Raw genomic sequence first — 57,671 nt, 5'->3', positions numbered from 1 at the left:
CCTGCCCTTGCCGCCGCTCCTGCGCGTCTGCGGTTCGGTGCCGGCCGTCTTGGCGACGGGACCTTCGCCGCCGCCTTCCGAGATGTCGACCGGAGGGGATTGTGTGGTCTTCATGGTCAGTACTCCAGCCGCTCGCGCCGGCCCAGCCGCATCACGACCGCCGCGAAGAGCAGCGTGACGATGAGCAGGGCGACACCGATCGTCGTTGCGTAGGCGGCCTGACCGTCACGGAAGGCCTTCTGGTACACGTACAGCGGCATCACGATGGTCGAGTAGTCGGGGCCGCCGCCGTTCGGGCCGACGGTCATGATCTGGACGACCGCGAAGGACTCGGCGCCGAGCGCCAGGATGCCCATGTACACCCAGCCGGACTGCACCGTGTCCCACAGCAACGGCAGGGTGATCTTGAAGAAGGTGGTGATGCGGCTCGCGCCGTCGAGCAGCGCGGCCTCGTAGAAATCGTTCGGGATGGAGGCCATTCCGGCGGAGAACAGCACCACGAAGAATCCGACGGTGCTCCAGATCAGGACCGCCATCACGCACCACAGGGCCAGATCGGGATCGCCCAGCCAGACCGGCTGGACGCTGTCCAGGCCGACGGCCTTGAGGGCCGAGTTGATCGCACCGCTGTTCGGGTTGTACGCGAACTGGAAGAGCAGAGCGACGATCGCGATCGAGAGCACCTGCGGGAAGAAGTACACGATCTTGTAGAACGATGATCCCCGGACACCGCTCACGGCGCCGGCGGCCTTGCCGTTCTTACGGTGCCGGCCGCCGACGTTGAGCATGAAGGCGAAGAACAGTGCCAGGCTGAGCGTCACCAGCGGCAGCAGCAGTGCGAAGGTCAGGCTGTGTTGCAGCGACTTCCAGAAGATGTCGTCCTCCAGCATTCTGCTGAAGTTGCCGAAGCCGACCATCTCGAAGTCGGGGCTCAGTCCCGTCCAGTCCGTGAACGAGTAGTAGATGGCCTGGATGAACGGCCAGATGACGAAGAGGGCATACAACGCCAGGGGCATGGCCAGGAACCCCACGATGAAACGGTACTTGCCGTGCTGCATGCCTACCGACCCCGATCCTGTCGTCGCAGCCGCCGCTGGTGACGCGTGCTCACTGGTGCTTGTAGTGCTTGATGGAGTCGTCCTTGGCGGCCTCGTCGGCGAAGGCCTGGATCTTCTTGATCGCCTCGGTCGGGGTGAGGCGGCCCGCCATCATCTCGCCGAGACCGGCCACGCCGATCTTCTCCTTCTGGAGGGCGACGTACCAGTCCTGGATACGCGGGTTCACCACGTTCTCGCCCGCCTTCTCGAGCGCGGCGACACCCGACTTCAGACCCGGCGTCAGCTCGATGCCGTCGGTGCCTCCGTTGAACGCCGTCAGCGACTTGACCTGTGAGGTGAAGTTCTTCGAGGACGCCTCGCTGAGCATGATCCGCAGCTGCTCCATGCCGCCGTCCGGGTTCTTGGCCTTCGCCGGGACGATGAAGGGCTCACCGCCGGACGCCCACATGGTGCCGAACGGCATCTTGTCCGAGCTGTCGATGCCGCTGGGCGCGGAGACCGCGAGGTTGAAGTCCTTCGGCATGGTCTTCGCCGCCTCGTTCTCCACCCAGGAGCCGTTGGGGATGAAGAGCGCCTTGCCCTCGGTCCAGGCGGTCTGGGACTGGATGTGGTCCAGGCCCGGGGTGCCCTTGAGGATGTAGCCCTTCTTGTGGAGCTCGTAGTAGGCCTCGAAGCAGGCCTTGACGGCCGGGTGCTTCCAGGCGCCCGGCTCGAGGTTGTCGATGGCGTCGAGGACCTCGCGGCCGCCGACCTTGGCGATCATCGGGTAGAGCGAGAAGGGGATGTAGTACGGGTGCTTCCCCGCGTACGTCCAGCCGGCGATGCCCTTCTTCTTGGCCTTCTCGCAGACGGCCAGCATCTCGTCCCATGTCTCCGGGTACGTGGCGTCGAGGCTGTCCAGGGCCTTCTGGGAGTACCACACGCCGTACACGGTGTAGGCGTAGTAGAAGATCCAGACGGGGTCGCCGTCGAACTGGCCCATCTCGACGATGCCGGGGCGCAGCGTGTCGCGGACCTTCTGGTTCGGGTCGTCGACCGACGGGGCGTCGAGCAGCGGGGTGAGGTCGGCGAGCTGCTTCTTGCCGACCAGGACGCCCATGTCCATCTGCTCTGCGCCGGAGTTGTCGATCAGGTCCGGCGGGCTGCCCTGGTTGAAGCGCGGCTGCAGGACGGACTGGATCTTCTGCGTCGCGGAGAACTTGACCTCGGGGGCCTTGGGGAAGTTCTTCTGGTAGACCGCGATGGCGTCCTTGGCGTACTGCGTGCCGAAACCGCCGTCGAAGATGACGACTTCCAGCTGAGCCGTGTCATTGACGCCGAGCGGGTTCTTGGCGGTCTTCTCGCCCTTCTCGACCTTTTTGTCCGCGCCGCCGTCGCCGCTCGCGCAGGCGGACAGGAAGCTCATCGTCGGAATCGTGAGCAGGCCGAGCGCGGCAGAACGCTTGATCAGCGCGCGACGGCCGACACCCTCGTTGTTGTGGGCGGAGGTGGATCCCATGCTCAAGTCCTCGCCTTCTCCAGGACTCAGGCGGTGTACCGGTCGCCCGTACCTTCTCGCCTCAGGCGAAGGGCCCCGCCACCGCGTTCAGTTGCTGTGTTTCCCGAAGGGAAACTCAATTGGAAGCTTGGAGCGTGCACGGCTGACAGCGGGAACGGTGTTTCTGCGGTCGGCGGCCACGTGCTCGGCACGCGTCCGTCACCCCCGTCCCCCCTGGCCCGCAGTCATGTGGAACAGCTATGCGGACCCGACAGGTATAGTCCACTTCCGACCGTGCGAGCAAGATCAAATGCAAGGTTGGGTGGCCATCTTTCCCGAGTTGAGACCTCGCGGACGCATGAGCCCCGAAAGCGCGCTTACGGCCACAGCACTGCTCGCGGATCGCCCGATTCCGTCCGTGCCACTCCGTCAACACCCTTGACACCGTATGACACTTGCCTCCCTACTGGAGCCTGCGCCTTACGTCTGACAACGTTGTCCAACCTGACTTCCCCTGGAGGAAGACCCGGGATGCAGCCCAGAACGAGACCCCGGCCCAGACAATTTCGGGCGGTCACCCTCGTGGTGACCGCTTCCATGCTCGTGTTGACGGCCCCTTCCGCCGCCGTCGCCCTGCCCTCGGAGCCCGGCCAGAAGCCCTCGGCAGACCAGGAATTCAGGTCGTCCTTCGAATCGGACGAAGCCCAGCCGGACTGGCGTAATGCCGTAGAAGTCGGCACCGACGGAAAGAAGCGGTCATCGGGCGTCGATGGCGACTTCTCCAGCGGAATTCCGGGCAACGTCACCGACAAAGTGATCGAGTTGCGCGCCAGCGGCGAGAACACCGGCGGGGGTGAGACCAAGGAGAACCTCGTCGATCTGCTGTCCACCAGCAAGTGGCTGGCCTTCGAGCCGACCGCCTGGATCGAGTTCGACACGGACGCGCCCGTCAAGGTCGCCACCTACGCGATGACGTCGGCCAACGACCACGCCGAGCGCGACCCCAGGGACTGGACGCTCAAGGGCTCCACCGACGGCAGGACGTGGACGGTTCTCGACTCCCGCTCGGGCGAGGCGTTCGCCAAGCGCTTCGAGACGAAGACGTACGACATCGGCTCGCCCTCCGAGGTGAGCGCGTACGCCCACTTCCGGCTGGAGATCACCAAGAACAACGGCGCCTCCGACGCCACCCAGCTGGCGGACGTCCAGTTCTCAGGCGGTGACACCAGCACGCCCGTCGCCGACGACATGCGCTCCCAGGTCGACCGCGGCCCGAGCGGCTCGCCCACGGCCAAGGCGGGCGCCGGCTTCACCGGCAGGCGCGCCCTGAAGTACGCGGGCAACCACAAGCCCGACGGCCGGGCCTACTCGTACAACAAGGTCTTCGACGTCGACGTGGCCGTGCGCCGGGACACCGAGCTGTCGTACAAGGTCTTCCCCGCCATGGCGGAGACAGATCTGAACTACCCCGCGACCAACGTCTCCCTCGACCTCGCCTTCACCGACGGCACCTACCTCAGCGACCTGCGCGCCACCGACTCGCACGGCGGGCTGCTCACGCCCGATGGCCAGGGAGCCGCCAAGCGGCTCTACGTCAACCAGTGGAACGCCGTCGCCTCCGGCATCGGCGCGGTCGCCTCCGGCAAGACGGTCGACCGGATCCTGGTGGCGTACGACTCGTCCAAGGGCCCGGCGAAGTTCCAGGGCTGGATCGACGACGTCACGATCGCTCCCAAGGCGCCCGAGAAGAGGCTCGCCCATCTCTCGGACTACGCCTCCACGACCCGGGGCACCAACTCCAGCGGCTCGTTCTCGCGGGGCAACACCTTCCCCGCCACCGCCGTGCCGCACGGCTTCAACTTCTGGACACCGGTCACCAACTCCGGGTCCAAGAGCTGGCTGTACGAATACGCCCGCGGCAACAACGCGGACAACCTGCCGACCGTGCAGGCCTTCAGCACCAGCCATGAACCGAGCCCGTGGATGGGCGACCGGCAGACCTTCCAGGTGATGCCGTCCGCGGCGGCCGGCGTCCCGGACACCTCGCGCACGGCAAGGGCCCTGCCCTTCCGGCACACGAACGAGACCGCCCGTCCGCACCACTACGGCGTCACCTTCGAGAACGGCCTCAAGGCCGAGATGACGCCCACCGACCATGCGGCGATGATGCGATTCACCTACCCCGGTGACGACGCGAGCGTCATCTTCGACAACGTCACCCAGGAGGGCGGCCTCACCCTCGACCCGGCGACGCGCTCCTTCACCGGGTACTCGGACGTCAAGAGCGGTCTGTCCACGGGCGCCACGCGACTGTTCGTGTACGGCGTCTTCGACGCGCCGGTGACCGACTCGGCCTCCGAAGGCGTCACCGGCCGGCTCCGCTTCGACGCCGGCAAGGACCGCACCGTCACGCTGCGGATCGCGACCTCGCTGATCAGCGTCGACCAGGCCAGGAAGAACCTTGCCGACGAGATCCCGGCCGGCACCCGCTTCGAGCGCGTGCGCGGCAAGGCGCAGGACGCCTGGGACGACATCCTGGGCAAGGTCGAGGTCGAGGGCGCCAGCCGCGACCAGCTGACCACGCTCTACTCGAGCCTGTACCGGCTGTACCTCTACCCGAACTCGGGCTTCGAGAACACCGGGACCAAGGCGCGCCCGAAGTACCGGTACGCGAGCCCGTTCTCGCCGATGGCGGGCCCCGACACCCCGGCCCGTACCGGCGCGAAGATCGTCGACGGCAAGGTGTACGTCAACAACGGCTTCTGGGACACGTACCGCACGACCTGGCCCGCGTACTCCTTCCTCACCCCGAAGAAGGCGGGCGAGCTGGTCGACGGCTTTGTCCAGCAGTACAAGGACGGCGGCTGGATCTCCCGCTGGTCCTCCCCCGGTTACGCGGACCTGATGACCGGCACCAGCTCGGACGTGGCCTTCGCCGACGCGCACGTCAAGGGGGTCGACTTCGACGCGGAGGCGGCGTACGAGGCGGCGCTGAAGAACGCGACGGTCGTGCCGCCGTCGTCCGGCGTGGGACGCAAGGGCATGGAGACCTCGCCGTTCCTCGGCTACGCCTCCACCTCCACCCATGAGGGCCTGTCGTGGTCGCTGGAGGGCTACCTGAACGACTACGGGCTGGCCGAGATGGGCCAGTCGCTCTACAAGACGACGAAGAAGGAGCGCTACAAGGAGGAGTCCGAGTACTTCCGGAACCGGGCCCGTAACTACGTCACCCTCTTCGACTCGAAGGCCGGCTTCTTCCAGGGCCGGAACCTGAAGGGCGACTGGCGGGTCGAGAGCTCGAAGTACGACCCGCGGGTGTGGGGTTACGACTACACGGAGACCAACGGCTGGGGCTACGCCTTCACCGCCCCGCAGGACAGCCGCGGCCTCGCCAACCTCTACGGTGGCCGCGCCGGCCTCGGCGATAAGCTCGACACCTACTTCTCCACCCCCGAGACCGCGGGGCACGAGTTCGTCGGCTCGTACGGAGGCGTCATCCACGAGATGACGGAGGCGCGTGACGTACGAATGGGCATGTACGGCCACTCCAACCAGGTCGCCCACCACGCCACCTACATGTACAACGCCGCCTCCCGGCCGTGGAAGACGCAGGAGAAGGTGCGCGAGGTCCTCTCCCGCCTCTACACCGGCAGCGAGATCGGCCAGGGCTACCACGGCGACGAGGACAACGGCGAGCAGTCGGCGTGGTATCTCTTCTCCGCCCTCGGCTTCTACCCGCTGGTGATGGGCAGCGGCGAGTACGCCATCGGCTCGCCGCTGTTCACCAAGGCGACGGTGCACCTGGGGAAGGGCCGCAAGCTGGTCGTCAAGGCCCCGAAGAACAGCGCGAAGAACATCTACGTGCAGGGCCTGAAGGTCAACGGCAAGAAGTGGAACTCCACGGCCCTGCCGCACGAGACCGTGGCCAAGGGCGGCACCCTGGAGTTCGCGATGGGGCCGAAGCCCTCCGCCTGGGGCACGGGCAAGGACGCCGCGCCCGTTTCCATCACGAAGGACGACAAGGCGCCCGCGCCGCACCGCGACGTGCTCCCCGCGGACGGTCCGCTCTTCGACAACACCTCGGGCACGTCGGCCGCGTTCACCTCGGTCGACCTGCCGGCCGCTGCGGCGGCGGAAGCCGTGCAGTACACGCTCACCTCGGCTGCGAAGGACGAGGCTCCCTCGGGCTGGGTGCTGCAGGGTTCCGCCGACGGGACGTCGTGGACGGACCTGGACAAGCGGTCGGGCGAGTCCTTCGACTGGGACAGGCAGACCCGCGTGTTCAGCGTGGCGGAGCCGGGCTCGTACCCGCACTACCGGCTGGTCTCCACGGACGAGGCGACGCTCGCGGAGGTGGAACTGATCGGCTGACGGCGGCCGTCCGCACAGCCGGCCGCACCGATGCCGGCTCGTGGCGGAAGTCGTCCTACAGCGACGGAACCGGCGGCAGCTGCGTCGAGGTCGCGGACGGGTTCCCCGGTGTGCTGCCGGTGCGGGACAGCAAGGTGCCCGACGGGCCCGCCCTGTTCTTCTGCCGGGCGGGCTGGGGCGCCTTCGTCACCACCGTCCGGCACGACGGGTTCTGACGCGCCGCACCGGGCCGTCGGCCACGCCGAAGGGGCCGCACTCCTGTGCAGGGAGTGCGGCCCCTTGGCGTTGCGCTCAGTCCGTCAGCCGCTTGGCCGTCAGCCGCGGATCAGGTTGCGCAGCACGTACTGCATGATGCCGCCGTTGCGGTAGTAGTCCGCCTCGCCCGGGGTGTCGATACGGACGACCGCGTCGAACTCCACACCGTTGTCGGTGCTGACCTTGACCGTGCGCGGCGTGGTGCCGTCGTTCAGCTCGGTGACGCCGGAGAAGGAGAAGGTCTCCTCACCGGTCAGGCCGAGGGACTCGGCCGAGGCGCCCTCCGGGAACTGGAGCGGCAGGACGCCCATACCGATGAGGTTCGAGCGGTGGATGCGCTCGTACGACTCGGCGATGACGGCCTTGACGCCGAGGAGCGCGGTGCCCTTGGCGGCCCAGTCGCGGGACGAGCCGGAGCCGTACTCCTTGCCGGCCAGGATCACCAGCGGGATGCCTGCGGCCTGGTAGTTCTGCGAGGCGTCGTAGATGAACGACACGGGGCCGTCCGCCTGCGTGAAGTCGCGGGTGAAGCCGCCCTCGGTGCCCGGCGCGATCTGGTTGCGCAGGCGGATGTTGGCGAACGTGCCGCGGATCATGACCTCGTGGTTGCCGCGGCGCGAGCCGTAGCTGTTGAAGTCGCGGCGCTCGACGCCGTGCTCCGTGAGGTACTTGCCAGCCGGGGTGTCGGCCTTGATCGCACCGGCCGGGGAGATGTGGTCGGTGGTGACCGAGTCGCCGAGCTTGGCCAGCACACGGGCGCCGGAGATGTCGGAGACCGGGGTGGTCTCCATCGTCATGCCCTCGAAGTAAGGGGGCTTGCGCACGTAGGTGGACTGCGGGTCCCACTCGAAGGTGTTGCCGGTCGGGATCGGCAGCGCCTGCCACTGGGCGTCGCCCGCGAAGACGTCGGAGTAGGACTTGTTGAACATGTCCTCGCCGATCGCGTTGGCGACGACGTCGTTGACCTCGGCCTCGGTCGGCCAGATGTCCTGCAGGTGGACCGGCTTGCCCTCGGTGTCGACTCCGAGCGCGTCCTTGGTGATGTCCACCTTCATCGAGCCGGCGAGGGCGTATGCGACGACCAGCGGCGGGGACGCAAGGTAGTTCATCTTGACGTCGGGGTTGATCCGGCCCTCGAAGTTGCGGTTGCCGGAGAGCACCGAGGTGACGGCCAGGTCGTGGTCGTTGACGGCCTTGGAGACCTCCTCCGGCAGCGGGCCGGAGTTGCCGATGCAGGTGGTGCACCCGTAACCGACGAGGTTGAAGCCGACCTTGTCCAGGTACGGCGTCAGACCGGCCTTGTCGAAGTAGTCCGTGACGACCTTCGAGCCCGGGGCGAGCGTGGTCTTGACCCACGGCTTGCGGGTCAGGCCCTTCTCGACCGCCTTCTTGGCCACCAGCGCGGCGGCGACCATGACGTACGGGTTCGAGGTGTTGGTGCAGGAGGTGATCGCGGCGACGGTGACGGCGCCGTGGTCGATCTCGTACGTCGAACCGTCGGGGGCGGTCACGGTGACCGGCTTCGACGGGGCGCCGTTCGGGGTGTTGGCCGGGGAGTCGGAGGCCGGGAAGGACTCCTTGCCCGCCTCGTCCACGTCGTCCACGTAGTTGCGTACGTCCTGGGCGAACTGCTCGGCGGCGTTCGCGAGGACGATGCGGTCCTGCGGGCGCTTCGGGCCGGCGATCGAGGGGACGACCGTGGAGAGGTCCAGCTCGAGCTTCTCGGAGAAGTCGGGCTCGGCGGCCGGGTCGAGCCAGAGGCCCTGCTCCTTGGCGTACGCCTCGACGAGCGCGACCTGCTGCTCGGAACGGCCGGTCAGCTTCAGGTAGTTCAGGGTCTCGCCGTCGATCGGGAAGATCGCGGCGGTGGAGCCGAACTCCGGCGACATGTTGCCGATGGTGGCGCGGTTGGCGAGGGAGGTGGCGGCGACGCCCTCACCGTAGAACTCGACGAACTTGCCGACGACGCCGTGCTTGCGCAGCATCTCGGTGATCGTGAGGACCAGGTCGGTGGCGGTGGTGCCGGGCTTGAGCTCACCGGTCAGCTTGAAGCCGACGACGCGCGGGATGAGCATGGAGACCGGCTGGCCGAGCATCGCGGCCTCGGCCTCGATGCCGCCGACGCCCCAGCCGAGCACACCGAGGCCGTTGACCATGGTGGTGTGCGAGTCGGTGCCGACGAGGGTGTCGGGGTACGCCTGGCCGCCTCGGACCATGACGGTACGGGCCAGGTGCTCGATGTTCACCTGGTGGACGATTCCGGTGCCGGGCGGGACGACCTTGAACTCGTCGAAGGCGGTCTGGCCCCAGCGCAGGAACTGGTAGCGCTCCTTGTTGCGGCCGTACTCCAGCTCGACGTTCTGGCCGAACGCCTCCGCGGTGCCGAACTTGTCGGCGATGACGGAGTGGTCGATGACCAGCTCGGCCGGGGCCAGCGGGTTGATCTTCGCCGGGTCGCCGCCGAGCTCCTTGACGGCCTCGCGCATGGTGGCGAGGTCGACGACACAGGGAACACCGGTGAAGTCCTGCATGATCACGCGGGCCGGCGTGAACTGGATCTCCTGGCTGGGCCGGGCCTGGGAGTCCCACCCGCCGAGCGCCCGGATGTGGTCGGCGGTGATGTTCGCGCCGTCCTCGGTGCGGAGCAGGTTCTCCAGCAGGACCTTGAGGCTGTAGGGGAGGCGCGCGGCGCCTTCGACCTTGTCCAGCCTGAAGATCTCGTAAGACTCGTCGCCCACGCGCAGCGTGCTGCGGGCGTCGAAGCTGTTCGCCGACACGACAGTCTCCTTCATCAATGTGCGCGTACTACCTCAATGCTGCCGCCACGGCTCCTCGCCGATCCGCTAAGGTAAGGCTTAGTTAGGCAACCCTTACCGATTGGCGGCTTGCGGTACGCCTTCGGCAGATATCTCGATGTCGAGATAACTCTAGTACATGACCGCTGCGGGGTCATGCCCGGACACCCGTTGACCGCTCTCATCCAATCGAGGCGTTTACTCACCGAACCCAGTCGTTCGGCCTTCCGTCTCAGTGAACCTAGTCGTGCGGGCAATCGCACTGGGGGTTCTGGGTGGCCGTACCGACTGGGGTGGATCTTGCAGGTCTGTACGTCGAGCTGTCGTACGTGGACGCGGTAGGCGAGCGACAGCGACGTCCGCTGCTGGACTGTGCGACGGCCCGTTTCGAGGACGTAGGGCCGGTGCGGCCGTTTCGGTGGTCGCGTGGTGAGCGTCACTTCTCGGGCTGGTACTGGGCGGCGACGACCGGGCAGCATGTCGGCTTCGAGTCCTGGCTGGAACGGGACCGGCTCCTGCTCATGGACTTCGACCCGAAGGTGACGGGGATCGCCTCGCAGCCCTTCTGGCTGCACTGGCACGACGGGCTTCGGGAGCGTCGGCACGCTCCGGACTACTTCGTGCGCCGCGTGGACGGCTCGGCGGTGGTGATCGATGTCCGCGCGGACAAGCGGATCGAGCCGAAGGACGTGGAGGCGTTCGAGGCGACACGGGTTGCCTGCACCCAGACGGGATGGGCATTCAGGCGGGTCGGAGTCCCGGAGCCGGTGTTGCTGGCGAATGTCCGGTGGCTGTCGCGCTACCGGCACCCACGGTGCCTGCACCGCACGGCTGCGGATCGCCTGCGGGAGATCTTCGCGACGCCGGGGCCTCTGCTGCCCGGGGCCGACGCGGCGGGTGACCGGCTCGCGGCGCTGCCCGCGCTGTTCCATCTGCTCTGGCGCCAGGAACTGGTCACCGAGGACCTGTCGGTCCAGTTGCTGGGCCCTCGCACGGTGGTGGGCCTGGTTGGAAGGGGCGCCCGTTGAACGGGCAGAGGCGGAGGGTCCCGCCCACCGCGCGGCTCGCGGAGTTCCCTGAGACAGCAGCTGAACAGGCACTTTGGTGGGAGGGTCACATCCTGGAGGTGCTGCACGGGCTGCCGCCGGGAGCCTCCGATGAGGCAGCGCCTCGGGCGGAGTTCGACCCGAGGCTGCATTCGTTGGCTGAGCGCGAGCGGGCCAAGGCGGCCGAGTTGACGGCGGCCGGGCAGAAGGTGACGGCCAGCGGCATCAAGCAGCGGCGCCAGCGCTACCAGCGTGACGGATTGGTCGGCCTGGCCGACGGCCGGTCGGCCAAGCAGATGCCGGCCTTCGGGAAGGTCGATGCGGCGGTGGTGGAGGCGATGCGGCAGGCGATCGACGAGACGGCCGAGGACTCGTCGAAGACGATCGGATTCATCGTCTGGCGGGTCAAGGAGATCCTGACCGGCAGCGAGGATGCCGCCGGGGTCGAGGTTCCCTCGCGGGCCACTCTCTACCGGCTCTACAGCAAGCTGGCGACCGGCACTCACGCGACGGGATCGGCGAGTACACGCCGGTCGGTCAAGGCACGGCCGCCCGGCCCGTTCGGAGAACTTCCGGCCAGTGCGCCGGGCGAGCTGATGCAGATCGACTCGACCCCGCTGGATGTGCTGGTGCGTCTGGACGACGGGATTGCGGAGAAGGTCGAGCTGACAGCGATGGTCGACATCGCGACGCGGTCGATCACCGCGGCGGTGCTGCGGCCGACGACCAAGGCTGCGGACGCGTCCGCGCTGCTGGCCCGCAGCGTCACCCCGGAGGCGATGCGGCCAGGCTGGTCAGAGGCCCTGCGCATGTCCCGTTCGGTGCTGCCGCATCGGCGGCTGCTGGCCTTGGATGAGCGCTTGGAGCACGCGGCGGCACGGCCGGTGATCGTGCCGGAGACGATCGTCTGCGACCACGGCAAGGTGTTCGTCTCCCGGAACTTCCGGGCCTCCTGCCGCTACCTGGGCGTCAATCTGCAACCGGCCCACAAGGCGACGCCGACCGACAAAGGCACGATCGAGAAGACTCTGGGCTCGGTGGCCACGCTGTTCGCTCAGTTCGTCGTGGGCTACACCGGCTCGACCACGGACCGCCGCGGCAGGAAGCTGGAGGACGGGCCGCTCTGGACTCTCCCCGAACTCCAGAACCTGCTCGATGAATGGGTCATCGCCGTCTGGCAGAACAGGCCCCATAACGGGCTGCGTGATCCGCAGGCGCCCAGGCGGGCGTTCTCCCCGAACGAGAAGTACGCGATGCTGCTTCAGTCCTGCGGCTACGTCCCGGCTCCGCTGAACGGCGAGGACTACGTCGAGTTGCTGCCCGAACGTTGGCAGGCGATCAACAGCTACGGCATCCGGATCAAGCACCGCACCTACGACGACGGCGAGCTGGGCCCCTTGCGCCGCCAGCACTCCGGGGTGATGGAGAAGAAGGGCTTGTGGGAGATCCACCACGACCCCTACGACATCTCCCGCATCTGGGTACGCGACCGCCGACGCGGCCGGTGGATCACCGTCTTCTGGAAGCACCTGCGCCACGTTGGTGTCCCGTTCGGGGAACTGGCCTGGGACCACGCCTGCGAGCAGGTCCCCGGCGGCACGGAGGAACAGATCGCGGATGCCGCCGCTGCCCTGCTGCGACGAGCCCATGACGGCCCCACTGCGGGGAAGGGTTCTGGGGCGAAGCGGTCCCGGCGCGTCGCCGCACGGACCCGGGCCACCGTCTCTGACCGGCCGGTCCCGGATCCGCCCGCTGCCGAAGCTGTTCAGGAAGATCAGACGGACACCGAGATGGCCGAGGTCATCCCGCTGGGCCTCTTCGACCCGCTCGCGAACCCTTGGAGGCGTCCGTGACCATCTCCGAACCGGCGGGCCGGCATGCCGCTCTGCACGATTCCGATGCCGAGGCCACCCGGCAGTTGACCACCCTGGACGGGTGGCGGAGGTTCGCTGCCGGCCCTCCAGCGCCTCCGGTCCTCTTGGCTCCCGCCGAGTTGGACAAGCTCTCTGCCGCCCAGCGGGCGCTCTATGACGAAGACCGGCTCGATCATCACGCCCGCATGTTGGTGGTTGCCACCTCATTCGTCGAGAAGACGGTGGTCTGCGGCCGACGGCTGGTCCTGCTCAACCGGCACGCGATCAGCGCCCGCCGCGGCCTGATGGTCTCCGGGCTGCCCGGCACGGGAAAGACCAGCGCGATCACCCAGCTCGGGCTCGCCCACGAACTCCTCGACCGGGCCCGCCACCCGAACGTCACCGACCGCATCCCGGTGCTCTACATCACCGTCCCGCCTGCGGCGACCGCCCGCATGGTCGCCGCCGAGTTCGCACGCTTCCTGGGGCTGCCGGTCCGAGGCAGGTCGAACATGACCGACATCATCGAAGCCGTGGTCGGCGTCTGCACGGACACCCGCACCGGCCTGGTCCTCGTCGACGAGATCCACAACATCTCGCAGGTCACACGGACCGGCGCCGAGGTCTCCGACACCTTGAAGTACTTCTCCGAGCGCATCCCAGCGACGTTCGTCTATGCGGGCATCAACCTCGAAACCAGTGAGCTTCTGGCCGGCACCAGGGGCGCCCAGATCTCGGGCCGCTTCACTCTGGTCCCCACGCGGCCGTTTCCCTACGGCGAGGAGTGGAAGGCCTTGGTCGCGACGCTGGAGAGGACCCTGCTGCTGCACGATCACCCGCCGGGAAGCCTGACCAAGCTGGACCGCTACCTCCACAACCGGGCCGACGGCATGATCGGAGCGCTGTCCCATGCCATCCGAGGGGCAGCGATCGACGCGATCCTCAGCGGCACCGAACGCGTGACCAAGAAAGCGATCGACGCGATTCCCCTGGACCACGCTGCGGAGACCACCCGGAAGCCGCTGAAGAAGGCGGCCACGCAATGACCGAAGGACGGCTGGCCCGGCTGCCCGTCCAGGTCGCACCGCGGCTCGGAGAGGAAACCGACTCCTTCATCCGACGCCTGGCCCGCGCCAACCACCTCAAGCCCAGCTACCTGCACGGATACCTCTGCGGCCCGCCGTTCTGGTTCGGCAAGCCCCAACTGGACCGGCTCGCCGATGCCACCGGCCGGTCTCCTCATGCGCTGGAGCGAGCCCTCTCCGACGCCAGCTCGCCCCGAGGCCGCGTCAAGCCCAACCCCCGATACCCCGGCAAAGAACCGTTCCCCGGCAGCAGCGAACTCTGCTTCCTCATCTCCGATGACGCCCGCGACGGCACCATGACCATCCGCGCGCTCGCCGAGCGCTACCAGGTCCCACGGTGGACAGTCCGGCTCGTGCTGGACACAGCACGGCCAGCCGCTCGCGATGTGAAGTTCCGCAAGGATCCGGTCATGGTCCCCGTCATCCGCCTGGTCGACGACATGCTCGCCCGAGGGGTTCGCGGCAGAGCCATCTGGGCCGAGCTGATGGACGAACACGACTACTCCGTGTCCTACTCGTCCCTGCTCTACTACGTTCACCGCGGCCGTCACATGAAGCGCGGGCGGCAGCCATGAGAGAGCAAGCCCCTCATGCACCCAGCCACTTGACTACGCTGCCCATCCAGATCCGGCCCATTGCCGGCGAGGGACCCATGTCGTTCATCGAACGCCTCGCCGCAGCCAATCATCTCAAGCCCAGACATCTGCGGACCTATCTATGCGAACCTCCCTTGCATCGGGGACGTCCCACATGGGAGCGCTTGGCTGCCGCGAGCGGCCGCGAACCCGCTGACCTGCGGAAGATCCTGGACGCCGCCCAGTGCCCAGAGTGCGGGCGCCCCTTCCCGGCCACCCGAGCGGGCCAGAGAAGACGGTGGTGCTCTTCAGCCTGCCGGGAGAGGAGCCAGCACAGATGGAACTACCGGGAGGACCGGGTGGCCCTCTGCGAAACGTGCGGCAAGAAGATGACCATCGCAGCACGCGGCCCAACGCCCATGTGGTGTTCACCAACCTGCTGCCAGGCAGGTCGCCGGACACGCAGGCAGAGCGACACGGAAGTCGCTCAAAAGCCCGCATGCGCAGCATGCGGCACCCTGTTCACCAAAGCGCAACAGCGCAATCCGACTCGCCGTTGGTGCTCAAGAAGCTGCAGGAACTGGGCATACACCCAGCGCAAGCGCCCCGAAGAATCAGCCCCTTCAACCCCTCCACCGAGGCTGAAGCAGCCGACGAACTGCCCCGTCTGCTCGACTCCCCTCAAGCACAAGGGCAGCGGACCTCGACGCCTGACATGTTCTACGACCTGCCGCCAGGAGGCACTCCGCCTGCGCAAACAGGCTCCGCTCGGCAGCGAGATCAGCCCGGCGCAGCAGGCCCACTCAATCCACAGTCCGCGAGGCGACCGCGTCAATCCCGGATGCCCGCAGCTTGCGGGCCAGGAGCTCCATCTCGGGCAGCGTCCCTGAGTACTGTCCGCTGAGGACCTGCTCCAGCACGGCCTTGACGCCGTCCAGGCCGATGCCGAGTTCCGCCCGCAGCACGCGCATAACGGTGGCGTTGCTCACCGGCCCGCTCACGCGCAACCTCGCGCACCCGTGCTCGGAGAGCAGTCGGCTACGCATTTCATCCGACAGGTCACCGCCACAAACGGCCAGAGCGAACCCGCAGGTCGAACACGTCGACTCAACATCCCACCGCAGCGTCTCGCCCACCAGCGCCTGGACTCCGCACCACTCTGCCTCGGCACCGCACCCCTGGCACACAGCGAAGTACCTGATGGACTCGACCAAGATCGACTTTTCCACAATCACCCCTCACCAGAGAAGAGGTCGAGCGGCAAGTCGAACGTCTTCTCAGTACTCACGGATCCTTGACCACCACCAGCCGCCCATCCTGAAGGCGTTCACCGGCCCAGGATTCGGCAGGGTGCGACGCTCGAACTCATCGTCGATACGAGCAATCAGTCGGCCGAGATCTCGCCGGGCACCACGCGGGAGGTGAAGCATGACCTCTTCCAGATCATCGCGGGCATACTCCACCTCCAGACCGGGCTGCCAGACCTGGGATGCATTCAGATACCGGCCGGGTTGCCTGAACGCCCACTCGAAACGGGCGAGCGCGTCAGCAACTGCACCAGGCCACATCCGCTCATCCTCGACGCGGCGGACAGCTGCACGAGTCCTCGCGGAAACGCCCCGGATCCGCCGAACTACAACGTGTCTGCGAGGCCGCCACCGCTCATCACGGACGGCCTTCGGACGCCTACGCGGCATCGACCTTTCTCTTCAACATGCCGCCATCCTGCCACGAACGCAGCCGGCTCAGCACGCACGATCGAGCCCCCGCCATCCTGGGGTGCTCTTGCTGGTTGAAACCGACGCAGCCAATCGGTGCCTCACGAAGCCGTCTCACCCAATCCAGTCCACGCAGGTCCATGCGATCCCGGCGACTAACTTCACTGAGACAGGACACCCGTGAGCGGCCTCCGCTGTCCCCTGTCATCCAATCGAGGCGTTTGACAGCGAACCCAGTCGTTTGGGCTTCCTTGCCAGCCAACCTAGTCGTCTGAAGGAGACGCGCTGGGGGTGCTGGGTGGCTGTACCGGCTGGGGTGGAGTCCGCGGGGCCGTGCGTCGAGCTGTCGTACATGAGCCCCGTACGCGAGCGGGTACGGCGTCCGATGCTGGATTGCGTGACGGCCCGGTTCGAGGACGCTCCTCCAGTCCGTCCGTTTCGCTGGTCGCGGGGCGAGCGTCACTTTTCGGGGTGGTACTAGCCGCGACGACCGGGCGGCACGTCGGTTTCGAGTCGTGGCTGGAGCGCGACCGGCTCGTGCTGATGAACTTCGATCCTTCGGTGGTCGGGATCGGCTCTCAGCCGTTCTGGCTGCACTGGCACGACGGCGAGCGTGAGCGGCGGCACGCCCCGGACTACTTCCTGCGCCGCGCGGACAGCTCGGCCGTGGTGGTCGATGTTCGCGCCGACGACCGGATCGCGCCGAAGGACACCGAGGCGTTCACGGTGACGCGCCTGGCCTGCGCCCAGGCCGGCTGGGGCTTCGAGCAGGTCGGGGTGCCGAAGCCGGTGCTGCTGGCGAACGTGCGGTGGCTCTCGCGCTACCGGCACCCTCGCTGCAGGCTCAGCCCGGCCGCGGACCGGTTGCTGGAGGTCTTCGCGGAGCCGGGCCCCGCTGCTGGCCGGGGCCGATACCGCCGGGGACCGGTTCGCGACGCTCCCTGCGCTGTTCCACCTGCTCTGGCGCCGGGAACTGGTCACCTCGGGTCTGGAAGAGGAACTTCTGGGGCCGCGCACGGTCGTGAGCCTGCCCGGCGGAGGTGCAGGATGACGGACGGCAGGCGGCGGGTTCCACCGACGTCGCGGCTCGCGGAGTTTCCCAAGAGTGTTGCCGACCAGGCTCTTTGGTGGGAGAAGCACATTCTGGAGGTGCTGCACGGGCTGGCGCCGGATGCTCCCCGGGGGTCGGTGCCGCGTCCGGAGTTCGACCCGGTCCGGCACTCGCTGGCGGAACGCGAGCGGGCCAAGGCAGCCGAGCTGACGGCGGCCGGACATCCGATGACGGCCAGCGGCATCAAGCAGCGACGCCAGCGCTATCAGCACGATGGGCTGGTCGGGCTGGCCGACGGCCGGTCGGCCAAGCAGATGCCCGCCTTCGGCCGGGTCGCCCCAGCGGTGGTCGAGGCGATGCGGCAGGTGATCGCCGAGACGGCCGATGCGTCGTCGAGGACGATCGGTTTCATCGTCTGGCGGACCAGGCAGCTCCTGGAGTCCCGTGAGGACGGCGGCGAGATCAAGGTGCCTTCTGAGCGCACGCTCTACCGGTTGTTCGACAAGCTGGCCGCCGGGACACATGCGACCGGTTCCGCGACTACACGACGATCGGTGCATGCACGTCCGTCCGGCCCGTTCGGAGAGGTGCCGGCCGGATGCGCCGTCCGTGAAGCGGCCGCTTCAATACCTGATGCCCGCAGCTTGCGGGCCAGGAGCTCCATCTCGGGCAGCGTCCCTGAGTACTGCCCGGCCAGGACCTGCTCCAGCACGGCCTTAACGCCGTCCAGGCCGATGCCGAGCTCCGCCCGCAGCACTCTCATGATGCTGGCATTCCTCACCGGCGGGCTTACCCGCAACCTTGCCCGCCCGCGCTCGGAGAGCAGTCGCCTACGCATTCCCTCCGGCAGGTCACCGCCACAAACAGCCACGACGAACCCACAGGTCGGACACGTCGACTCGACATCCCACCGCAGCGTCTCGCCCACCAGCGCCTGAACGCCGCACCACTCTGCCTCGGCACCGCATCCCTGGCACACAGCGGAGTACCTGATGGACTCGACCAAGATCGACTTTTCCACATTCCCCCCTCAACAGAGAAGAGGTTAAGCGGCAAGCCGAACGTCTTCCGGGACGCCCATGCTCACATCGGACAGGTGAATTCGCATCGACTTGGGACGCTGCGCGAGAGATCCTCGACGCGAACCGCACCGAGGAGACAGGCTTGATCACGGAGTACCAGCAGCGGCTACGGGAGCGCTACCTTGCCGCCCCCGTTATGCCAGCCCCGACGCCCTGGCAACCGGTCCTGGACCGCAGGACACCCATCGGGGGCCTGCTCGGCATCGGCTTCGCAGTCCACCCGGACACCGGACACGACCTCGTCATGGTCGTATCCAGCGACGGACACGGACTCTTCGATGCTGTCACCGGCGAGAAGATCGCACGCGATCACGATCCCGATCCCGCCACCAGCACCCCCGACGCACACCCGGACCTCACCTGCCCCGGCCTCGGTCCAATCGCCGGCACCCCGGTCCGCATCGCCGGCCTCTTCGGCGGCGGTCTACACAGCACCACTCCGGACGGTTGGACGCTGGACACCGTCAGTCCCGAATGGCCTCACGACCGCGTCATCCTCTCCGCCGACGGCGGAGCACACAAGGGACCGGCTGGAGGCACCTGGTGGCACGTCTTCCACTCCGATTACTCGGAACTGCGCGCTGCCGGTTTTTCCCCGTCCGGCCTCACCTTGGCAGTCGCCACCAGCAGCGACCTCGCTCTCTGGACCCGACCGGAACTCCACATCGAGGACTGAGCGCGCTTGAGACGGCCCGGGCGCGCTCGGGCACCTTGACATCCAAGCTAGTCCGCCCAGGTCAGACAGTCTGCAACGACTGAGTTGGATGTCAAAGGACACCCGTGAGCGGCCTCCGCGGACCCGATAATCCTTTGACGCGCGATGCGGCGTGCCGCTTGGCTCGCGGGATGCCATCCGACCGGCCCGACCGCACCGGCGTCGACACGGGCGTGGTGAGCTCGCTGCTCGCCGCACAGTTCCCGCAGTGGGCGCAGTTGCCCGTCACGGCGATCGACTCCGCGGGCACCTCCAACGACATGTACCGGCTCGGGGACGACATGGTCGTCCGGCTCCCCCGCACCGACGGCTCGGCGGACGACGTGGCGAAGGAGCACCGGTGGCTGCCGCGGCTCGCCCCGGCGCTTCCGGCCGCCGTCCCCGAACCGCTGGGCCAGGGCAGCCCGGCGGAGTCCTTCCCCCGGCCGTGGTCGGTCTATCGGTGGCTCGAGGGCGAGAACCCCGCCGTCGGGCGCATCCCGCAACCCGGTCCGCTCGCACGGGACCTCGCGGAGTTCGCCGTGGCGCTGCACCGGATCGATCCCGCGGGCGGGCCGGCCTCCTACCGGGGCGGACGACTCTCCGCGAGGGACGCCGTCACACGCGAGGCGCTCATACATCTCGACGTGATCGTCGACGCCGACCGTGCGCTCGCCGTGTGGGAGGCGGCGCTCGCGGCGCCCGCCTGGAACGGCCCTGACGTGTGGATCCACGCGGACCTGCAGCCCGGGAACCTGCTGATCGACAGCCGTGGGCGGCTGAGTGCCGTCATCGACTTCGGCTGCCTGGGCCTGGGCGAGCCCGCCGTCGACATGATCGCGGCATGGTACGTGATTCCGGCCGGGGCCCGGGACGTCTTCCGTGCCGCCGTCGGGGCCGACGACGCCACATGGGCGCGGGGGCGCGGCTGGGCCCTGTCGGTCGCGCTGCTGGAGCTCCAGCACCACCGGGAGACGAACCCGCGCATGGCCGACATCGCGCGGCACGTCATCGCCGAGGTACTGGGCTGACGACCGGTCGCGCGGCGGCGAGGCACAGCGCCCGTGGCCTCCGCCACCGGCGCTGTTCAGCCCAGTGCCCGGTCGAGGTTGAACGCCGCGCTGATCAGGGCGAGATGTGTGAACGCCTGCGGGAAGTTGCCGCTCTGCTCGCCGGTGCGACCGATTTCCTCCGCGTACAACCCGAGATGGTTGGCGTACGTGAGCATCTTCTCGAAGGCCAGCTGGGCCTCCTCCAGGCGTCCGGCGCGGCTGAGGGCCTCGACGTACCAGAAGGAGCAGATCGAGAACGTCCCTTCCTCGCCCCGCAGTCCGTCCGGGCTGGCCTGCGGGTCATATCGGTAGACCAGGGAGTCGGAGACCAATTCCTCGCCCAGTGCGTCCAGCGTGGAGAGCCACTTCGGATCCGTCGGGGAGATGAACTTGGCCAGCGGCATCATCAACACGGAGGCATCGAGGACGCTGTCTCCGTAGTGCTGGAGGAAAGCCTTCCGATCGGCCGACCAGCCGCGGTTCATGATCTGACGGTAGATCGTGTCGCGCGTGCCGCCCCAGCGCGCCAGGTCGGCCGGCAACCCGCGGCGCTGAGCCAAGCGCATCGCCCGCTCGATCGCCACCCAGCACATCAGTCGCGAGTACAGGAAGCTCTTGCGCCCGCCACGGGTCTCCCATATGCCCTCGTCGGGCTGGTCCCAGTTGTCGCGGACCCAGTCGACCAGAGCACAGACGGTGTCCCAGTGCGCGCTGGATATCGGCTCCCCCCACTTGTCGTAGAGATAGATCGAGTCGATGAGGGCGCCGTAGATGTCCAGTTGCAGTTGGCCGACCGCGTCGTTGCCCACGCGCACGGGGGCAGAGCCTTGATAGCCCTCGAGGTGGGACAGCTCACGCTCCGGCAGATCGCGGCTGCCGTCGATGCCGTACATGATCTGCAAGGGGCTCGTTCCGCAGTCGGAGAGCTGGGCGAACTCGATCAGGAAACGCATGAACGCCTGTGCTTCCTCGGTGAAGCCGAGCCGGAGAAGCGCGTAGACGCAGAAAGCCGAGTCGCGGATCCAGACGTAGCGGTAGTCCCAGTTCCGTTCGCCACCGATGTGCTCGGGCAGACTCGCTGTCGGCGCAGCGACGATGGCGCCGGTCGGCACATAGGTGAGCAGCTTGAGCGTCAGTGCAGAGCGGTGCACCATCTCGCGCCAGCGGCCGCGGTAGCGCGACGTGGACAGCCACCGTCGCCAGTACCGGACGGTGGCCTGGAACTGTTCCTCCGCCTCGGCCAGAGCGCAGGACCGGGGGGGCACCGCGCCCCCGACGCGGTCGAGCGCGAAGACCGCGCTCTCGCCTTCGTGGAGCTTGAAGAGCGACCATACGTCCCGGCCGTCGTTCTCCACCGGCACACTGGACGTCAGCGCGAGGGAGAGTGAGGCCGACTCGAAGACCGGAATGCCCTGCTCGGTGCGGACGGTATGCGGCTCCGTTGCGTACCCGAACCGGGGTGAGACGTGGGCGCGGAAGGGCAGTGAACCTCGGACGCAGACCACTCTGCGGATCAGCCGGTGCCGGTCTGCCTCACGTGAGGCGTCGACAATCGGCATGAAGTCCTGGATCTCGGCCACGCCGTCATCCGCGAAAAAGCGGGTGATGAGCACATTGGTGTCGGGGAAGTAGAACTGCTTCGTGCGGGCCGGCATATCCGGCGCGAGCTCGAAGCTCCCGCCCTTCTCGGCGTCGAGGATCGAGGCGAAGACACTGGGAGCGTCGAAGCGGGAGCAGCAGTACCAGTCGACCGTGCCGTTCGTTCCGACGAGAGCGGCACTGCGCAGATCTCCGATCAGCCCGTGTTCCGAGACCGGCAGGTATCGGCGGGTGCCAATGCTCCCGGGGCTGCGCGCCACGCGGGGGACCTCTCCGCCTCTGTGAACCTCAGCGGGCACGAGTGCCTCCCTCCGCCGGAGGGGAGTATCGAACTATCAGCTCATTTCATAGTAAGGTGCTCACTCTGCTCAGAGTCATGTCTGCGTCCGCGCCGGATGGCCGTGCCGCAATCACCCCGCCGGTGCGCGCGGGGCACGCTCTCCTGGGATCGCGGACGAGCCGTACGAGAGCACTCGTGATCCGCTTCTTCGCAGATGTACCGAACCGGGGCCGCGCACCCCAGGGCGTGACCGGCGGATGCGTCAGCGCGTGGTGATCACCATGCGGAAGCGTGCGGAGCCGGAGAGCATCTTCCGGTACGCCGCCGGCCACCCGCGCGGCTCGACATTTACTCGTCCCTTCTCGTTCCGGTTCGGTTCCGGGCCGGGCCGCCGGTTGTGCACAGGCCCCAGTGCACCGCCGTCGAACACGGCAGGGCCACCGGGCCATACCGTCGGTTGGTGACCCACAGCAGCCGACCCGTGCGCTCACGTATCCGTTTCTGCCGGGCAGGCAGCTCTCGGCCAGTGCACGGGGTGCGTCATCAGAACCCACGCCAGACGTTGTCGAATGCGTCCTGCTCGATGCTCCGCCGTTGCCGAACGGCCTCGAGTTCCACCAGCGCGTCGTTGACAGCGGCCAGTACAAGCGCCGCGTCGTCGGCCACCTCCGGCGAATCGCCTGTCTGCTCCCCACGGAGGCCGACGGATTCCCCGAGGACGACGAGGGCAGGCTCGCCGGACGTCCAGCGCTCCGTCGCCTGACGGCGAGCGGGCGAATCGGCCAGGACCGATTGACCGCTCCCGGAGCGACGCCCGCGTCCGCGCAGCCGGATGAGCAGTCCCTCGGCCTCGAAGGCGGCGGTGTAGGCCCCAGCCAGGGCGTCACCTCTGCGCCAGAGCCAGTCGCTGACCGACTCGTACGGCTCTTCCCTGATCAGCGAGGCGGCGGCCTCGCCCAAGAGGCGATCACCCGGTGCCAACTCGTCGATCGGCACGACGCGATCGTCGTCCAGTCCGATGACCCGGGACTCGAGCAGGTCGATCAGCTCGGCTCCTGCGAGTGCGAGCGACAGGTTGCCCGATTCCACTGGCTGGCCGGAAGCCATGACAACGATCAGCAGGTTCCGCGGTGTGGTCATGAAAGGCTTCACGTCCAACGTCTCGGCATCCAGGATGCCTCGTGAGGGGACCGGTTTTCCGGCCGCCGGCATGGCCAGGCTCTGCAGCCAGCAGTGGCCTTACTGCTCCTGAGCGGAGGCCACCCGCCGTCCACGAGCTTACGGAGCGCGGGTGGCGCCTGCATCCGCGCGCAGGCGCTCGCCCGGAGAGCGACCGAGATGGACCGTGCCCACCCCACCTTGACCCGGCCTCGCCGTCAGCCGGTAACGATCGACACGGCGAGGGTCGCCCTCCCGTATCCGCTGCGTGCAGGAGGGAAATCTGTCTGCGGGTGCGACGGCGGCGTGGTCCGTGCGGCCCGGTTCCCGCCGGGGATGATGGCGGCCACCTCACGTTTTGTCTCTGCCCGGATCACGGCGGCCTGCTTCTCGGCCTTCGCACGCGGGACTTCGGACTCCCGGACGCGTTCGGCCTCGAAACCCGGGGCGCGCTTGTCGTGCTCCCTGCCGAGGCTCGGGACGTCTTCCGTGCCGCAGTCGGGGCCGACGACGGCACATGGGCGCGGGAGTGCGGCTGGGCCCTGTCGGTCGCGCTGCTGGAGCGCCGGCACCACCGGGAGACGAACCCGCGCATGGCCGACATCGCGCGACACGTCATGGCCGAGCAACTGGGCTGACGACCGGTCGCGCGGCGCCGGCGCGACGGCGGCGGGGCCCTGCACCTCTCCGAGGTGCAGGGCTTTGCGCCCTGCACGCGTGACCTTGGCCGACGGCCCCGGCGGCGGGCTGCCGAAGCCGCCGCTCAGGCTCGGAGGTACGTGAGCACCGCCAGCACCCGCCGGTGCGTCGCGTCCGCCGGAGGCAGGTCGAGTCTGGCCCGGACGGCCTGCCCCCTGCCCGCGGTGGCCGGTGCCCGGCGGGTGCGCCGACCATCGAGGCAGAGTCTGTGCATGACCGGGTGTCACCCGAACGGCTTAACCCGGCTCAGTCACATCTCATATGTGAGATAGCCTTCCAGCCATGGCAGACGACTACCTCGCACGCATCGGCCAGCTCATCCGTGACGCCCGCCAGCATCGTGGCTGGACACAGACGCAGCTCGCCGACGCGCTCGGCACCAGCCAGAGCGCGGTGAACCGTATTGAGCGCGGCAATCAGAACATCAGTCTTGAGATGATCGCCCGCATCGGTGAAGCGCTGGACAGTGAGATCGTCTCTCTCGGTTACGCGGGTCCCATGCACCTGCGCGTGGTCGGCAGGCGCCGGCTCTCGGGCTCCATCGACGTCAAGACGAGCAAGAACGCCTGCGTGGCCCTGCTGTGCGGCTCGCTGCTCAACAAGGGGCGTACGGTGCTGCGCCGCGTCGCCCGTATCGAGGAGGTCTACCGGCTGCTGGAGGTACTCAACTCCGTCGGCGTACGGACCCGTTGGATCAACGAGGGCCGTGACCTGGAGATCGTGCCGCCGGCCGGGCTCGACATGGACGCGATGGACGTGGAGGCCGCCCGCCGGACCCGTTCCATCATCATGTTCCTCGGCCCCCTGCTGCACCGGATGGACAACTTCCGGCTGCCGTACGCCGGAGGCTGCGACCTCGGAACGCGGACCATCGAACCGCACATGATCGCGCTGCGCCGCTTCGGCCTGGACATCACCGCCACCGAGGGCATCTACCACGCGGTGGTGGACCGCTCCGTCTCGCCCACCCGCCCGATCGTGCTGACCGAGCGCGGCGACACCGTCACCGAGAACGCCCTGCTGGCCGCCGCCCGGTACGACGGCGTGACCGTCATCCGCAACGCGTCCTCCAACTACATGGTTCAGGACCTGTGCTTCTTTCTCGAGGCGCTCGGGGTCAAGGTCGAGGGCGTCGGCTCGACGACACTGACCGTGCACGGCGTACCCCACATCGACGTGGACGTCGACTACTCCCCCTCCGAGGACCCGGTCGAGGCGATGAGCCTGCTCGCCGCGGCGGTCGTCACCGAGTCGGAGCTGACGATCCGCCGGGTGCCGATCGAGTTCCTCGAGATCGAGCTGTCGGTGCTCGAGGAGATGGGCCTCGACCACGACCGCACCCCCGAGTACGCCGCGGACAACGGCCGGACCCGGCTGGTGGACCTGACGGTACGGCCCTCCAAACTCGAGGCCCCGATCGACAAGATCCACCCGATGCCCTTCCCCGGCCTGAACATCGACAACGTGCCGTTCTTCGCGGCGATCGCGGCCGTTGCCCAGGGCCAGACGCTGATCCACGACTGGGTCTACGACAATCGCGCCATCTACCTCACGGACCTCAACCGCCTCGGCGGCCGCCTCCAGCTGCTCGACCCCCACCGCGTCCTCGTCGAGGGCCCGACGCGTTGGCGCGCCGCGGAGATGATGTGCCCGCCGGCCCTGCGCCCGGCGGTGGTCGTCCTGCTGGCGATGATGGCGGCCGAGGGCACCTCGGTACTGCGCAACGTGTACGTCATCAACCGCGGTTACGAGGACCTGGCTGAGCGGCTGAACTCGGTGGGGGCGCAGATCGAGATCTTCCGCGACATCTGACCGGCGGGGTGTCGTGCCCCTCGGTGGCAAGGGGCACGACACCCCTAAATGCCTGACGACCTGCGGTTACACCCTTTCTCGGCCTTCCGTTGATCACCGCTGTCTTTCATCACCTTGTGCAACGCGTGTGCAAGATGATCTTGAATAGGTAACGATGCATCAGGAATACCTGATTGCCCGTCAACCTTCACGGAGAGTCTGTCCACCGGCCGTCCACCGGTGGCGCTGCCAGCGACCCCACCAGGGCGACCTGAGTTGAGCTAACTGCGCCGGGTCACCCCGTTCCAAGCGACGAGCACCGGTGACTGTCGGACCTCTACAAAGTGCTCCACCGTCATTGTTGAGCGCCCTGACCACCCCTTGTCTCCGACATGCACGGTGAACGGGGTGATCGCAGGTCAATCCGGGCGGCGCTGCGCGGTCAGAGCATTAGTCGTGGACCGTAGCGCCGCTGAACCATTCGCGTGCCACTGCTTCACTTCGAGGGCTAAGCGGAGTCACGAAGACGACGGCGAGACGCCTGATGGCTCGGGAACAGCAGACGTAGAAGAGGTTGCGGGAGCGGATGGCCCGTTCCTTGCGGTGGTCGTCTCCGGTGAGCATGCGGTCGACGTTGAACTGGTTCCATGCGCTGTCGTCGATCATGACCACGACGTTCTCGTACTCGTCGCCTTTAACCCCATGCTGGGTGGAGAAGGGAGTGAGCTCGTTGCGGTATTGGGTGAGCCGGACGACCTCCTGGTAATTGACGGCGCGCAGGCTGGCCGCGAAGTCGACGTCTCTTTGAGCACGTTCGTCGAGGCCCTCCGCGCCGATGGTGCGTTCGATGGACTTGACCCTGCCCGGCGGAGTGATCAGCTTGGCGCGGGTAACGGCGTCGAGGACGTCGCCGACGGTGCCGGTGGCCCGGACTGCGGTGATCTCCTGGAGTATGTCGTTGATCTTGGCTTTGTCCGAGTGCTTGCGGATGGTGAGGGGCCCTGTGCCAAGGAGGGTGGTGAGGTGGGCGTACTCCTGGGCTTCGTAGGCGGCGCACAGCTCCTCGATGGTCTTCATGAACTGGGCGTAGGGCTCAGTTCCCTCCAGAAGGTCGTCCCTCCCATGGCTTCCTCGTTTGCTGTAAAGCTGAAGGAGGTTGGAGTAGCCATGGGCGGCTGCGGTGCGTCAGGCTCAGGTACTTGACGCCCTTCGCGGGCCAGCCGCAGGTTTCGAGCACTGCCCGAGCCCGCTGGACCGGGTTCTCGTCCTCAGCGCCGGGCTGAGCTGCCCCGGCTTTTGCAGAGTCCGATCTTGATGGTTCAGGCGGACTGCAGGACTTGCTCCTGGCTCCGCCAGAAGGCTTGCTCGTACTCGGCGGGCGGTAAGTAGTCGAGTGCGGAGTGGAGGCGTTCTTCGTTGTACCACGTGATCCATTGGAAGATCGCCCGCTCGACCTGGTCGACGTCCTTCCAGGGGCCCTGCATCTCGATGAGCTCGGCCTTGAAGGTGCCGTTCAGGGCCTCGGCCATCGCGTTGTCATACGAGTCCGCGACCGAGCCGACCGACGCTGAGGCGCCGATGTCGGACAGCCGGTCGGTATACCGAATTGACACGTATTGCGACCCACGGTCGCTGTGATGAACGAGGCCGGAGTCCTTCTTGATCCTCCGTCTCCACAGCGCCATCTCCAGGGCGTCCAGCGGAAGTTCGGTCCGCATGTGGTTCGCGACCTGCCAGCCGACGATCGTCCGTGAGTACACGTCCAGGACGAATGCCACGTATGCCCAGCCGGACCAGGTGCGGACATAGGTCATGTCCGCCACCCAGAGCTGGTCGGGCCGGGAGGCGGTGAAGTCGCGGTCGACCAGGTCCGGCGGGCGGGGTGCCGACGGCTCCGGGATGGTGGTGCGGCGCCGCCGGCCACGGATGACGCCCTCGATGCCGAGCTCGGCCATCAGCCGCTCGACGGTGCAGCGGGCCACCTCGTGGCCCTTGCGCCGAAGGGCGCGGGTGGAACAGGTCCGAGACCGGGCGAAAACCCCGGCCCGGGACAACCACTCCGCCTACACCGCACTCGCCCGCTTCGACACCACACACTTCGCCGCCGCCTGGTCCAGTCTCCTGGTCCAGACGGCGGCGCCATCGATCTGATGCTGTGGGCCTCGCCCTCACTGGGCGGGGCCGTCGTCAGCCGGCGAGCTTCGCCAGCGCCACATCCAGCCGGGCCAGCGTCCGCTCACGCAGCTCCAGCGACTCGAACAGCGGCAGTCCGACCGTCCGCCCGGTCACCGCGACCCGCACCGGAGCCTGCGCCTTGCCGAGCTTCAGGCCGTGCCCGGCGGCGACCTCCTCCAACACCGTCTTCAGCAACTCCGTGTCCCACTCCGCCACCGCGGCATACCGCTCACGGCAGTCCTTGACGATGGCCTCGGCCCCGGACTTCATCGCCTTCGTCCACGACACCTCGTCCTCCGGCGTCTCCTCCAGGAAGTACCAGTCCACGTACTTCGTGATCTCGCTCAGCACCGTCAGCCGGGTCTGCGCCAGCTCCGCAAGCGTCGCGAAGGCCGCCGCGTCGTACGCCTCCGGCTTCCACGGCGCGTACGGAGCGGTCAGCCACGGCACGCACGCCTCGGCGAACGCCTCCGGGGCCATCGCCCGGATGTACTCCCCGTTGAACGCCGCCAGCTTCTTCACATCGAAGAACGCCGACGACCCGCTGACATCCTTGACCCGGAACAGCCGCTCCAGCTCCTCGAACGGCCGGATCTCGATGTCCCCGCCCGGACCCTACCCGAGCAGCATCAGGTAGTTCAGCATCGCCTCCGGCAGGTACCCCTCGGCGATGTAGTCCTCAAGCGCGACCTTGTCCCGCCGCTTCGACAGCTTCTGCCGCTTCTCGTTCACGATCACCGGCAGGTGCGCCCACACCGGCGGCGTCGCCCCCAGTGCCTACCACAGCAGCTGCTGCTTCGGCGTGTTCGACAGGTGCTCCTCACCCCGGATGACCTGGTTGATGCCCTCGTCGAGATCGTCGACCATGTTGGCGATCAGAAACACCGGCGAGCCGTCCCCACGCGCGATCACGAAGTCCTCGATCGCGGCGTTCGGGAACGACGGCTCCCCACCCCTGAGCACTTACGAAGAGGCAACGGCCGTTTTCGAAGATCCTCGTCGTTTTCGGGTTAAGGGTGTTTGAAGGGTTTGCGCTCAAAACCATCCCGCTGTCGAACGCTGTTACTAGCGTCGTCCGAGTCCAGCCACCGATGAGTTCGGAGCGACATGACAGCAGCACTGGACTTGCGCCTGGGTGCCGGCTTCCTCCACCACGCGCACGTCATGCCCGACCGCGTCGCTCTGACCATCGGCCGCCGCGACTACACCTACGAAGAGGCCACGATCACCGCACGCCGGTGGGCCGCCGCGCTGTTCGAGGCGGCCGCCGGCCGTCCCCGCCGTGTCGGCGTCTTCGCCCACCGCAGCGAGGCGTCCTACCTGGGCGTCGCCGCCGCGTTGTTCGCGGGCGCCGCGTTCGTACCGCTGAACCGGAGATTCCCGGCCGAGCGCACTCGCTCCATGCTTGAGCGTGCCGACGTCGACGCGTTGATCGTCGACGCCGCGTCACTCCCCGGTCTCGCCCGGTTGTTGAAGGACCTGCCACGCAAGCCGGTCGTGCTGCTGCCGGACGTCGCGGCAGGCCAAGCCGGCGACCTCGGAGACGTGGTGGTGCGGGACGCGATGGACCTCGCCGTGGCCGCGCCGCTGGAGCAGCTCCCTGACGTCGCCCCCGACGACATCGCGTACCTTCTCTTCACCTCAGGCAGTACCGGCGTCCCGAAGGGCGTCCCGGTGACTCACGGCAACGTGCGCGCGTTCCTCGACGCCAACCAGGAGCGGTACCGGCTGACCCCCGACGACCGGCTCACCCAGACCTTCGACCAGACCTTCGACCTGTCGGTCTTCGACCTCTTCATGGCCTGGGAGAACGGCGCCCGGCTGTGCTCGATGGAACCCATCGAACTCCTGGCACCCTTCAAGTTCCTCGACCGCAACGGGATCACGGTGTGGTTCTCCGTGCCTTCCGTGGCCGCTCTCCTGCGCAATCGCGGTGTGCTCCGGCCGGGCACCATGCCCACGCTGCGCTGGAGCCTGTTCTGCGGTGAGGCGCTGCCCCGCGCCACCGCCGAGGCCTGGCAGGCGGCCGCCCCGCAGTCGGTGGTGGAGAACCTGTACGGACCGACCGAGCTCACCATCGCCTGTACGGTTCACCGCTGGGATCCGGTGACCAGCCCCGCGGCCTGCGTGCACGGCAACGTACCGATCGGCCGTCCCTACCCGGGCCTCAGACCCCTCGTGGTGGACGACGAACTCCGCCCCGTACCGGACGGGGAGACCGGCGAGCTCTGCATGGCCGGGAAACAGGCCACCCCCGGATACTGGCGGGCCCCCGAGATCACCGCCGAACGCTACTTCGTGCACCAGGGCCAGACCTATTACCGCACGGGAGACCTGGTTCGGCTGCAGGACGGCGAGTACGTCTGCCTCGGCCGCAACGACCAGCAGGTCAAGGTCGGTGGCCACCGCGTGGAACTGGGTGAGATAGAGGCCGTGCTGCGCGGCGCAGGCGCCGTCGAGGCGGTCGCCCTGCTGTGGCCGGACCCCGACACGATCACCGCCGTGGTCTCCGGCGCCACGGACCCCGTCGCGCTGGCCGAGGCCTGCGAGGCCGCCCTTCCCTTCTACATGACTCCGTCCTCCGTGCACATCGTCGAGGAGATGCCGGTCAACGGCAACGGCAAGATCGACCGTGGCGCGCTGCGCAACAGGCTTGACGAAGGCCTCTGACCTCAACCGAAGGGAAATCGTGAGCAACGTCGACCAGCTCATTGCCCGGACCCTCGGCATCACCGATGGCCGTGTCACGGACGGGCTCGAATACCAGTCGGTCAGGGAGTGGGACTCGCTCGGTCATGTCTCGCTGATGGTCGCCATCGAGCAGGAGTACGGTGTCGAGGTCGACGACGACCTGACGCTGAAGCTCCGTTCGGTCGCTGCCATCCGCGAGTTCGCCGCCGCCCTTGCCGATCGGACCGCCACCGAGGAGAAGGAGGACGCCGCGGGCACGAGCGAGCCGCACCAGCGCCGCACCATACACCGCGGCCTGGAGGGCGTCGTCTTCGACCAGACCGCCATCACGCACATCGACGGCGCCGAGGGGATTCTCGAGTACCGCGGGTACAGCATCCACGAGCTGGCCGAACACGCGTCCTTCGAGGAGGTCGCCTACCTGCTGGTGCACGGTGAACTCCCCGACGCCGCAGCCCTGAAGACCTTCGAGAAGCAACTGCGCGCCGCACGCGAGCTGCCCGCCCCTGTCCTCGACCTCGTCCGCTCCCTCGCGCACGCCCATCCCATGGAAGTGCTGCGCACCTGCGTGTCCGCGCTCGGGTCGTTCGGCATGCATAGGGTCCCCGGCACCGACGAAGGCCATGCCGAGGCACGCGAGATCGGCATCTCGCTGATTGCCCGCATACCGATGATCGTCGCGGCCCACCACGCCTACCGCAGTGGCCGCGAGCCCGTTCCGCCGACCGACAACGCCACCCACGCCGAGGCGTTCCTCAGCGTTCTGCTCGGTGAGCGGCCGTCGCCGGCTGCGGTGCGGTTCATCGACAAGGGCTTCATCGTCCACGCCGACCACAGCTCCAACGCCTCCGCGTTCACCACCCGTGTCGCCATCGGCTGCCGCGCCGGAATGACAGCCGCGATCACCGCCGCCGTCGCGGCCTTCGCCGGGTCCGTGCACGGTGGCGCCGCCGAACGCGTCGTCGGTCTCATCGACCAGGTCGGCTCCCCGGAGCGAGCCGAAGCCCATGTCGCGGCGCTGCAGAGCCGAGGCGAGCCGGTGATGGGCTTCGGCCATCGCGTCTATCGGACCGAGGACCCCCGGGTCCGTCATCTGCGGCGCATGGTCGTCGAGCTGAGCGCAGAGCGGGGCGACACCACGGGCCTCGACATTCTCGACGCCGTGACCGTCGCTATGCGTCCCTACAGCCGCCATGGCGTCGCCGCCAACGTGGACCTCTATGCCGGGCTCGCCTACCGGCTGCTCAGTCTGCCCGACGACTTGGCCGTGCCGCTCTTCGTCATCGGCCGGGCCCCCGGCTGGGTCGCCCAAGCGCTCGAGCAGCAGTCCAACAACGTGCTGATCCGGCCGCTGCTCGCCTATGTGGGCCCGCATGGGCGGACGTACCGGAAGGTGGACGAGCGATGAGCCCCAGGAAGTCGTCGGCGACCTCGCTGCCCGAATTCGCCGCGACACATGACTTCGATCTGAACGCTGTCCCGTACACCGGGCGCGTCCTGCTCGAGTCCCTGCTGCGGGGCGGCGACCCGTCGCGGGCCGCCGTTCTCGGCGCGCGCCTCGCACGCGGTGAGGAGCCGGGGCTGGAGATGCCGTTCCGTCCCGCCCGTATCCTCGTGCAGGACTACACGGGCATCCCCCTGCTCGTCGACCTTGCAGCTCTGCGCGACCGCGTCGCCCGTCCCTCCGAGGTCAACCCCGCGCTGCCCGTCGACGTCGTCGTCGACCACTCCGTGCAGACCGACTGGGCGGGCCGTCCGGACGCGCTCGGCCTCAACGAGGCGCTGGAGATGTCCCGCAACCGCGAGCGCTACGCGTTCCTGAAGTGGGCCGAGGGGGCGTTCGACGGGCTGCGTGTCATCCCGCCAGGCCACGGCATCGTGCACCAGGTCAATCTGGAACAGCTCGCCACCGTCGTCGCCGAGGGCCCGGACGGCACCCTTCTTCCCGACACCGTGCTCGGCACCGACAGCCACACCACCATGGTCAACGGCCTCGGCGTGCTCGGCTGGGGCATCGGCGGCCTGGAGGCGGAGGCCCAGATGCTGGGCCTCGCCCAGCCGATCCGCATCCCTCAGATCGTCGGCGTCCGCCTCACCGGCGCGGTGAGCCCGGGCACCTCGCCCACCGACGTGGTGCTCGCGCTGACCCGTCGGCTGCGCCAGGAGGACGTACGCGCCCTGATGCTGGAGTTCACCGGCCCGGGCGTCTCGGAGCTCACCGCACCCGACCGCTGCACCATCGCCAACATGGCTCCCGAGTACGGCGTCATGTCCGCGTACTTCCCCGTGGACGAGGAGACCCTGTACTACCTGCGGCGCACAGGGCGCAGCGAAGCCCAGGTGAGCCGGGTCCGGGAGTACTGCAAGCGTCAGCGGATGCTGCGCGACGGGACCCAGCCCGTCTTCGGGCGGACCATCGACTTCGACCTCGGTGAGGTCGGCCCGGGTCTTGCCGGACCAAGCCGCCCCGACCAGCGGATCTCCCTCGGCGAGTTGCCCGCCTCCTTCGCGGCCCTCCACCCCGGCGAGATCCGCACCGAGGGGAACGTCCGCGACGGAGACCTGGCCATCGCCGCCATCACGTCCTGCACCAGCACCTCCAACCCGAAGGCGATGCTGGCCGCCGGACTGCTCGCCCGCCGCGCGGTCGAGCGAGGCCTGAGGGTGCCCTCGCACGTCAAGACCAGCCTCTCGCCCGGCTCCCGCGCAGTCACCCGGTACCTGGCCGGCTCCGGGCTGCTCGCCGACCTCGAAGAACTGGGTTTCCATGTCACCGGGTACGGCTGCATGAGCTGCAACGGCGGCAGCGGCCCGCTCAACCCCGGGGTCGTCGAAGCGGTGGGCCACGCGGGCCTCACGGTGGCCGCCGTGCTGAGCGGCAACCGGAACTTCGAGTCCCGCGTCCACACCCAGGTCCGTGCCAGCTACCTCGCCTCCCCGGCCCTCGTGGTCGCCCTGGCCCTGTCGGGCACTGTTCTCACCGACCTGGAGACCGAGCCACTCGGCACGGACGACAACGGCCGGCCGGTCCACCTCCGGGATCTGTGGCCGCACAACGGTGAACTGCGAGAGCTGGAGGACCAGTACGTCACCCCGGAGATGTTCGGGCACGACGACGTGCACGGCGCGGCCTGGGAGGCGATCACCGCGTCGGACGACGAGGTGTACGCCTGGGACGAGACCTCCACGTACATCCGGCCCCCCGCGTACGTCGATGCCGCCCCCCGTCTCGGCTCGATGACCGGAGCCCGTGTCCTCCTGGCACTCGGCGACGACATCACCACCGACCACATCTCACCGGTCGGCGCCATCCCGGGACAATCGCCCGCCGGCCGGCACCTCGTCGAGCACGGCGTCCACGACCTCAACTCCTACGGGTCGCGCCGCGGCAACCACGAAGTGATGGCCCGTGGCACCTTCAGCAACCCCCGACTGCGCAACCTGCTGGTCGGCGAGGGCGACAGCGAAGGCACCACGCTGCACCTCCCGAGCGGCACCCGTCTGCCGGTCTTCGACGCCGCCCGACGCTACGCCGAAACCGGCACCCCCGTGGTCGTGCTGGCCGGCCGCAACTACGGCATGGGATCGTCCCGCGACTGGGCGGCCAAGGGACCCTGGATGCTCGGTGTCCGGGCCGTCCTCGCGGAGAGCTTCGAGCGCATCCACCGCGCCAACCTGTGTGCCATGGGCATCCTGCCGCTGCTCCTGCCCACCGGGCACAGCTGGGCCGACCTCGATCTCTGCGGCCGCGAGGACTTCGCGCTGGACCTGGACCGAGTACGGGAGACCGGTGAGGTGCGGGTCACCGCCGACGCGAGGGAATTCGTAGTGCGCGCCGATGTGCAGTCGGCGGGCGAATGGGACGTCCTGCTGGCCGGAGGCACGCTGCCGTACCTGCTTCGGCAGATGCGCGCGCAGGAGGACACGCCCTCATGACGCACATTCTCGATCAGCTCGGCCTGCGCCCGGCCGCCGACGCCGACGCTCTCGCCGCTGGAGCGAAGACTTTCGTCCCGGTACACGTCGGCACCCGTGATGTTCCCATCGGCGCCCTTCTCGACGCGCTCGACACCGACCCGACGCTGCTGCCACCGCGCACCGGGCACCTGGGCAACTGGGACGACATCGCCGCCGGCAGGTCGGGACCGATGGACTTCAACACCGCCATCTGCGGCGGCGGACACGGCTATCCGCTGATCTACGGCTTCACCCGTACCGAGGCCGACACGGAGGGCGGCGACGCGGCGTACCAGCCCGGTTCGCTCATCGTCGAGGGCAAGCGGCACATCCTCCCGCTGCACACATGGGACGGCACTCGCTTCGTTCGCCGCGACCGCGGCAAGCCCCTCTTCTGCCCCTTGGTGCAAGCCGAGGTGGACGGGCAGCTGGTCCCGCTGGTCGACCTGCACTGGCAGCGGATGCTGGCCCTGCCCGGGTACCGATTCCGGCAGTGGGCTGCCGCACTCGTGGACAACGCCCCGCTCGTCACCGACATGCTCACCCTCCTTCTGGAGCGGGCGGGAGCACAGGGCCGCAACCAGGCGTTCGCCGAACTGGTCAGCCAGTCCGTACGTCTGGACGGTGAGGTAGGCCGCTGCGATCTGCGGCCGGACGGCGCCGGCTACGTCCTCGACGGCCACCGCTATCCCTCGGCACGCTCCCTGGCCGAGGCGACCATGCTCACGGTGCACGCGCTGGTGGAACCGGCGAAGTTCTTCACGCGGCTGCCCGAGCTGCCCCCGGTACTGCCGGTGATGTCGCTCCAGCTCACCAACGTGCTGTTCACGCTGCTCGACACGCACCATCCGGACGCCCCGGCCGGTCCGCCCGAGAGCCCGTTCATCACCCACCTCCACTGGGGTGCCCGGGCCATGGCCGGTTGCCCGCCCCGGCGTGGCGGCTATCTGTCCCGGCGCTCCACGGTGCGGTCCCTGCGCGCCATCACCGACCCGCTGGTCGAGAACTTCGACGCCGCCAACCCGGTGGCCTTCGTGCTGCTGCCCGCCCAGGCCTTTATGCTCTGCCCACCGAGCACGTCGCCGCGCGACGCCGAAGTTCTCGGTGAGCTGTTCCGGCGGCTACGGGCGTCACATCGCGAGTCGGCCTTCGACACGACTCTGACCTGGCTGGACGGAAACCGCGACCAGCTGTCGGAGTACCTGCGGGGACGCTTCCGCAGCGGCAGCGGAGTGCCCGGCGACGACGTCCTGCGCGACCCCGCCGTGCTCATCGAGCCCGAGGGCTTCCGGGCACTGACGTTCCGACAAGCCTGCGGTGCCGTCGCCGCCTTCGAGGAGGCGCTGGGATGAAGCTCGCCCACCGGCAGATCGTCATCGGTCTGAGGCGGCCGTTCGCCAGCAACACCGGCGTCACCACCGAGGTACGCCAGGGCATTGTCGAGATCGACTGGCAGGGTCTGCGCGGCTACGGGACCGCCCGCGGCGCCGACAGGGCCGAACTCGACGCCTGCGCACCGCTGCTCGAGGGAACCACTCCGCACGGATTGCGCCATGCGCTGGACCGGCTCAGCTGGGTGAGCCCCACGACCCGGTCCGCCGTCGATATGGCGCTGCACGACCTGCTCGGCAAGGCCGGCGGGCAGCCGCTGTACCGGCTCCTCGGGCTCGACGGTCTGCCCGTCGCGCCCACCGCGGTCTCCATCGGCGCCGGCACCGACGACGAACTGAGGCAGAAGGCACGCCAGTTGCGGGACTGGCCGATCCTGAAACTGAAGCTCACCCCCGAGGACGACGGAAGCCGGGCCGGAATCCTTCGCTCGGTGTACCACGGCCGCATCCGCGTCGACGGCAACGGCTCATGGACTCCCGACCAGGCCCTGCGCGTTGCGGAGGAGTTGCACCGGCACGGCGTCGAACTGCTGGAGCAGCCCGTGGCCCCCGGCACGCTCGACGACCTCCAGTACGTGCACGAGCGATCCCCGGTGCCCGTCTTCGCCGACGAAGACTGCAACGGACCCGAGGACGTGCTGCTGCTCCGCGGCCGCGTGAGCGGCATTAACATCAAGCTGCTCACATGCGGCGGCCTGGCCCACGCGCAGGAGATGCTCGCCCTCGCCCGGGCCTGCGGCCTGAAGACCATACTCGGCTGCAAGGTCGAGAGCGTCCTCGGCACCACAGCCATGGCGCATCTGGCCGGCCTCGCCGACCACCTCGACCTCGACGGGCCCCTCGGCCTCCTCGACGACCCGTTCACCGGCGTACGAATCACCCGTGGCGCCCTCACTCTGCCCGCGGCGCCCGGCATCGGTGCCGCCCCTGTCCACGCAACCCCGGGAAAGGCCTGACATGCGGCTTCGCTGCGCCGTGCTCGACGACTACCAGAACATCGCTACCACCGTGACCGACTGGGGCCCCGTCCAGGACCGGGTGGAAGTCGTCACCTTCACCAAGCACTTCTCCACCGAGGACGAACTGGCCTCCACACTCGCGGACTTCGACTTCGTCGTGACGCTGAGGGAGCGCATCCCGTTCCCGGCCACCCTGCTCGACCGCCTCCCACGGCTCAAACTGCTCGTCGCCTCGGGCATGCGTAACTCGGTCATCGACTACGCGGCCGCCGAGCGCAACTCGGTCACGGTGTGCGGTACTCGAAGCTCCTCGACCCCACCCGTGGAGTTGACCTGGGCGCTCCTGCTCGGCCTCGCCCGCGGCATCGTCACCGAGAACAACGCCCTGGTCGCGGGGGGCCCCTGGCAGTCCACCGTCGGAGCTGATCTGCACGGCCGCCGTCTCGGCCTGCTCGGCCTGGGAAAGATCGGCAGCCAGGTGGCCCGCGTCGGCCTCGCCTTCGGCATGGATGTGACGGCATGGAGCCAGAACCTCACCGCGGAACGTGCGACCGAGGTCGGCGTGCGACTGGCTCCATCGAAGGAGGAGTTGCTGCGCAGCAGTGACTTCGTCTCGCTCCACCTCGTGCTCGGCGAACGCACCCGCGGCATGATCGGCGCCGCCGAACTGGCGCTGCTCAAGCCGACCGCGTATCTCGTCAACACGTCGCGCTCAGCCCTGGTCGACCAGGGCGCCCTGCTGGCCGCGCTGCACGAGGGCCGGATCGCCGGCGCCGGCGTCGACGTCTTCGACATCGAGCCGCTGCCCGCGGAGCACCCCATGCGCACCGCACCCCGCCTGCTGGCCACCCCGCACCTCGGCTACGTCTCGCAGGACAACTACCGCACCTACTACGGCCAAGCCGTTGAGGACATCCAGGCATACCTGGCCGGTGCGCCGGTACGCCGCCTCGGCTGATTCCGGGGCCCCGGCGCCCGATCACTCTCGTTTGGAGAATACCGGTGAGCAGCCCGCAGCGCCGCAAGATGAAGCTCGGCGCCTTCCTGCCCGCGCCCGGCCACCATGTCGCCGCCTGGCGCCATCCCGAGGCCCGCCCTGACGGAGGCCTCGACTTCGAGTACTACCGCTCACTGGTGCAGACCGCTGAGCGTGGCAAGTTCGACATGGTCTTCCTGTCCGACGGCGCCGGCGTGCGCACCAGGTACAGGAACGCCGACGAGCTCAGCCGGCAGGGCCGCATGGTCCACTTCGAGCCGATCACGCTGCTCTCCGCGCTCGCCGTGCACACCACCCGCATTGGCCTGACGGCGACCTCCTCGACCACCTACAACGAACCCTTCACCGTGGCCCGGCAGTTCGCGTCGCTCGACCACCTCAGTTCGGGTCGGTCCGGCTGGAACGTCGTCACCTCCGCCACCGACGCGGAGGCGCGCAACTACAACCTGGACAAGCAGCCCGAGCACGCGGCCCGCTATCACCGTGCACGCGAGTTCATGGAGGTCGTGACCGGCCTCTGGGACAGCTGGGAGGACGACGCCTTCCTCTACGACAAGGAATCGGGCCGCTTCTTCGACCCACAGAAGTTGCACATCCTGGGCCACGAAGGCGAGCACTTCTCGGTGCGAGGCCCGCTCAACGTGGCCCGCCCGCCGCAGGGCTACCCGGTAGTCGTCCAGGCCGGCTCCTCACCGGACGGTCAGGACTTCGCCGCCCGCTGGGCCGAGGTCGTCTTCACCGTGCAGCAGTCTCTGGACCAGGCACAGGTCTACTACCGCGGTATGAAGAAGCGAATCGCCGACTACGGCCGCGACCCGGACGACGTCAAGATCCTGCCTGGTGTCTTCATCGTCGTGGGCCGCACCCGGGGCGAGGCCGAGGACAGGTACGAGACCCTGCAGTCGCTGGTCGACCCGGTCGTCGGCCTCGGCATGCTCTCGTACCAGCTCGGCATGGTCGATCTCTCCGGTCACCCGCTGGACGGCCCGCTGCCCGTGATCCCCGCGACGGAGGGCAGCACGGGCAAGCAGCAGACGATCTACGAGCAGGCAAGACGGGAGGGTCTCACCATTCGTGAGCTGTACCTGGCCGTGGCCGCCGGCCGTGGCCACCGCTTCTTGCTGGGTACCCCCGAGACGATCGCGGACCAGATGGAGGAGTGGTTCGCGAACGACGCGGCCGACGGCTTCAACATCATGCCGGACTACCATCCCGGCGGCCTCACCGCGATAGTCGACCTGCTGGTGCCTGAGCTGCAGCGTCGCGGACTCTTCCGGACCGAGTACGAGGGCACGACGCTCCGGCAGAACCTGGGCCTGCCGCGGCCAGGGTGCGGGGCAGCCGCCGGGACCGCTCGGTGAGCGTCGACCGGCTCGGTCCCGGCCTCGCGACGGACCGCGCGGTGGCAGCCGGCGGCACGAGGGGGAACGCGGCCGGCGAGACGGTCTCCGACGGCCTCGGCACCGTCGGCGGGACGGAGCTGCGGGGCGTGCTGCGCGCACATGCCACCGGTGTCGCAGTGCTGACCGCCGCCGACCGCGACGGGCCCATGGGGGTGACGCTCACCTCCTTCACCTCGGTCAGTGCCGGGCCGGCTCTGGTCTCCGTCACGCTCGCCGACACATCGACCACCTGGGTTCGGATCAAGGACTGTGACTGGTTCGGCATCCAGATACTCGGAGCGCACCAGGTGGATCTGGCCCGGCGTTTCGCGGGACCGCGCGACCGGTTCGCACCGCCGACCCTCTGGCAGCCCGGCCCGCACGGGGTGCCACTGCTCGACGACTGTCTGAGCTGGTTGCTCTGTTCCCCGTACCGGCAGCTAAGGCTGGGTGACCATCATCTGCTGGTGGGTGCCGTGGAGACCGTGAGGCACGGAGCGCCCGGCGACAGCCTGGTGCATCTGCACGGGGACCTGCGGCCCGTTACCGCTCCCGCTCCATCGAGGACGTGAACCATGCCCAAGACCCTGCTGCTCTCCCGCCAGCCCCTTGCCACCCGTCCGCTGCACGACTGGCTGGAGGGCACCGCGGACGACATCGTCCTGCTCACGACTCCCAAGGCGGTGGCCGGTGCGGAAGACGCCTTGGCCGAACACTTCCCCAGGCACCGCCTGGTGAACGACTACCACGGCTGGTCCACAGAGCAGGCCGCTGAGGAGGCGGCCCGCGCGCACGGGGTCGACCTCGTCGCCAGCACCAGTGAGAGTGATGTGCTGCGGGCGGCCCGGCTGAGGGCCCGCCTCGGGCTACCGGGCCAGGACGTCGCGTCCGCGACCGCGTACCGGGACAAGGTCGTCATGAAGCGGACGGCGCGGGCGGCCGGCATCGGCGTTCCCCCGTTCGCCCCCGTCGAGTGTCCCGCGGACCTGCTGGAGTTCATCGAGGACTGGGGCTTCCCCGTGGTGGTGAAGCCGCGCCTGGGCGCAGGGGCGAAGGGGATGGCGATCCTGCGCGGTCCGGCGGAGGTCACGGCGTTCCTGGATCGCGAACACACCTCCGAGGTCCCGTACCTGCCTGGTCAATGGATGGTCGAAGGTTTCGTCACGGCGGACTTCTTCCACGTCGACGGCATCATGCGGGACGGCCGGATCGTGCACGCGTGGCCTTCCGCGTACCTGGGCAGCCCTGGTCGGCGTGTGCACGACAAAGCCCCTCTCGGGAGCGTGCTGCTGGCCCCCGACGACCCCCGCACGGCGTTGCTGCGGCGCATGACGCAGGACGTCGTCGCGGCCCTTCCCGCCGCTCCCCACCCGCTCGCATTCCACTTGGAGGCGTGGATCCGTCCCGACGGCGAACCGGTGCTCTGCGAGATCGCCAGCCGCGCGGGCGGCGCGCTGATCGGGAAGGCGTACGAGCGCGCCTTCGGTGTCCTGCTGGCGCGCGAGGGCCTGCGCGGGCAGTGCGGCCTGCCGCTGGAGTTGACGGCGCAGCCGACCGCCCCTTCGGCCCCTCTCGGCTGGGCCCTCCTGCCCTACGGCTCAGGCGAGTTCGTACCTCCTTCCGACTCCTGTCCGGTACCCGGGGCGGAGGTCTCGCTGCTCTCCGAAGCCGACAGACGGCGCGGCGGCGTGGGGCCCGTCGAGGATCCGTCGGCCACGGTCTTCGTCGAGGCGGAGTCGGCCGAATCGGTCCGGAAACTGCTGGAGGAGACGATGCGCTGGTGGTGCCGGAACGCCGAGTCGCAGTAGCTGCCCGTCCCCACGACCCGGCAGGCATACGGCTAGCCCTCGGCGATTTCAGCGTCTTCGGCGCCATCTCCTGCACACGTCCACGTCCACATCCTGGGCGCAGGCCGTGACCTCCCGGCCCGCGTCCGCGCCGCTGCACCCGAACGCGTCGCACGCCCGACAGCAGCGGGCCAAGCGGCGGACGACCGACCCGCAGACCCCACAGCATCTCCCAGACCGCGTGTGCCCGCACCCGATGCGGGACGCGCTCGCGATCGCTGCCACCCTTTGGAGCTCCGATGCCCTTCCAAACGCTGACTTCCCTGCGCGGCCCGGTGCGCATTCCCACATCCAAGCCCCATACGCAGCGCGCCCTGCTCATGGCCGCGCTTGCCGACGGCACGTCGACGATCCGCAGGCCGAACGTCTGCTCGGAGTCGATCCTGTTGCGGGAAGCCGTCACATCACTCGGCGCCCGGATCACCGACCAGGACGGTGATCTCGTCGTGCAGGGCGTGTCGGGCAAGCCCCGCAGACCGAAGTCGGTCCTGCACGCCGCGGGGTCCGGCTTCGCCCTGCGCCACCTGTTGCCGATCGCCGCTCTCGCGGAAGCACCGTGCGTGCTGACCGGTGACCGCAGACTCGCCGGCCGGCCGATCCGGCCGCTCCTGGAGGCACTCGCGGCGCTGGGCGGTCGAGCCGAGTCCGCCGGCCCTGAGCTCGTCCTGCCCCTCGTCACCTGGAGCCATGGCATCACCGGCGGCTGGGTGGAGGTTCCGGCGGCCGAGACCTCGCAGTTCGTGAGTGCGCTGATGCTCGCCGCGCCGTACGCCGCCGACGCCGTCAGCCTCCACCTGCCGGGGAAGATCGTCAGCCATCACTACATCCGCATGACCGTCGAGATGATGACTCGCTTCGGCGCCGGCGTGCGCGCAACCGAAGACCTGCAAACGATCGACATCCAGCCAGGGGGCTACCAGGCACGAGACACCCTGATCGGGCCGGACGTCACCTCGCTGTTCTATTTCATCGCTGCCGCAGTCATCGTCGACACGGACATTCTCGTCGAGGACGTCGTGCTCGGCCAGGACGCGTTCCTCGACTCGGTGGTGGAACTGGGCCGGAGCCTCGGGGTGCTGCTCGAGCAGAAGGGGAGCGCGCTGCGCATAGCCTCGGGCGCGCCGCCGTCCGAGCAGGTGGTGATCGATGCCTCCGACATCCCCACCCTGGTGCCTGCGTTGGCTGCGGCCGCGTCCAGCCTGCCTCACGGAATGCTGGTGCGAAACGCCCGCCACCTGCAGCACCACAAGACGAGTCGGCTGGAGATCGTCATCGCGGAACTGGCCAGGACGGGTCGCGTGCTGCGGCCGCTTCACCGGGACGGCGAGCTCGACGGTTTCGAGACCGACCGAGTGGAGTCGGCCACAGCGGTTGAGGTCGACAGCCATGGCGATCACCGCAACTTCATGGCGCTGTGCCTGGCGTCGATGGCTGTCGACACCCCTGTCCACGTCCTGGGCGCGGAGACCCTGAGCACCTCGTTCGCCGACTTCGAGGACCGCTTCCGGGCGTTGGCCGGCACGCTCGCCCACGCCTGACCCGATTCGAAAGGAACACAGTGACCACACCATCGCTCATCCGCATCGCCCCGGGGTCCCCGCTGACTGGCGACGTCACACCGCCCGGTGCCAAGAGCGGCACCGTACGGGCTCTGCTCTGCGGCACCCTGGCATCCGGAACCACCACCATCGCCAACGCCGGATCCGGTGACAACATCCGTGCCATGGCCGCGGCTTGCCGGCTTCTCGGCGCCAGGGTCGAGGAGGTCGACGCGCGGACCTGGCGTGTGCACGGTGTCGACCACCAGCTGCCCGAGCGTGCCGAACTCGACGCGGGCAACTCCGGGATCGTGCTGCGTCTCCTCACCGCCATCGGCGCGACCATGGAGCATTGCTCGGTAGGCACCCGCGTCCTCGACTCCCTGGGTCGTCGGGGCAACCACGAAATCATCCACGCGCTCCGCGCGTTCGGCGCCGATGCCTCAGGACGCGGCACCGAGGCACGCCCGCCGCTGATCGTCGGACGCGGCAAGGGACTGCGCGGTGGAACGATCCCGGTGTCCGGACGGCGCAGCTCCCAGTTCCTGTCCGGTCTGCTCTTCCTGGCTCCTCTGGTCGGCGAGGACGTGCACCTCGAGGTGTCCGACGAGCTGAGTTCGACCCCCATGGTGGCCACCACCATCGACGCGCTGTCCCGAGCGGACGTGAAGGTGGAGGTCGCTCCCGACTGGCAGTCGTACCGGATCGCGAGCGGGCAGCGCTACCGCCCGTCCCACCACCCCGTCGCCAGCGACGCCTCCAGCGTCGCCGGCATCCTGGCCGCTGCGGCGGCCGTGCCCGGATCACGGACCCGGGTCAGCGGCTTCCAGGGCAACGATCTCGGTACCGCGGCCATGATCGAGACCCTCGGCACGATGGGTGTGCGGATCGACCGGGACGGCGAGGACCTGGTCTGCCACGGTGCCGACGAAGTGCTGCCGATCGAGATGGACGGTTCGGCGTGCCCGGACAGCATCCTTCCTATGGCCGCACTCGCCTGCTTCGCCGACGGGACGAGTGTCTTCTCCAACGTGGAGACGCTTCGTTTCAAGGAATGCGACCGGATCACCGACTTCTGCCACGAACTCGCCGCGGCCGGCGTCAAGGTCGAGGAGCGACGTGACGCGATCATCATTCATGGAAACGGGACGGTGTCCGGCGGCACCGAGGTCTTCGGCCACCACGACCACAGCGTGATCATGGCCATGGCCGTGGTGGCGCTCCGCAGCCGTGAGGGACTCGCTGTCCGTGGCTGGGACTCCGTCGCGCAGACCTACCGTGGATTCTTCGACGACCTGCGCGCGCTGGGCGCCTCGGTCGAAGAACAGGCGTGACTCCGGCATCGCCGCTGCGACGGTCCGCGCCTGACTCCGCTTCCGGGAAAAGGGGAAGCTGAAAGGGCCTGGCACCGGATCCCGAGTGGTCCCAGGCGGAAGCCGGAGACGCGGAAGCGCGGAAGGCTGCGTCTGGAGCCAGTGGTCGTCGTCGCGGGCGAGGAGCCGGCGGAACACGGGAGAGCCGCCGGCCTGCTCGACCGACGGTCGCCGACGGTGTCCCGCTGTGTGGTGCAGGGATAAGCGCGGACGAAAGCGCGGGTTCCGCTCCCTCACGTGCGCCGTCGGCCGGTGTCCGCGCCCTGCCGAAACGGCGGACCACCGTGCACCCTCTGCCGGGACCGGGCAGACCCGGCAGGGTGCACGGTGGCCCTGTCCCCGTCCCTGTCCACGTCGGCCGCCTGCTCGGCGTCACAGCGTTCGTCGGACGGTCCGGAACCCGGCTCGACCCCTGGCCTCGAAGGTCCCGCAGACCGGGGCGGGCCCTGCGGGGTCAGACCTGTGTCCGGACAGCGCGAGACTCCTCACACGGCAGCCCGATCCTCCCGAGCACCGACTCGACCCGCTCGGTCTGCCGCCGAATGAAGACGCCGAATTCGTCACCGGCCAGAAACGTGTCGTGCCAGCCATTGCGTCTCAGCGCGGCTCTCCACTGCCGCGAACGGTGCATCTCGGTGTAGACGTCGACCAGTTCCTGCCTTTCGGCGTCGCTGATCCCCGGAGGCGCCACCACGCCGCGCCAGTTCCGGACCTCGACGTCGACACCCGCTTCCCTCAGGGTCGGCGCATCCACACCCTCGAGCCGTTCCGGACCGGTCACCGCCAGGACCCGCAGTCGGCCGGCCCGGACCTGGTCGATGTGCTCGCTGACGCCGGACATACCGAAGGTGACCTTCGCGCCGAGCACCGACGCGAGCAAGGGGCCGCCACCGTCGAACGGCGCGTACTCGACCCTCCTCGGCTCAAGGCCGACGGCCTGGGCCATGAGCATGGACGCGAGGTGGTCCGGGCCGCCCGGGGAGGAACCGCCGCCGACCACGATGTCGTCCGGTGCGGCCTTCCAGTCCTCGATCAGCTGGCCGAGCTCCGTGTACGGGGAGTCGTCGGGGACCACGATGATGTCGGGTTCCTCCAGCAGGAGGGCGATCGGAGTCGTGTCGGCCAGCGTGACCCGCGAGGAGTGGGCGCAGACGCTGCCGACGACTCCCTGGCCCATCTGCATGGCGAGCTTGCCGTTGCCCTTCTCCGCGACCAGCCGGCCGAGACCGACCGTGCCACCGGCGCCCGGGAGGTTGAACACCTCGACCGAATGTCCGGCATCCCGCATCGCGGCCACAGACGTACGCGCCGTGACGTCGTATCCGCCACCGGGGTTGTTCGGCACCATGATGCGCAGCCCGGTCGCCGCGCCCTCCGAGTCTCCCGTGCCATCGGCGCCCCATGTACCCAGCGCTGCGACCGCAGCCAGCGTGGCTGCCATGGCGAGCAGCTTCGATCGGAACGCGGGACCGCGGCGCGCTCTTGGCGGAGCCGTCACCCTGCGCTCCTGTCCCCCTGAAGTCACTTTTTGATGTTGCGGCACCGCATCTCCCCCTGTTCTCTATTGCATCAGCAGGGTACGTGCCCGCTGGTTCTTGACCGCGGGAGTTATTCCACATGTACGTCGCACTGCGGCCGGGCGGGCGACAAGGGGGGAAGAGGTGTGTGGAACGTGGGCGGGAAGGTGTCTTTGGCACGTCAACTCCTGGTGTTCCAGCTGCTGATCGTGCTGGCCGTGCTGACTGCCGTCGTCGTGATCTGCCTGGAACAGGCCGATCGGACGATCCGTGCTGCCGAGTCCCGCCGGATGCTGGGCATCGCCGAGGACGTGGCGGCAGACCCGAGTGTGGGAGAACTGCTCGCCGACCCGGGACAGCATGCGAGCCTGGCTCCCCTGGCAGCCAGGGCGCAGATGCTGTCGGGGGCGAACGCGGTGGCCATCGCCAAGGCGGACGGCAGGGTGCTCGCTTCCTCGGACCCGGATCGCATCGGCAGGCAGATACGCCTCGGACGGTCAACCGTGACCGAGGGACACGCCTGGGTCGGGCGCATCGACGACTCGGTCGTCGCGCAGGTCCCGGTGATCTCGGCGCGGACCCAGCGCGTCAGCGGGTACGTTGCTGTGGAGCAGGCTCCGCCCAGCGTCCCGCAGATCCTGGCCGGCGCCTTCCCGGAACTGCCGGTCCTGATCGGCATCGCCAGCGTGCTCGGTGTCACGGGATCCATGTGCCTGGCGTGGTGGGTGAAGAAGCATACCCTCGGGCTCGAACCCGCCGAGATCACCGGATGCGTCGAGTACCAGCGAGCCATGCTGCACGGAATACGGGAGGGCGTCCTGGGCCTCGACCAGCAGCATGAGATCACCATGATCAACGAAACGGCCAGGGCACTGCTGACACTGCCCGAGAGCGTGATCGGCCGCTCGGTGCACACCCTCGGCCTGAACGAGCGTCTGGTCGAGGTGCTGACCGGGACGACCACCGGGTGCGACCAGATCGCCCTGCGCGGCAACAGGGTGCTGGTCCTGAACCGGATACCGATCACCCGCGGCGTACGGGAACTGGGAGCGGTCGTCACCCTGCACGACCGCACCGAAGTGGCGCGACTGAAGGATCAGCTCGACGTCAGCCAGACCACCACCGACGCCCTGCGCACTCAGGCACACGAGTTCGGCAATCGGCTGCACACCATTGCCGGGCTGATAAGACTCGGCGAGTACGACGAGGTCTGCCGCTACGTCAACAGGGTGTCCGCGAGTCGCGCACAGTGGCAGGCCGAGGTGACCGCGAAGATCGCCGATGCCACAGTGTCCGCGCTGCTCCTCGCGAAGTACAGCCTCGCGGCGGAACACGCCGTCGATCTGCGACTGTCCGAGGCGTGCTGCCTGGGGCCCGTCGACGGCCACATGGCCGCCGACCTGGTGACAGTCCTCGGCAACCTGGTGGACAACGCCTTGGACGCGCTGCGCGGGCACAACACAAACGGGGCGGGCTGGATCGAGGTCGACCTGACCGAGGTGGACGGGGCCGCGCGTGTCGTGGTGAGTGACTCCGGGCCCGGACTCGCACCCGAGATCGCCGAGGAGGTGTTCCGGTACGGATTCACGACCAAGGCCGCGGAACAGGGTAGGCAGCGTGGGCTGGGTCTCGCCATCACTTTGCAGACATGCGTCCGTCGTGGCGGCACGGTCGAGGTGCACAACGCGGACGGCGCCGTGTTCACCGCGATGCTGCCGATGAGCCCCGAGCTTGCCGATTGTCCTCGCTGAGCTCCGAACTTCCTGATCGATGCGAGGCGTGCGGCCGTCCTGCCGGCGGCACGGCGCTGTGCCCGGTGCTCGCGGGCGAGCAGAACGCCTCGTTCTTGCGAAAATGGTATTAACGGGTTCAGTGCTCAGAACCGCCTCCCCGCCAGACGTCGTTACTAGCGTCGTCCGAGTCCAGCCACCAATGAGTGCGGAGCGACATGACAGCACCGGACCCGCGCCTGGGTGCCGGCTTCTTCCACCACCCCCACGTCATGCCCGGCCGCATCCTCTGACCACCGGCCGCCGCGACCACACCTACGACGAGGCCACACCTACGACGAGGCCACCATCACCGCACGCCGGTGGGCCGTCCCGCTTGGAGGACGCGCCGGTGCCGGACGCGACGGACCTCGCCGAAGGTTCGAGAACCGCAGTACTGCGCCATTCGCAACCTAACGCCAGCTTTCCTCGAGACTGTTCGACCGACAGTGCCTGTCGAGCAGAAGTGATTCTGAGGCCGTGTGAGGAGTCAGAGCAATGACTTTGGTTTGTCTGGGTTACCGGGGCGGCTTTGTGGCGGCCGCCCGTAAACGAGATGTCCCGCTGCATTTCGTGGTCGACAAGGTGAGGCCGGAATTGGCCGGGAATCAGTTCACACTGGTCAGCGACCTGGGCGATGCTCAGCAGGTGCTCAGGGCTGTCCGGGAGGCCGTACCCAAGTCCGACGGGGCAGTTACCGGGAACGAGCGCGCCGTGTTCTCGGCCAATGTGCTGCGCCTGGCTTTCGGCCTTCCCGCGGCATCCGACTTCGAGGCGGTCATACGGTTCCGTGACAAGCGGGTGCAGAAATCCCTGCTCGGGGCGGAGGTGAGGCGTGCCATGTGCCGCTATGTGTCGAGTGATGACACTTATGCCACGCTGTGCAGCGATCTGGGGGCGAGATTCGTCCTGAAGCCGGCGGACGGCTACGGCGCGAGAGCGACCATGCCGATCAGCTCGCCCGCGGAACTCGAGGACTACCGGCGGAACAATCCGACGAGCGGTGACGTCGACCTGGTGGGCGAGTCGTACGTTCAGGGCGAGGAGTTCCACGTCGACGGCGTTTGGATGCGCGGATCGGCAACCTGGATGACCGTCTCGCGCTACACCACGTCAAATCTGAGCTGGCTGGAAGGCTACGCTCCCGGCAGCGCGCCGCTCGCGGGGCAGCAATCGCCGCTCGACGACGCGGCGCGGGCCATGACGCTGCGTGTGATGTCCGACCTGGCGGCACCCGACTGTGTCTTCCACCTTGAGGGCTATGTGAGCGAGGACGGCACCGTGACCTTCGGTGAAGTCGGCTCACGACCCGGTGGCCCTCTGATTCCGGAGACGCTGGAGCGCACCTACGGTATCGACCTCTACGGTGCGGCCATCGATATCGCGCTCGGGCGCGAACCGGCCGTGCCGCCGAGCGAGCGCGTCGCGTCGCCTGTCTACGGCTGCGCTCTCCTCACACGTCACCCCGAGGACGCCGTCACCGAGAGCGACCTGCGAGCACGGTTCGGTCTGGACGAGTGCCACTACCCGCCCCCGGACAAGGGACGGAGGAAGGTGTACGGCCATTGGGGACACGCCTATGTCCGCGGTGCCGACCACGCCTCGGTGGTGGCGTCGATGCGAGCCGTCGCCGCCTACGCCGGAGGCCATGAATGACGACTCGAGCCATGACGTGCGACCACTGGTGATCAGGCAGGAATTCGCTGTCCGGTCTGCGGGTCCCGCTGGATGACGGGATGCGGCGGGTCGAGGAGGTCACGCCGCTCGACGGTCGCACCGGCGCCGCCGCCGGCCGGCGGTCGAAGTGGAGCAGCCGCGCACGGGCGCGACTTCGCCGCCGGCGGCACCAGGCAGCGCATCAGCACGGCAGTTCACGAGCATGGCCTGACGGTCGGCCTCGCAGGGGCGAAGCCGCCTTCTTGTGCGCGAGTCCAATCAGTGAGATTCTTCCCCCCGATCTTGATGAACGCCCAAGACCTGGGGTGAACGGACCGATCTGACAGCAATGAGGCCGAAGTTACTCATCGTGACCCGCAATGCAACGGCAGTTGTCCTGAGCCCGCAAGCCGCGCTGCAGGACGCCCCGGGAGTTCAGCACTTCGCTGACGCCGATATCCTGCTGCAGGTCCTGCGCGGCATGCCGGACAATCGGCAGAATCAGGGGAAATCACCTCGGCGCGCAGATCGTCGGTCCAAGCCCGGTGCCGCCTCGGGCGGGTACACCGCCCGCCGAGGTCGGTGGAATCATGAAGAGGGCCGTCGGCCGCCCGGTGCGCGGCCACATCGTCGGGAAGCGTCTCTTCGCATCGGACCGCGGGGTGAAGCTACGAGGCGGCAGTCGCAATTTTCGCTCGGGACGGCGGCGCCGCATGCGCCGTCGCGGATGGGGGCCGTCTCCGAGCGCTTTCGAACTCGGCCGGTCAGAGGAGCGCTGGGCCGGCGCATGCAGTGTCAGGTGGCTTTGGGGGGGCCCAATGATCGATTTACTTGTTGTGGACGACGACTTCTACGTGGCGAAGATCAATGCCCATTACGCATCGCAAGTCACCGGCTTCCGTGTCGCCGGCATCGCGCACAGCGCCGGCCCGGCTCTGGCGGCCGTCGAGCGTGGTGGCATCGACCTGATCCTTCTTGACCAGCATCTGCCGCACGAGAGCGGGCTGTCATTCACCCGGAGACTCCGGCACCTGGGGCATGACATCGACGTCATCATGATCACGGCGGACCGTCGTCCCGAACTGGTGCGTGAGGCCCTCCGGGCCGGCATCCTGCACTACCTTGTCAAGCCCTTCACCTCCGACGCCCTGAGCAACAAGCTGAAGGCGTACGCCCAGTTGCGCGGCACCCTTGGCGAAACCAGGGAGATGGACCAGGCCAGTATCGACCTGACCCTGGGCGCGCTGCGCACCCCGGAAGCCGAGCACGTCGCGCCCAAGGGCTATTCGGCACGCACCGCCGACCTGGTTTCGCGCACTGTCGCGGAGCAGGGCCCTGGCCGGCAGGTGTCCGCTCAAGAGGTGTCCGAGCTGGCGCGGATCAGCAGGTCCACCGCTCAGCGGTACCTCAAGTTCCTCGCCGAGAGCGGCAAGTTACAGTTGACCCTCCGGTACGGCGACAGCGGGCGGCCCGAGCACCTGTACTCGGGTGTCTGATGGAGGCGTACGACAGCGGTCTTCACGCCTGGCTCCGGCAGTACGTCGTGGCAACGGAGCGGCTGCCGCTCTTCTCCTTCCTCGTCGGGCTGCTCACCGCCTTCGTCGGCATCCGGATCAGCGTTCGGCTCATCCGTGCGAAGACCCGGTGGTGGCCCGGAAACGTGCGGTGGGGTGGGCTCCACATCCACCATGCGGTCTTCGGCGTGGTCCTCATGGTGGTCGCGGGCATCGCCGGACTCGCGACGCCGGACGAGGCGGCAGGCCGGCGCATCGTCGCCGCATTGGTGTTCGGGATCGGCACCGGGCTCGTCCTGGATGAGTTCGCCCTGATCCTGTACCTGGAGGACGTGTACTGGACCGAGCGCGGCCGCACCTCCATCGACGCGATCTTCGCCGCTGTGGCCCTGAGCGCCATGGTGCTCATGGGGCTGCACCCGCTCGGCCTTGCCGACTGGGGGCCCGTTGGCGCAGAGGTGAACGGCGCGTGCTTCGTCGTCGTAGTGGTCGGCTCGCTCCTTCTCGCCGTGGTCACTCTGCTCAAGGGCAAGACCTGGACCGGACTGGTCGGGGTCTTCTGCCCGCCGCTGCTGGTCGTCGGCGCGCTGCGGCTCAGCCGGCCCCAGGCGCCCTGGGCGCGCTGGTGGTACAGCTCCCGGCGCCCGGACAAGCAGGAACGCGCGGACGTGCGGGAACGAAGGCTTCGGGTGCCGTTGATGGCCGCCAAGGTACGCGTGCAGGAGCTGTTCGCCGGACGGCACGACCTGCCGGACACCCGCGAGAAGCCGGCGCGAAGCGCTGTGCCCTGCTCGGCCTGCCCACACAGGGTTGCCCGCCCCCGTGGCCCGGCCGAGGTGTCCGCCGGCGGCACGGCACTTGGATTTGCGAGAGAAACACGTTTTCCGCAGTGAAGTCGATTTACGCCCACAACGGAGGCACGCTCCCGACCGTGACCTAGCCTCACGACAGGCCTCGGTGATGAGACAGGAAACCAATCGGTGCTGACACGTATTCTCCCTCCGCCCGGCCCCGCACGGATGCTCATCTTCATCACCATGGTGATGAGCCTGGGGCAGGGACTGTGGATAGCCATCAACGCGATCTACGCGGTGACGGTGATCCGCCTCACGCCGGGTCAACTCGGCGTTAGCCTGGGCATTACGGCCGCTCTCGTTCTCATATCCAGCGTCCCGCTCGGTCATCTGGTCGACCGGGCGGGGCCGCGCACGATTCAGTTGTGGTCGTTCCTGTCGCTGGCCCCGCTGACCGGGGTGCTGCTGTTCGTGCAGGGCTTCTGGTCGTACCTGCTTGTCACATCCGTCCAAGGGCTCGCCTACCGTGCGGGAAACAACGCCAGGAAGGCGATGATCGCGGCCCGTGTACCCGCGGGCGACCGGGCCCGGATCAGGGCCGTCATCCGGGCCGCCCTCAACGTGGCCCTGGCAGTCGGCGCGTGTCTCGCCGGCCTGACCCTCGCCTGGGGTGAACGCGTCGGCTACCAGAGCGCCATCCTCCTCACCGCGCTGTGCTTCCTCGTCACCGGTCTGCTCACGTTGAAGGAGGCGCCGGTGCCGCCGGTGCCCGCGGCGGCCGGTGCGGCCTTCGCCGTGTTCCGCGACGTGCCGTTCCTGCTGTTCACCGCCGTGGACGGCCTGTTGAGCACGCATGGCCTGTTGCTCGACATCGTGCTACCGCTCTGGATCATCCATCACACGGATGCCCCGCGGTGGATGAGTGCGGTGCTCCTGCTCATCAACACCGCTTTCGTGGTGGCCTTCCAGGTCAGGGCAGCCCGAGGCACCGACGACCTCAAGTCCGCCTCCTGGGCGAGCCTCCAGGGCGGGGGATGTGTGGCCGCCGCCTGTCTGCTGTTCGCCATGACCGGCGGGGCCGGACTGTTCATGGCCTGCGTCCTGCTGACCGTGGGCGCCCTGATACACGCGCTGGGCGAGATCCGGCACGCGGCGGGCAGTTGGACCATCACGTACGACCTGGCGCCCGACCACGCCCAGGGCCAGTACCAAGGCGCCTACAAGATGGGCGTCGATATCGGCAAGATGTTCGCGCCCGCCCTGTTCGCCTGGCTGGTCATCGGTCACGGCGCGACCGGCTGGATAGTCCTGGCCGTCTCGTACGCCGTGCTGGGCGCGGCTGTGCCGGCGGTCGTCGCCCGCGGAGCGCGCAGCCGAGCCACCGCCAAGGCAGCGGCCGGCGGGGTGACGTCCGGTCGACCGTCCGTATGTGACCTCCCACCACCACCCCATCATCGCAGCGAGGTTCAACCATGACCTGCACCATCGCACCCCGGAGCGTCAACCTCCAAGGCGTTTGCCTGGTCGACGAGAAACACGGATGGGCCGTCGGTGACGGAGGGATGGTCCTCGCGACCGACGACGGGGGCCTGAGCTGGCGATCCCAGTGCGGCACCGACAAGGATCTCCGCGCGGTCTGCTTCGCCGATACCCAACGCGGCTGGATAGCAGGCCGGGACGGTGTCATCCTGCACACCGTCGACGGTGGCCGGAACTGGGAACCCCGCGAGACGGGCACCGACCGGAACCTGTACGGCATCTCCTTCGATTCCGCCGGCCGCACCGGCTGGGCCGTCGGCGACAGCGGCACCATCCTCGCTTCCTTCGACGGCGGACTGAGCTGGCAGACGCAGAAGTCCGACGAGACCCACTTCACCCGCTGCTTCACGCTGGACGCCAGGACTGCCTGGGTCATCGGCAAACGCGGCGCCATCCACGCCACCACCGACGCGGGCGCGACCTGGGTCCTCCAGCCAAGCGGCGTCGACGTGGACCTGCGCGGCATCTACGCGGTCTCTCCGGAACTGTGCTGGGCCGCCGGCCGCATGGGCACGGTCCTGCGGTCCGAGGACGGGGGAACCACCTGGACCAAGGTGGACAGCGAAACCGGCCTCGATCTGTACGGCCTGTGGGCGGCGCCCGACGGCCGCGAGGTGAGGGCGTCGGGTGATGACGGCGTCATCGTCGCCTCGCACGACGGTGGTCGCACCTGGCGCCGGCAGTCCAGTGGCACGGTCAAGGACGTCGTTTCGCTGGCGTTCACCCAGGACACCCGCCACGGCTGGATGGTCGGCGACTGCGGTCTCATCCTTGCTACCACGGACGGCGGCGATACCTGGACCCCGCAGCTCAGCGGCATCCACCAGGACCTGGTCGGTCTGTGCGGCACGGGCTCCGGCCGCTGGGCGGTCGGCCGGGAAGGCCTCCTCGCGGTCACCAGGGACGGCGGTGTCTCATGGCAGTTGGGCGACACCGGTACCGGTGCACAGCTGTGGGACGTCAGCTTCCCCGCCGAGGGGCGGCGCGGCTGGGCAGTCGGCGACGCGGGCCTGGTCCTGATCACCGAGGACGGCGGTGACTCCTGGCGCAGCCAGGACACCCCCACGGAAGCCCCGCTGCTGAGTGTCCACTTCGAGGCCGAACGCGGTTGGGCGGTCGGCGCGGCCGGCACGGTCATGGCCACAGACGATGCGGGCAGCACCTGGCGACTGATGGACAAGGCCACCGAGCTACCGCTGCTGGCAGTTCACTTCGCACCGGGCGGTACTCACGGCTGGGCCGTCGGCCTCGCGGGCACGATCCTCGCGACCGACGACGCCGGCGTCACCTGGCAGATGCAGGATGCCGCAACCCGGAACACCTTGACACACGTCCACGCCTGCGGCAGGACGGCACAGATCGTCGGCCGCAACGGCACCATACTGACCACGAAGGACGGCGGCGTCACCTGGGAGCCGCGCGTCACCGGTACCGAGGCCAGCCTCTGGGGCGTCACGTGCACCTCCTCCGGCGAGCGGGGCTGGGCGGTCGGCGACGGCGGGACGGTACTCGCGACCGCGGACGGCGGCGGCACCTGGTCGCTCCAGGAGAGCGGTGTCGTCGACAACCTGAAGGCCGTGTGGGCACAGCCGGACGGTGCACGGGTCTACGCGGTCGGCGACGGCGGCGTTGTGATCGCCACCGAGGACCACGGCGCAACGTGGTCCTCGCACATCGCCGCCACGGGCCGGAACCTGTACGGCGTCCACATCTTCCCCGGCGGGCAGGACGGTTGGGTGGTGGGCGACGGCGGCACGGTACTGGCCACCCGTGCCGGCCGTCGCTGGACGCCGCAGCCCAGTGGCACGACCGCGAACCTCTACTCCCTGTCACCGGTCGACCACACCACCGCCTGGGCCGTCGGCCGGGGCGGCACCGTCCTGGTCACACGAGACGCCGGAGCCTCCTGGCAGCGGCAGCCCAGCGGCACCATCAAGGACCTGCTCGAAGTCCACGTGCGCCCCGACGCCCGCACCGGCTGGGCCGTCGGCAGCCGCGGCACCATCCTTGGCACCCGGGACGGCGGCACCACGTGGCAGTCCCAGCCCGGTCCGCACACCGGTTGCGCACTGTGGGCGTTGGACTTCGCCGACGACCGAACGGGCTGGGCCGTCGGCACCGGCGGCACGGTCTTCGCCACCCGGGACGGCGGCACCACCTGGCAGTCCCAGGACAGCGGCGGCGAGGACGATCTCATCGATGTCCACGCCGTCGACACCGCCACGGCCTGGGCCGTCGGACACCGCGGTACCGTGCTGCACACCAGGGACGGGGGCCGCACCTGGGAGCGCCGCCTGAGCCCCACCCGGCAGAACTTCACCGCCGTGCACTTCTCGCCCGACGGCCGGACCGGACATGTAGTCGGCCGCAGTGACACCGTCATGACCACGGCCGACGGCGGCACGACCTGGCAGGCCGGCTCCACAGGCACGGGAATGTCGCTTTGGAACGTGCGCGTCCTCTCGAACCGCGAGTCCTGGATCGTCGGCGACGAGGGCACCGTTCTGTCGAGTGCAGACGGCGGCGCCTCCTGGGATCGACACTTCTACAGCCCTGAGAAGGACACGGCAGCCCACTGGTGACCGGCCCACCCCGGAACCCCGGACCCTCGACACCCCTACAGAGGAAGCGATGAACAACACCTTCAAGGACATCCCTCCCACGACGCTCGCCGACCTGCTGGGCCGGAAGCAGGTGATGGACACCGGCATACGGCCGTTGTGGGACTCGCCGCGTGTCGCGGGACCCGCGTACACGGTGCGGTGCGAACCCGGCGACAACCTGATGCTGCACGCCGCGATCTACCGCGCGGAGCCAGGCTCGGTCATCGTCGTGGAATCGGGCGACGTCGATTACGCGCTGGCGGGCGGCAACGTGTGCGCGGTCGCGCAGCGCCGCGGCGTCGCGGCGTTCGTCGTTGACGGTGTCATACGCGACCTCGGCGAGGTGCGCGAGGCGGGCTTCCCGGTCTTCTCCCGCGGTGTCATCCCGATCCCGGGCACCAAGAAGAAGCTGGGCGCGCTCGGTGCGCCGGCTCGTGCGGGCGGTGTGCTGGTGCACCCTGGAGACATCGTGGTCGCCGACGAGGAGGGCATCGTCGTCACCCCCGCCGCCCGCCAGGAGGAGATCCTCGCGGCCGCTCGGGCGAAGCTCGCCAAGGAGGCCGAGCAGTCCCTCGACGCGTGGGAGGCGGACCACCGCGCCCGCATCGAGAAGGCGTTGCGCGACCAGGGCTTCGCCGACTGACGGAATCCCCTCGTGCACGGACCCCTCCGGCCGAGAGCTTTCGGCGGCGCCCCCGGGACGGCATCCCCGGTGGGCGCCGCTGTCGTCCGCCGGGTCACGAACCCGGCCGTCGGCCCGACGTAAGGTCCGGCGTACCGGTCACTGAGTACGGACATTTCAGCCGTAACAAACTCAGCTGGAGGCCGCCGCAATCCTGCACGATGTCGGCTACGCGCCTCGCCTGGCTGTCACGGGCTTCCGGCGGCAGGGCGGGACCCGGAGCCCACGGCCGCGGTGATCGACTCGCAGTCGGTGAAGGCGGACGCCGTGGTCGGCGCCTCCAGCCGGGGCTACGACGGCGGGAAGAAAATCAACGGCCGTTATCTTGAGCTAGTGCCGTGTCAGGCAACGTTTGCCCTGTAACCGCCTGGGGTGTCAGTTGGTGCTGAGTGGTGCGCTCTCCTCAGCGTCGAGCTGGTGGTCCGCCCAGACGTAGCTTTCGGGAAGCAGGTCGGTGACGGGCACCGTTCGGAGGCCGTCGTTTGTCCCGACGATGACCTTGAGGGCTGGGAAGTAGTCAAGAAGGACCTGGCGGCAGCGGCCACATGGGGGCACGACGCCTCGGTCGCGGTCGCCCACGGCGACGATGGTGTCCAGGTCATAGGCGCCTTGGGCGGCAGCAGTGCCGATGAGTACCAGCTCCGCGCAGGGGCCTCCGGTGAAGTGATAGGCGTTCACCGCAGTGACGATCTGGCCGTCCCGGGCTCGGGCCGCAGCCGCCATGGTGTGGTTATCGCCCCGGCACCGTGTGGCCGCGACGTCTGCCGCTGCGCGTATCAGTTCGTGGTCGATACGGTCGGTCTGTGTGGTCATCTTCTCTGCCTTCATGCGGTGTCAGGCGACGTTGGCCCTGTTCACGACGGCGCGCAGGCGCCGGTCGTCGGCGTGGCGGTTTCGCCAGATGATGTAGCGGCGGATCATGCTGCCCTGTTCCTTGTGGCTGGCGTGGTCGTTGCCGTCGAGGGTGAAGTAGCGCAGGGCGGTGAACTGAGCCTCGATGCGGTTGAGCCAGGAGCTGTTGGTCGGGGTGTAGGCGATCTCGACGTTGTTCGCAGCTGCCCAGGTGCCGACCCGCTGGCACCTCTTCGTGATCAGGTGTGGGGAGAAGTTGTCACAGACGATCGCGATACGGACCTCGGGCGGGTAGAGGGTTCGCAGGTAGCGGCAGAACTTTAAAAACTGAGTCCGCCTCTTGATGGGCTTGATGTGGCCGTAGAGCTTGTCCTTGGCCAGGTCCAGAGCGGCGAACAGATGGCGTACTCCTCCGTAGCGGTTGTAGGTGGCCCGCCGTCTGCGGCGGGGGTCGCGGTCGGGGTCCTTGTGCTTGCCCCCGCGTTCCGCCCACTGCCGGCCTGGGTGGGGCATCAGGTTAAGCGGCCCGAACTCGTCCACGCAGAAGACGACTTCGGGCTCGCCCTCTTCAGGTATGACCTCGCCGTCGGCGATCGCGTAGAGGTGTTCGACGCGGGCCTTCTTGGCCGCGTAGTCAGGGTCGCGGGAAGTCTTCCAGGTCTTCAGGCGTTGAAAGGAGACACCTTCCTCGCGGAGCAGGAGATGGTGTCCCGTGGAGTGGTGTAACGGATCTTGGCGGGGAAGTGCGCCGTTTCCGTGCCCTCGCGTGCATCGACTGCCGGTGAATGCTCCCTGA

General features: G+C 68.5%; 43 protein-coding genes and 4 pseudogenes (1 of these 47 running past the window's edge). 32 read left to right on the top strand and 15 right to left on the bottom strand.

The annotated features are described in order from the left end of the window. The 3 genes in view from ACZ4SA_RS31465 to ngcE are tightly spaced (at most 49 nt apart) and all read right to left on the bottom strand, a layout consistent with a single transcriptional unit that may run on beyond the window. Window positions 1-114, bottom strand: partial view of a carbohydrate ABC transporter permease gene (locus ACZ4SA_RS31465; RefSeq protein WP_468281245.1) — the beginning only. Its footprint begins 816 nt before the window's first position; only the first 114 of its 930 coding nucleotides appear in the window; it begins with the start codon at window positions 112-114; its stop codon lies off the left edge, out of view. A gap of 2 nt (window positions 115-116) precedes the next feature. Continuing rightward, on the bottom strand, window positions 117-1,058 hold the full coding sequence (locus ACZ4SA_RS31460; protein WP_468281243.1) for a carbohydrate ABC transporter permease: 942 nt from the start codon (window positions 1,056-1,058) through the stop codon (window positions 117-119). A gap of 49 nt (window positions 1,059-1,107) precedes the next feature. Further along, a complete protein-coding gene (ngcE, locus tag ACZ4SA_RS31455) occupies window positions 1,108-2,556 on the bottom strand; it encodes an N-acetylglucosamine/diacetylchitobiose ABC transporter substrate-binding protein (RefSeq protein WP_468281241.1) in 1,449 nt (482 codons plus the stop codon). Window positions 2,557-3,132: 576 nt separating this feature from the next. Between ngcE and ACZ4SA_RS31450 the strand changes: the two genes are divergently transcribed. Beyond that, window positions 3,133-6,906 (top strand): GH92 family glycosyl hydrolase, encoded by a 3,774-nt coding sequence (locus ACZ4SA_RS31450; protein ID WP_468281239.1) that lies wholly within the window; start codon window positions 3,133-3,135, stop codon window positions 6,904-6,906. Next, window positions 6,795-7,121 carry a DUF397 domain-containing protein gene (locus ACZ4SA_RS31445; RefSeq protein ID WP_468281255.1) on the top strand — a complete coding sequence of 109 codons (327 nt, stop codon included), beginning with the start codon at window positions 6,795-6,797 and terminating at the stop codon, window positions 7,119-7,121. Before ACZ4SA_RS31450 ends, ACZ4SA_RS31445 begins: the two co-directional genes overlap by 112 nt. Window positions 7,122-7,220: 99 nt before the next feature. Here the strand turns inward: ACZ4SA_RS31445 and acnA (ACZ4SA_RS31440) are convergent, their stop codons facing one another. Next, on the bottom strand, window positions 7,221-9,938 hold the full coding sequence (gene acnA, locus ACZ4SA_RS31440; RefSeq protein ID WP_468281237.1) for an aconitate hydratase AcnA: 2,718 nt from the start codon (window positions 9,936-9,938) through the stop codon (window positions 7,221-7,223). Window positions 9,939-10,231: 293 nt separating this feature from the next. On the opposite strand from acnA (ACZ4SA_RS31440), the gene ACZ4SA_RS31435 reads away from it, so the two are divergent. The 4 genes from ACZ4SA_RS31435 (at window position 10,232) to ACZ4SA_RS31420 (ending at window position 14,515) form a co-directional block, all read left to right on the top strand. Then, window positions 10,232-10,984: a TnsA-like heteromeric transposase endonuclease subunit gene (locus ACZ4SA_RS31435; RefSeq protein WP_468281235.1), complete on the top strand. Its 753-nt coding sequence runs from the start codon at window positions 10,232-10,234 to the stop codon at window positions 10,982-10,984. 356 nt (window positions 10,985-11,340) lie between these two features. Continuing rightward, window positions 11,341-12,855: a Mu transposase C-terminal domain-containing protein gene (locus tag ACZ4SA_RS31430; RefSeq protein ID WP_468281253.1), complete on the top strand. Its 1,515-nt coding sequence runs from the start codon at window positions 11,341-11,343 to the stop codon at window positions 12,853-12,855. Next, window positions 12,852-13,901, top strand: coding sequence for an ATP-binding protein (locus ACZ4SA_RS31425; protein WP_468281233.1), 1,050 nt, complete (start codon window positions 12,852-12,854; stop codon window positions 13,899-13,901). The genes ACZ4SA_RS31430 and ACZ4SA_RS31425 overlap by 4 nt, the downstream gene beginning before the upstream one ends. Next, window positions 13,898-14,515 carry a hypothetical protein gene (locus ACZ4SA_RS31420; RefSeq protein ID WP_468281231.1) on the top strand — a complete coding sequence of 206 codons (618 nt, stop codon included), beginning with the start codon at window positions 13,898-13,900 and terminating at the stop codon, window positions 14,513-14,515. The genes ACZ4SA_RS31425 and ACZ4SA_RS31420 overlap by 4 nt, the downstream gene beginning before the upstream one ends. 803 nt (window positions 14,516-15,318) lie before the next feature. Here ACZ4SA_RS31420 and ACZ4SA_RS31415 read toward each other — a convergent pair. Together ACZ4SA_RS31415 and ACZ4SA_RS31410 are read right to left on the bottom strand one after the other, a co-directional pair. Beyond that, entirely contained in the window at window positions 15,319-15,504 is a 186-nt protein-coding gene (locus ACZ4SA_RS31415) for a hypothetical protein (protein WP_468281229.1), read from the bottom strand. 288 nt (window positions 15,505-15,792) lie between these two features. Next, window positions 15,793-16,083 (bottom strand): hypothetical protein, encoded by a 291-nt coding sequence (locus ACZ4SA_RS31410; RefSeq protein WP_468281227.1) that lies wholly within the window; start codon window positions 16,081-16,083, stop codon window positions 15,793-15,795. A 441-nt stretch (window positions 16,084-16,524) separates the two neighbouring features. Here ACZ4SA_RS31410 and ACZ4SA_RS31405 point away from each other — a divergent pair. From ACZ4SA_RS31405 to ACZ4SA_RS31390, 4 genes and pseudogenes are all read left to right on the top strand, one after another. Next, window positions 16,525-17,079: pseudogene (locus ACZ4SA_RS31405) on the top strand (TnsA-like heteromeric transposase endonuclease subunit); the annotation flags it as partial. A 201-nt stretch (window positions 17,080-17,280) separates the two neighbouring features. Then, window positions 17,281-18,222, top strand: coding sequence for a hypothetical protein (locus ACZ4SA_RS31400; RefSeq protein ID WP_468281258.1), 942 nt, complete (start codon window positions 17,281-17,283; stop codon window positions 18,220-18,222). A 226-nt stretch (window positions 18,223-18,448) separates the two neighbouring features. Further along, window positions 18,449-19,042 (top strand): hypothetical protein, encoded by a 594-nt coding sequence (locus tag ACZ4SA_RS31395; RefSeq protein ID WP_468281226.1) that lies wholly within the window; start codon window positions 18,449-18,451, stop codon window positions 19,040-19,042. A 170-nt stretch (window positions 19,043-19,212) separates the two neighbouring features. Beyond that, window positions 19,213-20,091 (top strand): aminoglycoside phosphotransferase family protein, encoded by an 879-nt coding sequence (locus ACZ4SA_RS31390; RefSeq protein ID WP_468281224.1) that lies wholly within the window; start codon window positions 19,213-19,215, stop codon window positions 20,089-20,091. A 56-nt stretch (window positions 20,092-20,147) separates the two neighbouring features. Here the strand turns inward: ACZ4SA_RS31390 and ACZ4SA_RS31385 are convergent, their stop codons facing one another. Both ACZ4SA_RS31385 and ACZ4SA_RS31380 read right to left on the bottom strand, forming a co-directional pair. Then, the gene (locus ACZ4SA_RS31385; RefSeq protein ID WP_468281222.1) at window positions 20,148-21,971 is read right to left on the bottom strand and encodes a glycoside hydrolase family 15 protein; all 1,824 of its coding nucleotides are present in this window, start codon (window positions 21,969-21,971) and stop codon (window positions 20,148-20,150) included. A 563-nt stretch (window positions 21,972-22,534) separates the two neighbouring features. Beyond that, window positions 22,535-23,131: a GPP34 family phosphoprotein gene (locus ACZ4SA_RS31380; RefSeq protein WP_468281220.1), complete on the bottom strand. Its 597-nt coding sequence runs from the start codon at window positions 23,129-23,131 to the stop codon at window positions 22,535-22,537. Window positions 23,132-23,607: 476 nt separating this feature from the next. On the opposite strand from ACZ4SA_RS31380, the gene ACZ4SA_RS31375 reads away from it, so the two are divergent. Continuing rightward, window positions 23,608-23,787, top strand: coding sequence for a hypothetical protein (locus ACZ4SA_RS31375; RefSeq protein WP_468281218.1), 180 nt, complete (start codon window positions 23,608-23,610; stop codon window positions 23,785-23,787). Between the two features lie 125 nt (window positions 23,788-23,912). On the opposite strand, the pseudogene ACZ4SA_RS31370 reads toward ACZ4SA_RS31375, so the two are convergent. Continuing rightward, window positions 23,913-23,996, bottom strand: a pseudogene (locus ACZ4SA_RS31370) (DNA-binding response regulator); the annotation flags it as partial. Between the two features lie 134 nt (window positions 23,997-24,130). On the opposite strand from ACZ4SA_RS31370, the gene ACZ4SA_RS31365 reads away from it, so the two are divergent. After that, on the top strand, window positions 24,131-25,660 hold the full coding sequence (locus ACZ4SA_RS31365) for a helix-turn-helix domain-containing protein (protein ID WP_468281217.1): 1,530 nt from the start codon (window positions 24,131-24,133) through the stop codon (window positions 25,658-25,660). Between the two features lie 429 nt (window positions 25,661-26,089). Here ACZ4SA_RS31365 and ACZ4SA_RS31360 read toward each other — a convergent pair whose 3' ends face one another. Next, window positions 26,090-26,716 (bottom strand): hypothetical protein, encoded by a 627-nt coding sequence (locus ACZ4SA_RS31360; protein ID WP_468281216.1) that lies wholly within the window; start codon window positions 26,714-26,716, stop codon window positions 26,090-26,092. Between the two features lie 242 nt (window positions 26,717-26,958). Beyond that, a complete protein-coding gene (locus ACZ4SA_RS31355) occupies window positions 26,959-27,621 on the bottom strand; it encodes an IS3 family transposase (RefSeq protein WP_468281214.1) in 663 nt (220 codons plus the stop codon). Window positions 27,622-27,649: 28 nt separating this feature from the next. Between ACZ4SA_RS31355 and ACZ4SA_RS31350 the strand changes: the two genes are divergently transcribed. Then, entirely contained in the window at window positions 27,650-27,790 is a 141-nt protein-coding gene (locus tag ACZ4SA_RS31350) for a hypothetical protein (RefSeq protein ID WP_468281212.1), read from the top strand. Between the two features lie 36 nt (window positions 27,791-27,826). On the opposite strand, the pseudogene ACZ4SA_RS31345 reads toward ACZ4SA_RS31350, so the two are convergent. After that, window positions 27,827-28,765: pseudogene (locus tag ACZ4SA_RS31345) on the bottom strand (glutamate--tRNA ligase); the annotation flags it as partial. Window positions 28,766-28,921: 156 nt separating this feature from the next. Between ACZ4SA_RS31345 and ACZ4SA_RS31340 the strand changes: the two are divergent. From ACZ4SA_RS31340 to aroA, 11 genes are all read left to right on the top strand, one after another. Continuing rightward, window positions 28,922-30,484 (top strand): amino acid adenylation domain-containing protein, encoded by a 1,563-nt coding sequence (locus ACZ4SA_RS31340; protein WP_468281210.1) that lies wholly within the window; start codon window positions 28,922-28,924, stop codon window positions 30,482-30,484. Between the two features lie 19 nt (window positions 30,485-30,503). Continuing rightward, complete coding sequence (locus ACZ4SA_RS31335; protein ID WP_468281208.1) at window positions 30,504-31,913, top strand: citrate/2-methylcitrate synthase; 1,410 nt, start codon at window positions 30,504-30,506, stop codon at window positions 31,911-31,913. Then, entirely contained in the window at window positions 31,910-34,441 is a 2,532-nt protein-coding gene (gene acnA, locus ACZ4SA_RS31330) for an aconitate hydratase AcnA (RefSeq protein WP_468281206.1), read from the top strand. Before ACZ4SA_RS31335 ends, acnA (ACZ4SA_RS31330) begins: the two co-directional genes overlap by 4 nt. Beyond that, window positions 34,438-35,814 carry a DUF6025 family protein gene (locus ACZ4SA_RS31325; RefSeq protein WP_468281204.1) on the top strand — a complete coding sequence of 459 codons (1,377 nt, stop codon included), beginning with the start codon at window positions 34,438-34,440 and terminating at the stop codon, window positions 35,812-35,814. Before acnA (ACZ4SA_RS31330) ends, ACZ4SA_RS31325 begins: the two co-directional genes overlap by 4 nt. Then, entirely contained in the window at window positions 35,811-36,809 is a 999-nt protein-coding gene (locus ACZ4SA_RS31320) for an enolase C-terminal domain-like protein (RefSeq protein ID WP_468281202.1), read from the top strand. Before ACZ4SA_RS31325 ends, ACZ4SA_RS31320 begins: the two co-directional genes overlap by 4 nt. Window position 36,810: 1 nt before the next feature. After that, complete coding sequence (locus ACZ4SA_RS31315) at window positions 36,811-37,770, top strand: D-2-hydroxyacid dehydrogenase family protein (protein WP_468281200.1); 960 nt, start codon at window positions 36,811-36,813, stop codon at window positions 37,768-37,770. Window positions 37,771-37,814: 44 nt separating this feature from the next. Further along, window positions 37,815-39,170, top strand: coding sequence for an LLM class flavin-dependent oxidoreductase (locus tag ACZ4SA_RS31310; RefSeq protein WP_468281199.1), 1,356 nt, complete (start codon window positions 37,815-37,817; stop codon window positions 39,168-39,170). Then, complete coding sequence (locus tag ACZ4SA_RS31305; protein WP_468281197.1) at window positions 39,167-39,763, top strand: flavin reductase family protein; 597 nt, start codon at window positions 39,167-39,169, stop codon at window positions 39,761-39,763. The genes ACZ4SA_RS31310 and ACZ4SA_RS31305 overlap by 4 nt, the downstream gene beginning before the upstream one ends. Window positions 39,764-39,766: 3 nt before the next feature. After that, the gene (locus ACZ4SA_RS31300; protein ID WP_468281195.1) at window positions 39,767-40,999 is read left to right on the top strand and encodes an ATP-grasp domain-containing protein; all 1,233 of its coding nucleotides are present in this window, start codon (window positions 39,767-39,769) and stop codon (window positions 40,997-40,999) included. Window positions 41,000-41,277: 278 nt separating this feature from the next. Further along, window positions 41,278-42,576: a 3-phosphoshikimate 1-carboxyvinyltransferase gene (locus ACZ4SA_RS31295; RefSeq protein WP_468281193.1), complete on the top strand. Its 1,299-nt coding sequence runs from the start codon at window positions 41,278-41,280 to the stop codon at window positions 42,574-42,576. Window positions 42,577-42,596: 20 nt separating this feature from the next. Then, window positions 42,597-43,910, top strand: a complete 1,314-nt coding sequence (gene aroA, locus ACZ4SA_RS31290) for a 3-phosphoshikimate 1-carboxyvinyltransferase (RefSeq protein WP_468281191.1) — start codon at window positions 42,597-42,599, stop codon at window positions 43,908-43,910. Between the two features lie 493 nt (window positions 43,911-44,403). On the opposite strand, the gene ACZ4SA_RS31285 is transcribed toward aroA, so the two are convergent. Then, window positions 44,404-45,390 carry a Bug family tripartite tricarboxylate transporter substrate binding protein gene (locus ACZ4SA_RS31285; protein WP_468281189.1) on the bottom strand — a complete coding sequence of 329 codons (987 nt, stop codon included), beginning with the start codon at window positions 45,388-45,390 and terminating at the stop codon, window positions 44,404-44,406. A gap of 249 nt (window positions 45,391-45,639) precedes the next feature. Between ACZ4SA_RS31285 and ACZ4SA_RS31280 the strand changes: the two genes are divergently transcribed. The 8 genes and pseudogenes from ACZ4SA_RS31280 to ACZ4SA_RS31245 all read left to right on the top strand — a co-directional run. Further along, on the top strand, window positions 45,640-47,217 hold the full coding sequence (locus ACZ4SA_RS31280) for a sensor histidine kinase (RefSeq protein WP_468281187.1): 1,578 nt from the start codon (window positions 45,640-45,642) through the stop codon (window positions 47,215-47,217). A 552-nt stretch (window positions 47,218-47,769) separates the two neighbouring features. Further along, entirely contained in the window at window positions 47,770-48,891 is a 1,122-nt protein-coding gene (locus ACZ4SA_RS31275; protein WP_468281186.1) for an ATP-grasp domain-containing protein, read from the top strand. A gap of 818 nt (window positions 48,892-49,709) precedes the next feature. After that, window positions 49,710-50,387: a response regulator gene (locus ACZ4SA_RS31270; RefSeq protein WP_468281183.1), complete on the top strand. Its 678-nt coding sequence runs from the start codon at window positions 49,710-49,712 to the stop codon at window positions 50,385-50,387. After that, window positions 50,387-51,298, top strand: coding sequence for a hypothetical protein (locus ACZ4SA_RS31265; protein ID WP_468281182.1), 912 nt, complete (start codon window positions 50,387-50,389; stop codon window positions 51,296-51,298). Before ACZ4SA_RS31270 ends, ACZ4SA_RS31265 begins: the two co-directional genes overlap by 1 nt. A gap of 87 nt (window positions 51,299-51,385) precedes the next feature. Next, the gene (locus ACZ4SA_RS31260) at window positions 51,386-52,675 is read left to right on the top strand and encodes an MFS transporter (protein WP_468281180.1); all 1,290 of its coding nucleotides are present in this window, start codon (window positions 51,386-51,388) and stop codon (window positions 52,673-52,675) included. Continuing rightward, the gene (locus tag ACZ4SA_RS31255) at window positions 52,672-55,320 is read left to right on the top strand and encodes a YCF48-related protein (protein WP_468281178.1); all 2,649 of its coding nucleotides are present in this window, start codon (window positions 52,672-52,674) and stop codon (window positions 55,318-55,320) included. The genes ACZ4SA_RS31260 and ACZ4SA_RS31255 overlap by 4 nt, the downstream gene beginning before the upstream one ends. 49 nt (window positions 55,321-55,369) lie before the next feature. Continuing rightward, on the top strand, window positions 55,370-55,984 hold the full coding sequence (locus ACZ4SA_RS31250; RefSeq protein ID WP_468281176.1) for an RraA family protein: 615 nt from the start codon (window positions 55,370-55,372) through the stop codon (window positions 55,982-55,984). Window positions 55,985-56,230: 246 nt separating this feature from the next. Further along, window positions 56,231-56,344 (top strand): annotated as a pseudogene (locus tag ACZ4SA_RS31245) (IS5 family transposase); the annotation flags it as partial. A 54-nt stretch (window positions 56,345-56,398) separates the two neighbouring features. On the opposite strand, the gene ACZ4SA_RS31240 reads toward ACZ4SA_RS31245, so the two are convergent. Both ACZ4SA_RS31240 and ACZ4SA_RS31235 read right to left on the bottom strand, forming a co-directional pair. Then, entirely contained in the window at window positions 56,399-56,836 is a 438-nt protein-coding gene (locus ACZ4SA_RS31240) for a cytidine deaminase family protein (protein ID WP_468281174.1), read from the bottom strand. Between the two features lie 21 nt (window positions 56,837-56,857). Further along, window positions 56,858-57,671: transposase (locus ACZ4SA_RS31235; RefSeq protein ID WP_468281172.1), on the bottom strand; the 814-nt coding region annotated here is incomplete at its 5' end.

This window comes from Streptomyces sp. NPDC027962 (genome assembly GCF_055566095.1).
The sequence above is the reverse complement of the archived record's forward strand: the minus strand, read 5'-3'. Positions and strand labels throughout refer to the sequence as shown.

Excerpts from the sequence above, each read along its gene's own strand:
- ACZ4SA_RS31460 (WP_468281243.1), bottom strand. The coding sequence starts at position 1,058 with ATGCAGCACGGCAAGTACCGTTTCATCGTGGGGTTCCTGGCCATGCCC.
- ngcE (WP_468281241.1), bottom strand. The coding sequence starts at position 2,556 with ATGGGATCCACCTCCGCCCACAACAACGAGGGTGTCGGCCGTCGCGCG.
- ACZ4SA_RS31450 (WP_468281239.1), top strand. The coding sequence starts at position 3,133 with ATGCTCGTGTTGACGGCCCCTTCCGCCGCCGTCGCCCTGCCCTCGGAG.
- ACZ4SA_RS31430 (WP_468281253.1), top strand. The coding sequence starts at position 11,341 with ATGCGGCAGGCGATCGACGAGACGGCCGAGGACTCGTCGAAGACGATC.
- ACZ4SA_RS31420 (WP_468281231.1), top strand. The coding sequence starts at position 13,898 with ATGACCGAAGGACGGCTGGCCCGGCTGCCCGTCCAGGTCGCACCGCGG.
- ACZ4SA_RS31410 (WP_468281227.1), bottom strand. The coding sequence starts at position 16,083 with ATGTGGCCTGGTGCAGTTGCTGACGCGCTCGCCCGTTTCGAGTGGGCG.
- ACZ4SA_RS31400 (WP_468281258.1), top strand. The coding sequence starts at position 17,281 with ATGACGGACGGCAGGCGGCGGGTTCCACCGACGTCGCGGCTCGCGGAG.
- ACZ4SA_RS31390 (WP_468281224.1), top strand. The coding sequence starts at position 19,213 with ATGCCATCCGACCGGCCCGACCGCACCGGCGTCGACACGGGCGTGGTG.
- ACZ4SA_RS31380 (WP_468281220.1), bottom strand. The coding sequence starts at position 23,131 with ATGACCACACCGCGGAACCTGCTGATCGTTGTCATGGCTTCCGGCCAG.
- ACZ4SA_RS31365 (WP_468281217.1), top strand. The coding sequence starts at position 24,131 with ATGGCAGACGACTACCTCGCACGCATCGGCCAGCTCATCCGTGACGCC.
- ACZ4SA_RS31360 (WP_468281216.1), bottom strand. The coding sequence starts at position 26,716 with ATGAAGACCATCGAGGAGCTGTGCGCCGCCTACGAAGCCCAGGAGTAC.
- ACZ4SA_RS31340 (WP_468281210.1), top strand. The coding sequence starts at position 28,922 with ATGACAGCAGCACTGGACTTGCGCCTGGGTGCCGGCTTCCTCCACCAC.
- acnA (WP_468281206.1), top strand. The coding sequence starts at position 31,910 with ATGAGCCCCAGGAAGTCGTCGGCGACCTCGCTGCCCGAATTCGCCGCG.
- ACZ4SA_RS31325 (WP_468281204.1), top strand. The coding sequence starts at position 34,438 with ATGACGCACATTCTCGATCAGCTCGGCCTGCGCCCGGCCGCCGACGCC.
- ACZ4SA_RS31320 (WP_468281202.1), top strand. The coding sequence starts at position 35,811 with ATGAAGCTCGCCCACCGGCAGATCGTCATCGGTCTGAGGCGGCCGTTC.
- ACZ4SA_RS31315 (WP_468281200.1), top strand. The coding sequence starts at position 36,811 with ATGCGGCTTCGCTGCGCCGTGCTCGACGACTACCAGAACATCGCTACC.
- ACZ4SA_RS31300 (WP_468281195.1), top strand. The coding sequence starts at position 39,767 with ATGCCCAAGACCCTGCTGCTCTCCCGCCAGCCCCTTGCCACCCGTCCG.
- ACZ4SA_RS31295 (WP_468281193.1), top strand. The coding sequence starts at position 41,278 with ATGCCCTTCCAAACGCTGACTTCCCTGCGCGGCCCGGTGCGCATTCCC.
- ACZ4SA_RS31285 (WP_468281189.1), bottom strand. The coding sequence starts at position 45,390 with ATGGCAGCCACGCTGGCTGCGGTCGCAGCGCTGGGTACATGGGGCGCC.
- ACZ4SA_RS31270 (WP_468281183.1), top strand. The coding sequence starts at position 49,710 with ATGATCGATTTACTTGTTGTGGACGACGACTTCTACGTGGCGAAGATC.
- ACZ4SA_RS31265 (WP_468281182.1), top strand. The coding sequence starts at position 50,387 with ATGGAGGCGTACGACAGCGGTCTTCACGCCTGGCTCCGGCAGTACGTC.
- ACZ4SA_RS31255 (WP_468281178.1), top strand. The coding sequence starts at position 52,672 with ATGACCTGCACCATCGCACCCCGGAGCGTCAACCTCCAAGGCGTTTGC.
- ACZ4SA_RS31250 (WP_468281176.1), top strand. The coding sequence starts at position 55,370 with ATGAACAACACCTTCAAGGACATCCCTCCCACGACGCTCGCCGACCTG.
- ACZ4SA_RS31240 (WP_468281174.1), bottom strand. The coding sequence starts at position 56,836 with ATGACCACACAGACCGACCGTATCGACCACGAACTGATACGCGCAGCG.